Origin of the sequence: Phenylobacterium zucineum HLK1 (assembly GCF_000017265.1) — a bacterium.
Lineage (GTDB): Bacteria > Pseudomonadota > Alphaproteobacteria > Caulobacterales > Caulobacteraceae > Phenylobacterium > Phenylobacterium zucineum.
The window spans coordinates 1,094,719-1,149,722 of the sequence record NC_011144.1; the positions used below are offsets into that span (position 1 = coordinate 1,094,719).

Sequence of the window (55,004 nt, forward strand, 5' to 3'; positions counted from 1 at the left end):
ACTATTTCAAGGAGCGCGCGATCAGCCACGCCTGGGAGCTGCTGACCAAGGAGTGGGCGCTGCCGGTCGAGAAGCTGATGGTCACGGTGTACCACACCGACGACGAGGCCGCGGCCCTGTGGAAGAAGATCGCCGGCCTGCCCGACCACAAGATCGTCCGCATCCCGACCAGCGACAATTTCTGGTCGATGGGTGACACCGGCCCCTGCGGTCCCTGCTCGGAGATCTTCTACGACCACGGGGAGCACATCCCCGGCGGCCCGCCCGGCAGCCCGGACGAGGACGGCGACCGCTTCGTCGAGATCTGGAACCTCGTCTTCATGCAGTTCGAGCAGTTCGCCGACGGCACGCGCGCCGACCTGCCCAAGCCCTCGATCGACACCGGCATGGGCCTGGAGCGGATCGCCGCCGTGCTGCAGGGCGTGCACGACAACTATGACGTCGACCTGTTCAAGGACCTGATCGCCTCGACCAAGGCGCAGCTGCGCGCCGAGGGCTCGGACACCACGCCCTCTCACCGGGTGATCGCCGACCACCTGCGTTCGTCCAGCTTCCTGATCGCCGACGGGGTCCTGCCCTCGAACGAGGGCCGCGGCTACGTGCTGCGCCGGATCATGCGCCGGGCCATGCGCCACGCCCACCTGCTGGGCGCGGACGAGCCCCTGATGCACCGCGTCGCCCCGACGCTCGTGAACCTGATGGGCGAGGCCTATCCCGAGCTGCGCCGGGCCGAGCCCGCCATCGTCGAGACCCTGCGCCAGGAGGAGGAGCGGTTCCGCCGCACGCTCGGCCGCGGCATGACGCTGCTGGAGGAGGCGACGGCCGGCCTGAAGGACGGCGACGTGCTCTCGGGCGAGACCGCGTTCAAGCTCTACGACACCTACGGCTTCCCGCTGGACCTGACCCAGGACGCCGTCCGGGCCAAGGGCTTGACGGTGAACCTCGACGAGTTCGAGCAGGCGATGGCCCGCCAGCGCGAGATGGCGCGCGAGAACTGGGTGGGCTCGGGCCAGGTGGCCGCGGCGGCCGAATGGTTCTCGATCCGCGACCGCCTGGGGCCGAGCGACTTCACCGGCTACGACAACACCGAGGCCACCGGCGAGCTGCTGGTGCTGGTGTCGGAAGGCCAGGAGATCGAGCGCGCCGGCGCCGGCCAGCGGGTGCAGGCGCTGTTCGACCGCACGCCCTTCTACGCCGAGAGCGGCGGCCAGGCGGGCGACCAGGGCGAGGTCGAGTGGCAGGGCGGCCGCGCCCGCGTCACCGACGTCCAGAAACAGGCCGGCGATTTGCACGTCCACGACCTGGAGATCCTGGAGGGCGAGCTGGTCCCCGGCGCACGCGTGCGCCTGGCGGTGGACGCCGAGCGCCGCGCCAGCACCCGCTCGAACCACTCGGCCACCCACCTGCTGCACGCGGCCCTGCGCAACGTGCTGGGCAAGCACGTGACCCAGAAGGGCCAGATGGTCGACGGCGAGCGGATCCGCTTCGACTTCAGCCACGGCCAGCCGCTGACCGCCGAGGAGATAGAGCGCATCGAGGCCGAGGTGAACGCCGTCGTGCGCCAGAACCTGCCGGCGCAGACCAAGAACATGCGCCCGCAGGAGGCCATCGATGCCGGAGCCATGGCGCTGTTCGGCGAGAAGTACGGCGACTCGGTTCGCGTCCTCACGCTGGGCCGGGCCCTGGACGGCGAGGGCGACTACTCGGTCGAGCTGTGCGGCGGCACCCATGTCGCGCGCACCGGCGACATCGCGCTGTTCAAGATCGTCTCCGAGCAGGGCGTGGCCGCGGGGGTCCGGCGGATCGAGGCGCTGACCGGGGAGGCGGCGCGCCGCTACCTGCTGGAGCAGGCGTCGGTGGCCAAGTCGCTGGCCGAGCAGTTCAAGGTCCCGGTCTCGGAAGTCTCCGCCCGGATCGAGGCCCTGCAGGCCCAGGCCCGCAAGCTCGAGAAGGAGCTGGCCGACGCCAAGCGGCAGCTCGCCATGGGCGGCGGCGGCGGAGCCGCGGCGGGTCCGGAGGAGATCGGCGGGGTCAAGGTCATGGCCCGGGTCATGGAGGGCGTCGGCGGCAAGGACCTGCGGCCCATCGCCGAGGAGTTCAAGAAGCAGCTCCCCGACGGCGTCATCGCGCTGGTGGGCGTGGCCGACGGCAAGGCTGCGGTGACGGTGGCGGTCACCGGCTCTGCCACGGCGAAGTTCAACGCCGCGGAGCTCGCCAAGGCGGCCGTTCTGGCCATGGGCGGCCAAGGCGCCGGCGGCCGACCCGACTTCGCCCAGGGCGGAGCCCCGGACGCCAGCAAGGCCGCCGAGGGCCTCGCCGCCGTGAAGGCGTTGCTCGGCGCCTAGTCCATCAGGAAGGCGCAGAGCTTGTTGCCAACCGGATCGCGGAAGTAGGCGGCATAGAAGCCGCTGGTGGCGTCGCTCGGCCGATAGCCCGGCGGGCCTTCGCACGTGCCGCCGTTGGCGAGCGCGGCGGCGTGGGCCGCCTGGATCTGCTCCTTCGAGCTCGCCAGGAACGACAGCATGTTCCCGTTGCCCGCCCGCGGCTCCTTGCCGTCGTAGGGCTTGCAGATCCCGAGGATCGCATCCTTTCCCTTCGGCCCGTACATTACCCAGCCGGGGAAGGGCCGGGAGGCCTCGTAGCCGAGCGCGCCGAGCGTCGGATCGAAGAATTTAGTCGCCTCTTCAGGGTCGTGGGCGCCGAGGGTCACATAGCCGAGGGTCATGGTCGTTCTCCCGTTCTCGTCGGCGCGATGTTACCGAACAAATAGGGAACAACAATAGCCGAACAGCAAGACGCCCGCCGCGGCGGGGCCGGGCGGGCGTCTCGACGTGCCATGGTGGCTGTGGTTTAGGCCGCCAGCGCCTTCTCGAGGTTCGCCGCCACCTTGTCGATGAAGCCCTCGGTGGTCAGCCAGCCCTGGGTGTCGCCGACCAGCAGCGCCAGGTCCTTGGTCATCGAACCGCTCTCGACGGTGGAGACGCAGACCTGCTCCAGGGTCTTGGCGAAGCGCGCCAGGTCCTCGTTGCCGTCCAGCTTGGCCCGGTGCTCCAGGCCGCGGGTCCAGGCGAAGATCGAGGCGATCGAGTTGGTCGAGGTGCTCTCGCCGCGCTGGTGCTGGCGGTAGTGGCGGGTGACCGTGCCGTGGGCGGCCTCGGCCTCCAGCGTCCGGCCGTCCGGCGTCACCAGCACCGAGGTCATCAGGCCCAGCGAGCCGAAGCCCTGGGCGACCTGGTCCGACTGCACGTCGCCGTCGTAGTTCTTGCAGGCCCAGATGAAGGCGCCCGACCACTTCAGGGCCGAGGCGACCATGTCGTCGATCAGGCGGTGCTCGTAGACGAGACCGGCTTCCTTGTACTTCGCGGCGTACTCGGCCTCGAAGATCTCGGCGAAGATGTCCTTGAAGCGCCCGTCGTAGGCCTTGAGGATGGTGTTCTTCGTCGACAGGTAGACCGGATACTTGCGGTTCAGGCCGTAGGCGAAGCAGGCGTGGGCGAACTCGCGGATCGAGGAATCCAGGTTGTACATGCCCATGGCGACGCCGCCGCCGGGGAAATCGAACACGTCGTGCTCGATCCTCTGGCCGTCCTCGCCTTCCCAGCTGATCTTCAGCTTGCCCTTGCCGGGCACGACGAAGTCGGTGGCCTTGTACTGGTCGCCGAAGGCGTGGCGGCCGACGATGATCGGCTGGGTCCAGCCGGGGATCAGGCGCGGCACGTTGCGGCAGATGATCGGCTCGCGGAAGACGACCCCGCCCAGGATGTTGCGGATCGTGCCGTTCGGCGACTTCCACATCTTCTTGAGCTTGAATTCCTCCACCCGGGCCTCGTCCGGGGTGATGGTCGCGCACTTGATGCCGACGCCGTGCTTCTTGATGGCCTCGGCCGCCTCGACCGTCACCTTGTCGTCCGTCGCATCGCGATGCTCGATGCCGAGGTCGTAGTACTCGATCGGCAGGTCGACGAACGGGAAGATCAGCTTGTCCTTGATGAGCTTCCAGATGATGCGGGTCATCTCGTCCCCGTCGAGGTCGACGACAGGGTTGGCGACTTTGATCTTGGCCATGAGGGGGAAGCGCTCCGGGCGGTGTACGTCGTTGAGGGGGCCGTATAGCCGCCGAGCGACGCCGACGCAAAGGCCGTGGGGCGCGACTATCCGACCCCGCGCACGGCGATCCGCGCCGCGTCGGCGAAGATGGCCTCCCGGGCGGCGCGGTCCAGCGTCGATCCGGCGAGGAAGACGGCCAGGGCGTACGACCGCTTGTCGGGCAGGGTGAAGATGCCGACGTCGTTGATGGCGACGTTGAGGCCGAGGTCGGTCCGCGCCGTGCCGGTCTTGTGCGCCAGGATCGCCCCGTCGGGCAGGCCCGCCTTCAGCCGCCGCGCGCCGGTCGGCGTGTCGGTCATCAGCTGGAGCAGCAGCAGCGTCGACATGGGGCTGAGCAGCTCGTTGGCGTTCAGCCGGCTCAGGAACTCGAGCATTCCCCGCGGTGTGGCCGTGTCGCGGGGATCGGCGAGGTAGGCGCGCATCGCGCTCATCCGGGCCGTCTGCGGGCGCGCCGCCAGCGCCGTGGAGAACGCCGCCTCGGTCCGCCAGCTCGGCCGGAATGAGGGCAGGCCGTGGGCTTCGGTCTGCAACTGGCGCTCATAGCGGTCGACGCGGATCTCCTCGATCCGGCGCGCCTGCAGCCAGGCGTCTACCGCGCCGGGGCCGCCGATCCGCTTCATCAGCACGTCGGCGGCGGTGTTGTCGCTGACAGACACCGCCGCGGTCAGCAGCTCGCGGGCCGTGTAGTCCCGCCGAGCGGGCCAGGCCTCGGCGATCGGCGAGTAGGGCGGGGAGAGCTGTTCCTCGGTGAGGCTGTGCCGCTCGTCCAGGGGCAGCCGGCCGGCGTCGGCCTCGGAGAGCACCGCCGCGCCGAGCAGCATCTTGAAGACGCTCTGCATCGGGAACCGCCGGTCGCCGGCCAGCGTGAAGGCCTCGCCGCTTTCCAGGTTCATCAGCCCGACGCCCAGCGCCCCGGGGCGGGCCCGCCGGGCCAGCTCGGCCATCTCCTCGTTCAGCCGGTCCATCCGCAGCCTGGGCGTCACCGAGGCGGTGAGCGGCTCGCCGGATCCGCAGGCGGCCAGCAGCGTGGCCCCGCCTGCGGCCAGCAGGCCCCGGCGGCAAAGGGTTGCGTTCGTGCGGCGGGGCTTCTCTAAACGCGGCATGTCCGAAGTTTCGTATCCTGCGCCTGTCATTATCCTGAACACGCCCCAGTTGGCGGAAAACATCGGGGCCGTGGCGCGGGTCATGGCCAACTTCGGCCTGTCGGACCTGCGCCTGGTGAATCCGCGGGACGGCTGGCCCCTTGAACGCGCCTGGGCCTCGGCTTCCGGCGCGGACTGGCCGCTGAACGCCGCCCGGGTCTACGACAGCGTGGCGGCCGCGATCGCAGACCTGCAGCTCATCTATGCGACCACGGCCCGGCCGCGGGAGCTGCAGCTTCCCGTGCTGACGCCCCGCCGGGCGGCGGGCGATCTGCACGCCGCCGCGGCCGCCGGCCAGCGGGTCGGTCTTCTGTTCGGGGGGGAGCGGGCCGGGCTTGAGACCCAGGACATCGCGCTGTGCCAGGCGGTGGTGACCATTCCCATCGATCCGCGCTTCCGCTCCCTCAACCTCGCCCAGGCCGTCGCCATCAACGCCTACGAGTGGCGGGCGACCGCGGCCGACCGCCCTCCGCCGAACTTCCGCGAGGGGCCGCCGCCGGCCACGGGCGAGGCGCTGCTGGGCTTCTACGAGCACCTGGAACGCGAACTGGAGACGGCCGGCTTCTTCCACCCGCCGGAGAAGACCCCGAACATGATTCAGAACCTCCGGAGCGCGCTGGGCCGGGCGCGGTTCACGGACCAGGAGGTCCGCACTCTGCGGGGCGTGGTCACCGCCCTGTCCCGCGGACGCGGCAAGGTGCTGGAGAAGATCGCCCGCAAGGGCGCGCCCGAGGGCGACGGATGAACCTGCGCACGCTGCTGGCCGACCTGCCGATCCCGATCCTCCAGGCCCCCATGGTCGGAGCGACGACGGCGGGCATCGCGCTGGCGGTGAGCCGCGCCGGGGGCATGGGCTGGCTGGCGGCGGGGGCCATGGCGGCGGCGGACATCGAGGCCGAGGTCGCCGCGCTGAAGGCCGCGCTCGACGCGCCGTTCGGCGTGAACCTGCTGATGGCGCCCAAGGCTGCGCCCGAGCGGTGGGAGGTGGACGCCGCGCTCGCCCGCCTGGCCCCGTGGTACGAGGAGTTGGGCGCGGCGAGGCCGGCGCTGCCCAACCAGTACGCGCCGGACTTCGACTCCCAGCTGGAGGCGGTGATCCGCTCGGCTCCGCCGGTCGCCTCCTTCACCTTCGACATTCTGACGCGGGATCAGGTGGACGCCCTGCACGGCGCCGGCACCCTGGTGATCGGCACGGCGGCGACCGTCGCCGAGGCGCGCGCGTGGGCGCAGGCCGGCGCCGACGGCGTCTGCGCCCAGGGCTTCGAGGCCGGCGGCCACCGGGGCAATTTCCTGGCGGGGATCGAGGGCAGCCTGGTCGGGACGATGGCGCTGGTGACGACGATCCGCGAGGCGGTGGACCTGCCGGTGATCGCCGCGGGCGGGATCATGGACGGGCGCGGGGTCGCCGCCGCCCTGGCGCTCGGCGCGGACGCGGTCCAGATGGGCACCGCCTTCCTGCTGGCCGACGAGGCGGCGACCGGCGCCACCTGGCGCGGCGCGCTGGCGGCCGCCGCAGACGACCCGACCCGGCTCACGCGCGCCTTCACCGGCCGCTATGCCCGCGGCGTCGAGAACCGCTTCATGCGCGAGATGCACGACGTCCAGGAGGACGTGCCCGCCTATCCCGTGCAGAACCGCCTGACCCAGCCGCTCCGTGCGGCCGCGGACCGGGCGGGCGATCCCGAAATGATGTCCCTGTGGGCCGGGCAGGGGGTGAAGCTCGCGCGGCCGGGCCCGGCGGGCGAGCTGATCCGCCGGTGGTGGGACGAGGCCCGGACCGCCGGGGACGCGGTCGTCCGGCGTACAAGGGGAGAGGAGGGGCCATGACCGACCTGAGAACCGCGGCCCGCGAGGCCTGGATCTACACCCTGCCGCTGGTGGAGGTGGCCACCACGCGGCAGCGGGGCCAGGCCCTGGGTCACCACATGGGCGTCTTCACCCACGTGCGTCACCTGGCCAACCACAAGCACCGGGCGGTGACGACGCCGAACAACGACACGCTCTATTCGACGGCGCAGGTGGACCTCGCCGCCGGGCCGGTGACGATCACCCTGCCGCCGGCGGGCGAGCGGTATCTCTCGCTCGCGCTGATGGACGCCTACACCAACAACTTCGCCATCCTGGGGACGCGGACGACCGGCCCGGACGGCGGGACCTTCCGGCTGGTGGGCCCGGCCGAGGCGGCCGAAGGCTGGAACGTGATCCGCGCGCCGACAAACCACGTCTGGGCCCTGGCGCGAATCCTGGTGGACGGTCCGCACGACCTCGAGGCCGCGCGCGAGGTGCAGGCGGGGCTGTCGATGCAGGGGCCGCCCTGCGCGGCGCCGGGGCCGTACCCTCCGCGGCAGGCGCCTTGGCCGGAGTACTTCGCCGGCGCGGCGGCGCTGCTCGCCGCCAACCCGCCGCCGGTGACCGACCTCGCGATCCTTCGCCGGATCGCCCCCCTGGGGCTGCTGGACGGTTTCGACGCCGGCCGTTTCGGCGAGTCCGAGGCGGTGGAGATCGAGGCCGGCGTCGCCGAGGCCCGCAAGGCCGTGCGCAAGGGCGGCCTCGGCGGCATGGATTTCATCGAGGGCTGGTCCTACCCCAGCGCCCGGCTCGGCGACTTCGACCAGGACTACCTCTACAGGGCCGCCGTCGCGCTCTCGGGCCTCGCCGCCCTGCCGCCCGCCGAGGCGATGTACATGCGCGCCCAGGCGCCCGACGGCCGCTCGCTGTTCGACGGGACGAAGGCCTGGCGGCTGCACTTCCCGGCAAGCGGCCACCTTCCTGTGGACGCGTTCTGGTCGCTCAGCCTCTACGAGGCGACCGAGGACGGGCAGTTCTTCTTTGCCGACAACCCGCTGGACCGGTACGCCATCGGCGATCGAACGCCGGGCCTGAAAGCCAACGAGGACGGTTCGCTGGACATCTGGATCGGCCACGACACCCCCGGCGCAGAGCGGGAGTCCAACTGGCTGCCCGCTCCGGCCGCGCCGTTCGCCCTGTTCATGCGGGCCTACCTGCCCAGGACCGAGCTGCTCGACGGCGGCTACCGGCTGCCGCCCGTGGGCGCCGCCGAAGGTTGACTCCGAGAGGAGAGCCCAGCATATACGCGCCCTTCCAACCGCCGGGGCGACCCGAGCGGTCGGGAGCCTATGACGGGATGATGCGAAGCCGCCGTTGAAATCGCGCCGCCATGACGGCAGCGCCGGCTCGGGTCGATAGAGAGTGCAATATGTCGAAGCGCCATAGCGCCAAGTACAAACTCGACCGCCGGATGGGCGAGAACATCTGGGGTCGCCCGAAGTCCCCGGTCAACAGCCGCGCCTACGGCCCCGGCCAGCACGGCCAGCGCCGCAAGTCCAAGGTCTCGGACTTCGGCCTGCAGCTGCGCGCCAAGCAGAAGCTGAAGGGCTACTACGGCAACATCACCGAGAAGCAGTTCGTCCGCATCTACACGGAAGCTGCGCGCCGCAAGGGCAACACCTCGGAGAACCTGATCGCGCTGCTGGAGTCGCGCCTGGACGCGGTTGTCTATCGCGCCAAGTTCGTGCCGACCCCGTTCGCCGCCCGTCAGTTCGTCAACCACGGCCACGTCCTGGTGAACGGCAAGCGGGTGAACATCCCGTCCTACCGGGTGAAGCCGGGCGACGTGGTCTCGGTGCGCGAGCGTTCGCGCAACATGGCCCTGGTCCTGGAAGCGCTGCAGTCGTCGGAACGCGATACCCCTGACTACATCACCCTGGACGCCAAGGGCATGAGCGCCACCTTCGTCCGCGCGCCGGAACTGGCCGAAGTGCCGTACCCGGTGAAGATGGAGCCGAACCTCGTGGTCGAATTCTACGCGTCGTAAGACGCCGCCGAATTTCCGAAGTTTCGCGAAGGCCCCGGAGAAATCCGGGGCCTTTTGCGTATGATCCCTGCGTATGATCGGGGGAATGAACCGCAGAGTCTTCGTCCTGGCGGCCCTGGCCCTGGCGGGCTGCGCCACCACGCCGCCGCGCATCCTGGCCCCGCAGAGCGCTGCGCTGGCCGAGCTCGAGCCGCTTTACCGCGCGGACGCCGCGCGCGAGGGGCTCACCATCCGCGTCGCCTCGAACGGCTGCACGGCCAAGGCCGATTTCGCGTTCTACGTGGAGCGCAAGGGGGAGGCGGTGACGCTGGCCTTCGGTCGCCGCCGGCTCGACCCCTGCCGGTCGTTCGCGAGGGGACACGTGGATCTCAGCTTCACCTGGCGCGAGCTTGGCCTCGAACGCAGATCCCCTGTGTTCCTGCTCAACCCCCTGCTGGCCTGGACCGGCCCTTAAGTCCCGCCGCTCGACAGCCGGCCGGGCCGATGTATCTTCGGTCGGCGCAACTTCAGGGTGAGGGCGTGATGCTGCGGCGGATCGTGGCGGGGGCGGTGGCCGGCCTGGCGGTGCTGGCGTCGGCCGCGAACGCCGAGGCGGCCTGGTACAAGGCCGAGACCGACCGCTTCGTGGTCTACGGCGAAGGGCGCGAGGGCGAGGTGCGCGACTACGCCCTCAAGCTGCAGACCTTCGACGCCATGCTGCGGCTGTTCCATCCCAGCACCCTGGACACGGTCCCGGCGACGAAGGTGCAGGTCTATCTGGTGGACGGCCTGCGCGACCTGCGCCGCATGCGGCCCAGTCTCGGGGCCGGGGTCCACGGCTTCTATGCGGCGTCGAACGAGGGCGTGATCGCCGCGGTGGCGACCGAGCGCAGCCTCGAAGCCGACGACGTCCTGTTCCACGAATACGCCCACCACTTCATGCTGGAGAACTTCCCGGCCGCCTATCCGGCCTGGTTCGTGGAGGGCTTCGCCGAGTACTTCATGACCGCCGAGATCACGGACGAGGGGGTGAAGGTCGGCGGCTACAATCCCCAGCGGGCGGCGGCCGTCTTCCTCGCCCGCTGGCTGCCGTGGGAGGAGGTCTTCTCCAAGACGACGGCCGAGACCCACCGGCGCGATACGGCGGCCTATTACTCCCAGGCCTGGCTGCTGGCGCACTACATGTACAGCGACCGAGAGCGGGCGGCCCAGCTCGACAAGGCGATCACCGCCATCGCGGGCGGCGCGCCGCCGGTCGAAGCGTTCCAGGCGGCCACCGGCATGGACTCGCGCGAGCTGACGCGGGTCCTGCGCCGCTACGACAAGCTGCAGCTCTACCTCGTGCGCGACCCGCTGAAGACGCCGCCGGCCATGACGGTCACGCGCCTGCAGCCCAGCGCCGACGAATTCCTGCTGGACCATGTGCGCCTGCTGTTCTCGCGGACCGGCCGGCTCGACCAGGGCTTCCTCGACAGTGTGCGGCGGCGCGCCGCGCGCCTGCCGGACGACCCATTCGCTCAGCGCACCCTGGCCCGCGCCGAGTACGTCATGGGCGACGTCGCGGCGGGGGAGGCGATCATGAAGGCCCAGCTGGCGGCCCGTCCGGACGATCTGGAGACCGTGCTGCTCGCCGGCATGGGCCAGGTGCTGGCGGGCTTGCGCGAGCCGCAGAACCGTCAGCAGCGCTTCCGCGCCGGCCGGCCGTTCCTGGCCAAGGCGTACGCCCTCGACAAGCGCGACTTCCGCCCGCTGTACGCCTACGGCCTGGCGCGGAGCGTGGAGCCGGAGTTCCCCACCGACAATGACATGACCGTCCTGCTGGAGGCGCGGGCCCTGGCGCCGTCCGTGCAGGAGAACTCTGTGAGGGCCGGGCTCGCCCTCCTGAAGGTCGGACGCAAGGACGATGCGCGGAAGGTCCTGGCCGCGGTGATCAACAATCCCCACGGCGGCGGCTACGCCGCCCGGGCGCGGGCGCTGCTCGAAGGGGCGTCGGAGTCCGACGCCGAGGCGGCGGGCCAGGCCGAGGAGGCCCCTCCCGACGAAACCGAATGACCGCTACTGCATCCGCTGGGGCGTGTCCTCGGGCTGCAGGCCGTCGAAGTCGGCGCTGACGGGGCGCACGTCGATCCGGTCGCGCGGCAGGGCGTGGGGATAGGTTTCCTGCAGGAAGGCGATCAGCTTCTCGCGCACCTCGCAGCGCAGGTCGAACGCCGCGCCCGAGTTGTGGGCGCCCACGAGGCAGCGCACCTCCATCGTCCGCTCCCGGGCGTCGGTGACCTGCAGCACCATGACCTCCCGGTCCCACAGCGGCGAGGCCTCGACGATCTCCTTGAGCTTGGCCCGCAGGGGCTCCAGCGGGGTGGAATAGTCCAGGTACAGCAGGACGACGCCGATGAGGTCGGCGGTGGTGCGGGTCCAGTTCTGGAACGGCTTTTCGAGGAAGTACTTCAGCGGCACGATCAGCCGCCGCTTGTCCCAGATGCGGACGACCACATAGGCCGAGGTGATCTCCTCGACCACGCCCCACTCGCCCTCGACGATCAGGGCGTCGTCGATGCGGATCGGCTGGGTCAGGGCGATCTGGATGCCGGCCATGATGTTCGAGAGCACCGGCTGCAGCGCCAGGCCCACGATGATGCCGGCCGCGCCGCCGGCCGCGAGCAGGCTGACCCCAAGCTGCCGGACCCCCGGAATGGTCATCAGGGCGAAGGCGGCGGTCAGCAGGATCACCAGCACGGCCAGCGCCCGCCGCAGGATCCGAACCTGTGTCAGGTGCTTGCGGGCCAGGAGGTTGTCGGCCACGTCCACCCGGTAGCGACGCATGTAGATCGCCGAGGCGATGTCGAGCGCCGTCATCACCACCCAGCCGCAGAGGATGATGAAGGCGACCAGCAGCCCGTGCTGCATGAGCGCGGCTTCGCGTCCCGAGATGGGGGTGACCCGCACGACCCAGCTCGCCGCGAGGAACATCAGCGCGAGCCGGCCCGGCCCCCGCGTGCGGATGACGAGCGAGCGGGTGAACTCGCTGCGGCGGCGCAGGCCCCGGCGCACCGCCCTGACCAGCAGCTCGTGAGCGCCCAGGGCGGCGGCGAGGGCGAGCGCGATGGCGACCAGCCCCAGAATCCAGGGCGGCATCCAGTCCAGGCGCGCGATGAGATCGGAGACGAAGGTGTTGATCGACACAGGCCGTCAGATGGTTGGAAGCCCCTAAGGGACCCGAACCCGCGACCGCCGCTATGGTTCACGCCCTCAGGCGAACATCTCCACCATCCACGGCGGGACGCGCCGCGGCCGGCCTGTGGCCTGCTCGATCAGCACCCAGGTCGTGCGGACCTGGGCGCACATCTGGCCGTCGGGGCCGTCGATGCGGATGAAACGGTCGAACCGTGGCCCCTCGGCCGCGCCCGAGACCCAGGTGCGGCCCTGGGCGGTCTCGCCGGGGAGCAGGGCCCGCCGGTAGTCGATCTCGTGGCGCAGGGCGACCCACGCCCACGTGGCCTGCGCGTCGGGCGGCGCCAGGCTCTTCCAGTGCGCAACGCCCATGTCCTGGGCCCAGCGCAAGTAGACCACGTTGTTCACGTGGCCGTTCTCGTCGATATCGTCTGGCGTGGGCTCGAACGTCAGGCGGAAGACCTGCCGGCCCTCCGGCGGCTCGAGCAGCGCGGTCACGCTTCGAGGACGCCCTGTTCGGACAGGAAGGTCTTCAGCTCGCCCGACTGGAACATCTCGCGGACGATGTCGGAGCCGCCGACGAACTCACCCTTCACGTAGAGCTGCGGGATGGTCGGCCAGTCCGAGTAGGTCTTGATGCCGTCGCGCAGCTGCTCGTTCTGCAGCACGTCGACGCCCGTGAAGTCCACGCCCAGGTGGTCGAGGATCTGCACGACGACCGCGGAGAACCCGCAACGGGGCTGCTCGGGCACGCCCTTCATGAACAGGATCACGGGGTGGTCGGCCACCGCCTGGGCGATCCACTCGTGCACGGGATTGGCGGTCGCAGCGTCGGTCATCAGCTCGCCCTTTCGGCGCAAATTGGCTGGCCAAGAGCTAGGGACGGGGACCCTCAGGGTCAAGCGTGTCAGGACGGCGCGCTAGCCGGGGGCGGAGGTCTCGAGCGCCAGCGCGTGCAGTTCGCCGCCCATCCTGCCCTTCAGCGCGGCGTAGACCAGCTGGTGTTGGCGCACGCGCGGCAGACCGGCGAAGGCCTTGGACACGATGCGGGCGCGGTAGTGGTCGCCGTCGCCGGCCAGGTCCTGGATCTGGATGTCGGCGTCGGGGAAGCCTTCGCGCAGTGCGGCTTCCAAGTCTTCGAGGGCCATGGGCATGGCGGGGGCTATACCCCCGCCCGGCCGCCTAGTCGATGATCGAGCTGTACACGATGCTCTTCAGCTGGCCGCGGAAGTTGAAGGTCCCCGACGGCATCAGCTGGGTCATGAAGACGACGCAGAGATCCTCCTTCGGGTCGACCCAGAAGATCGTCGAGGCCGCGCCGCCCCAGTAGTAGTCGCCGGCGCCGAGCGTTCCGGTTTGCACCTGGCCCTGGGTGGAGGCGAAGCCGAGGCCGAAGCCCACGCCCTCGTTGGCGGTCTCGGAGAACGTGCCGAGCGCCACCTGGGTCAGGTCCTGGCCGCCGGGCAGGTGGTTCATGTGCATCAGCTCGAGGGTGCGCGGGCCAATCACCCGCTGGCCGTCCAGCTCGCCGCCCCGGCGCAGCATCTCGCAGAAGCGCAGGTAGTCGGCGCTGGTCCCCACGAGCCCGCCGCCCCCCGACTTGAACCCCGGATCGGCGAGGTAGTGGCTGGTCTCGGGATCGTCGATCAGCTTCAGCGTCTTGTCGGGCATCCGCTGGTAGTTGGCGGCGAAGCGGTCCTGCTTCTCCGGGGGCACGAAGAAGGCGGTGTCCTTCATCCCCAGCGGCTCGAAGATCGTCTCCTGCAGGTACTCGGCGAACGGCTTGCCCGAGATGAGCTCGACCAGCGCCCCGCACACGTCGGTCGCCAGAGAGTACATCCAGGCCGTGCCCGGCTGGTAGCGCAGCGGCACCTGGCCGAGCTTGTCCAGGAAGACCTGCATGCTGTCCTGGCTGCCGAACGAGCGGACCTTCAGCCCGCGGTAGATGTGGTCGATCGGGTGCTGGACGCCCACGCCCGGCAGCCCGCCGCCGTAGGTGAAGCCAGCCATGTGGGTCAGCACGTCGCGGAAGCTGACCGGCCGGTGCGCGGGCTCGGTGGACATCGTATCGCCCTCGCCCGCGGTCCAGACGCGGTGGTCCTTCCACGAGGGGACGAAGCGGCTGACCGGATCGTTGAGCTGGAAATGGCCCTGCTCGTAGAGCGTCATCAGCGCGACCGAGGTGATCGGCTTGGTCATCGAATAGATGCGGTAGATCGTGTCGTCGCGCGTGGGCCTGTTCCGCTCGCGGTCCATCAGCCCGAACGAGCGGAAGTAGGCGAGGTGGCCGTGCCGGGCGACGCTCACCTGGCAGCCGGCGATCTTGCCCGGCTCGATGTAGTTGCGCTCGATGTGGTCGGTGATCCGCTCCAGGCGGCCCGCGTCCAGGCCCGTCCACTGGGATTGGGCGTCCATCGAAATCCTCCCGCAGTATGCTCTTGTGTCTTCAATCGGGCCATCATGGCCGCCGAAGGCGCGGTACGTCGAGAGGCAGGGGGAGGGAACGCGGATGGAAGAGCTGGAACGGCTGGCGGCCGAGGTGGGCGATCGGCTCAAGGCCCGCGGCGAGCGGGTGGCCGTCAACGAGAGCTCCTCGGGCGGGCTGGTCTCGGCGGCGCTGCTGAGCGTGGCCGGCGCCAGCGCCTACTACCTCGGCGGGGCGGTGGTCTACACGCCCAAGGCCCGGGTGCTGCTGACCGAGATCCCGAAGGAGGCCCTGGCCGGCATGCGCTCGGCCAGCGAGCCCTACGCCCTGCTGCTGGCCCGCAACGCCCGCGAGCGGTTCGGCGCGACCTGGGGCGTCTCCGAGACCGGCGCGTCCGGGCCGACGGGCAACCCCTACGGCGATGCGCCGGGCCACACCTGCGTGGCGATCTCGGGACCGGTCGAGGCCGTCGTCACCGTCGAGACGGGCGAGGCCGACCGCAGCGCCAACATGCGCGCCTTCGCCGCCGCCGCGCTGGAGCTGTTGAAGCGGGCGCTGGACTAGCCGCCCGTCTCCCCCGCAGAGGGACGGGCGGCGTGTCCGGCAGGGTCGATCAGAACTGGACGTTCGCGCCGACGAAGACGGTGCGTCCGCTGGAGGTCTCGTTCCACAGGCGCTTGGCCTGGGCGCCGTTGAACTGGATCTCCCGCTCGTCGGTGAGGTTGATGGCGTCCACCGTCAGCCGGATCTTGTCGGTGAGCTGATAGAAGGCCGCGGCGTCCACGTAGGTGGTGGACCGGAAGCCGCCCTGGTCGATCGGATAGTCCGACCGGTAGTTGGACGACACCCGCGCGCCCCATTTCGCCGTCTCGTAGTAGAGCGTGACGTTGTGGGTGACGTCGCTCATCCCCCAGATCGGCCCCGTCTGGCCGTTCGGATAGGTGGTCTTCGAGTCGATGAAGGTGACGTTGGCCACCACCCCCATGTCCTGCAGGAAGCCCGGCAGGAAGAAGAAGTCGGTCTGCAGGCTGAGCTCGAAGCCGGTGAGCTCGGCGTCGTTGAGGTTGATGGGCCGGGTGAACTCGTCGACGTTGGCCGAGCCGGCGACGCCGGGCAGCAGGTTGTCGGGAAGGCCGGTCGAGGAATACGGCACGTCGGTGACGCGCTCGCTGACCACGAAACCGTCGATCCTCTTGTGGAACACCCCGGCCGCCAGCAGGCCGACCCCGCCGAAGTACCATTCGGCCGCGGCGTCGAATTCGTCGGAGGTGTAGGGGTCGAGTTCGGGGTTGCCGATGCTGACCGTGACGAAGCCCGAGTTTGCGTCACGGCTCACCGAGCCGTTCATGGCGTAGGCGGTGAGCGAGGGGCGGTTGATGTTCTGGGCCGCCGAGACCCGCACCTGGACCTGCGGCGTCAGCTCCATCACCGCGTTGAACGCCGGCAGCACGCCCGAATAGTTGTTGCTGACCGTCACCGGGCCCACGTTGGCGACGCCCGACGAGGTGAGCTCGGTCTCGTAGGCGCGCGCGCCGACGTTGCCGCGGACGGTGCGACCGAAGAGCTCGGCGCGCCAGTCGAGCTGGGCGTAGCCGGCGGTGGTGTCCTCCTCGACCGCGTAGATCGAGCGGGGCGCGCCCACCGTGCGCGTGACGCCGTACCTCGCCAGCGCCTTGTCCCAGTCGACGATCACCCAGGACTGGTCGTCGTGCCGGTCGAAGACCTGGAAGTAGTCGTTCACCCGGTCGTCCAGCGCGCCGGTCTCCCAGGCGGTCTTCAAGAGGTCGTCCGCCGACTGGGCGTAGCCCGAGTTGCGGAAGCCGCGGAACGAGCCGCCGACCTTGAGCGTGGCGGCGTCGCTGAACTCGTAGGCCAGGTTCAGCTCGGCGTTGTCGAGGCGGGTCTTCTGGTAGGTGGCCGAGAAGTCGATCTCGTGCGCACGGAAATTGTTCGGGTCGGTGGTGTCCCACCTGTAGGTGTTGCGCGCGTCGCGTCCGTCGGCGCTGTAGTCGGTGACGAGGCCGCCGAACGCCTCGGTGTAGAACTTGTCCGACATCGGGATGTCGTAGTCCGACTGCTCGTGGCCCAGGTGGCCGCTGGCCCGGAAGCGTTCGGTGAGCGCCCATTCGCCGGCCAGCACCACCTGCTGGAAGGTGTTCTTGGTCTCCTGCCGCCGGGTCTCGGTGGCGAAGACCGTGTTGTCCACGTCTGCGTAGAGCACCGAGTCGTGCTGGTCCCAGCGGACCGCGTTGAGCCGCGGCGGCGGGCTGGTGATCCCCGAGTGGCGCACCGCGCCGCCCAGGACCGTTGACCCCTGCGAGGCGCGGGTGGCGAGGTGCAGCTCGCTGCGGTCGTTGGTGAACTCGCCGTAGAGGCCGTCCAGGGTCAGGGTCAGGGTGTCGATCGGCCGCCACTGGACGGCGGCGGTCAGGCCCAGGCGCTCCTGGTCCGAGCCCCAGACCGACAGGCGGTTGCCGCGCTGGAAGACCAGGGTCCCCGACTGCACCTTGGCCCGGTCCGAGGCGCTGAGCGGCGACAGGTCGGTGGCGCCCGGGGTCACGGCGCTGGCGCTGTAGGTGTTGTAGCCCTGCTCCTCGGTCTCGCGCTTCGACCAGGCGGCCGAGACCAGCACGCCGAAGCGATCGTCCCAGTTGCGGCTGAACATGCCGGCGAGGCGGTGCTGGAGGTCCTCGGTGGCCGAGTTGGTCCCGCCCTGGACCGACAGCGCCGCGCGGGTTCCGTCGTAGTTGAACGGCTTGGCGGTGTAGAGGCCGACCGTTCCGGCCATGCCGCCCTCGTCCTGCTCGGCCGAGAACGACTTGCGCACCTCGACCCGGGTGAAGAGCTCGGAGGCGAACACGTTGAAGTCGAAGGCCCGGTCCCGCGAGGTCTGACCCCGGCTGTCCATGGGCGAGTCGACATTGCCCAGCACCTCCATGCCGTTGAGCTGGACGCGGGTGAAGTCGGGGCCGAGCCCGCGCAGGCTGACCCGGCGGCCCTCGCCGCCCTCGCGGTTGATGGCCACGCCCGGCAGGCGCTGGAGGGACTCGGCCAGATTCAGGTCGGGGAACTTGGCCATGTCCTCGGCGACGATCACGTCCGAGGCGATCTCGGCGTCGCGCTTCAGCTCGCGCGCGGCCACCAGCGAGCCGCGAAAGCCGGTGACGACCACCTCGTCCACCGCATCTCCCGCCGGCCCGTCCGCCGCGTTCTCGGCCCGTGCGGCGCCGCCCAGCAACACGAATGCGATGACCCCCGACGCAACGCCTGCGGCGAGCGCCTTCCTGTTCCGATGCATGATGGTCCTACTCTCCAGCTGCGCCGGACGGCCCCCAAGGCGAGGTCCGGCGGTGGAGCGGCGTTAGGCGGCGTCGATGACGCCGGCTTGATCGTTAGGGCAAAGCTTCGTGACGGCCTGGAGAGGCCTCAGCTCTCGTCGATCTCGGTGCGCACCTGCGACAGCAGCAGGCTGATGTGGTCGTCCACCTCGGCCAGGAAGGCGTCGAACACCTCGCCGCGGCGGCCGGAGGGCTCGTAGGGGCCGGCGAGGCGCTCGATGAAGCCGGGGACCTCCATCTCCAGCTCGCGGATCATCCGGCGCAGCAGCACCTCGTGGGCGGCGGCGCGGACCAGCGCCTGCCGGTCGAGGGCCTGCCGGTCGGGGGCGGGACGTTCGGGATCGCTCACTGGGACGCTCCGCGCGCTTCGATGGGGACCACCGCCTCCAGCACCTCGCCGCGCACGAGATGGAGGACGTCGTAGCGGTCCAGGGTGGGGTCGATGTGGCCGGGCGCCAGCTCCACCCGCTCGCCGCGCGCCACCGGCGCCTCGGGCCGCATCAGCATGCCGTGCTCGTCGCCGAAGAAGCGGTAGTCGCAGCCGGCGAACTTCGCCGTCAGCGGCTGGGGCAGGGGGCCGTCGGTGGCGAAGGCCTTCAGGCCCGCGTCCACCGTCACCCACTTCGGATGGTTGGCGCTGATGACGGTGGCGGCGACCGACAGGCTCTGGGCGAAGGCGCCGTCGGGGTCCTCGCCCAGGGCCTCGCGGTACTCGCGGTCCATGAAGGCGTACGAACCGGGCTGGACCTCGGTCAGCACGCCCAGGGCCGCGTCGGTGGCGAAGGTGCCGGTGCCGCCGCCGGTGACCACGTCGATCGGGAACCCGGCCTCCTCCAGGGCGCGGCGCACGGCCTGCAGGCGCTCCATGCCCTCGGCCACGGCCATGGCCCGCGCGCCGGCGCCCTTCACGTGCTGCCAGTGGCCGCCGTAGCCCTGCAGCCCGATCAGGCGCAGGCCGGGCGCGGCGGCGACGGCGCGGGCGACCTCCAGGGCCTGGGCGGGCGCGGGGACGCCGGTGCGGCCGAGGCCCACGTCGACGTCGATCAGCACCTGGAGCGGCGTTCCGGCCCCGGGCTTCCCGGCGCCGCCCTCGTCGGCGTCGGCGTCGGCGTCGGCGGAGTCGGCGTCGGCGCCGGCGTCGGCGCACGCCGCGGCCAGCTCGGCGACGCCGTCCGGATGGTCCACGACGATGCGGAAGTCGGCCAGCCGGCGCGCGAGGGCGGCGGCGCGGCGGGCGGGCGCCTCGCCGGCGATGGGCGAGGTGACGAGGATGGAGGCGATCCCGGCGTCCGCCATCGCCTCGGCCTCGGCCAGCTTGGCGCAGCAGATTCCGGCCGCCCCGGCCGCCACCTGCCGGGCCGCGACCCAGCCGCACTTGTGGGACTTGGCGTGCGGCCGCAGCGCCAGGCCCGCCGCGCGGGCCCGCCCGGCCATGAGCGCGACATTGGCCTCGAAGGCGTCGAGGTCCAGCACCGCGGCCGGCGTCGGAATGCGCCAGCGCGAGCCGGGCCGGCCGACCAGGTCCAGGACCTGTTCGCGGTGGGGGGCGAGGCGGGCGCGGGACGACTCCATCCCCCGCAGCTTAGCGCGAGAACCGCCGGCGGGGAGGAGGGGGGCGAGGGCGTCCGGTCTCGGCCGGGCCGGGCTGGACCCATCCACTGCAGTGGGTGGTCGGGGAGTCGGCAGCTGGCGCCTAGGAGACGCCGGGCGGCCAGGTGAACACCTGCTTGGACAGAAGGACGTCCACCTTCTGCACATGCGCCGGGCGGATGAGGAGGTGGTTCATTCGCGCGACTTCGCGGAAGATGTCGCCACCCCCGCCGGCCACATGCGCATCGCGCCCGGCGATGTCGGGGAACGTCTCGAAAATGGCGAAGGTCGTGGGTGAATGGCGCACCGCGTACCACGGCCCCGTGGCGGGCTCGTGCTCGACGCAGGCTCGGATATCCCGAAGCATCTGCAGAACCTCGTCTTCGCGGCCCGGCCGAGCCTCGATCAGGATGTAGAAGGCCTTCCGACCCTCGTCGCCGTTCTCGCCGGTCATGACGACGCCGCGATGCCGTGGTGTCGTGTGCGTGGCCATGGGCGGTCCCTCTGCGCGGCGGGCGTTTCCGCCGTCGTATCCCCTCTTCGGGCGAGGGCGGGTTGCCCGATGCGTCGAGAACCTTGCCTAAAACTCCGACCGAGCCCTACCGTCGCGATCAGCCGGTAAGGATGTCCGCATGACCCACGCCTTGCGCGAGGCCGTTCGCCGCTACGCCGAGCGGCATGCTGACGCGGCGGGCGTCGCCCGCACGTCCGTCAGGGGGCTGAACCTCGTGCGCACGACCTCGACGGGCGAACTGCGGCACGCGATCGAGCGGCCGCTGATCTGTCTTGTCGTGCAAGGCGCCAAGCAGGTCACGATGGGGAGCCGAACCCTGACCTTCAGCGCCGGGGATTCCATGCTGCTCACCGCGGACGCGCCGACCGTCAGCCAGATCACCCAGGCAAGCGGCGGCGCGCCTTACCTTGCGTTGGCGCTCGACCTGGACGCGGCCGTGATCGCCGGCCTCTGCGACGAGATGAAGGCCGCCGCCGTCGACGCCGGCCCGGCGCTCCGCTTCCAGCCCACCGACGCCGAGGCGGCCGACGCCGCGCTGCGCCTGGTCACCCTGCTGGAGCGGCCGGCTTCCATTCCCGTGCTTCAGGCTCAGCTGGTGCGCGAGATGCACTATTGGCTCCTCGCAGGGCGCCACGGCCCCGCCATTCGCCAGCTGGGCTCTCCCGCGAGCCAGGCGCGGCGGATCGCGCGGGCGGTGGAGATCCTCCGCAAGGACTTCGCCGCGCCGATCCCGGTGGCGCGACTGGCGGCGGCGGCCCGCATGAGCCCGTCGACCTTCCACAAGCATTTTCGGACCGTGACCTCGCTGTCGCCACTGCAGTTCCAGAAGCAGCTGCGGCTCATCGAGGCGCGGCGCCTGATGCTGGCCAAGGGCCTGAGGCCGAGCGTCGCAGCCTACGAGGTGGGGTACGAGAGCGTGCCGCAGTTCACGCGGGAGTATCGTCGCCAGTTCGGGCAACCGCCGGGCCGCGAGACCCAGCAGGCCAGGCGGGTGAACCAAGCGGTCTGAGCGTGGCGCGGGGGCGTTGACAGCGGCGCCGGTGGCGGCGCCGAGGATCCTGGCGCCCGAAGAGCGCGCGGCCTGGGTGGCGGCCGCCCTCAGATCGTGATCCAGCCGTCGGGCAGGGCGGCGAGGGCAACGTTCTCCAGCATGACCGTGTCGCCGTCCCCGAAGTCCACCAGGACGTGCGCGCCCGCCTGGACGGCGGCGTAGGGCCCGGCGGCCTGGATCCGGTCGCCTTCCGCGGCGTCGAAGTCGGCCACCACGTCCGCGCCGCCGCCGGCCATGAAGCGGAACACGTCCGGCCCCGCGCCGCCCGCGAGGGTGTCGGCCCCCCGGTCGCCGGCGAGCACGTCGGCGCCCTGCCCGCCGCGCAGCACGTCGTCCCCCTGCCCCCCGGCCAGCGCATCCGAGCCCTCGCCGCCGTCGGTCACGTCGTCGCCGGCGCCGCCGTGCACGAAGTCGTCGCCCCTGTCGCCGAACAGGACATCGGCGCCGTCGCCGCCGTACAGCACGTCCTCGCCCTGGCCGCCGTGCATGCTGTCGTCGCCCCAGCCGCCGTGGAGGGTGTCGTTCCCGGTGTTGCCGTGGACGAAGTCGGTCCCGCCGTCGGCCATGACGAGGTCCGCGCCCGCGCCCCCCGCATAGGTGTTCCCGGCGTCGTCCAGCACGGCGAAATCGTTCCCGGGGCCGCCGACGGTCGGGATCTGGCGTGGTCCGGGCGGCGGCGGGACGGCCGAGACGGTCAGCACCACGTCGTTGCCGTCGCCGCCCTGGTAGTCGACGGTGTAGCGCAGGCTCCCGACCGTCGCCGCCACGCCGTCCGCGAAGCCCACGAACTCGCCCGTCACCGCATCGGCGCCGTCGTTGTCGATCAGCAGGAAGCTCTGCCCCACCGTCGGCGTGAAGCCGCCGAACAGCACGATGTCGAGGAAGGCGTCGCCCAGGCTCACCGTCCCGGTGACGTTCAGCCGGTCGAACTGGCCCGCGCCCGCGCCGCCGAGCTCGACCTCCAGGGTGGCGCCGGTCAGCAGGGTGAGAGCGCCGGTGTCGAGCACGCCCGGGCTGGCTCCGGGCGCCAACGCGCCGCCGCCGTGCACTGCGACGGCGCCGACCGCGCCGGTCCCGGCCAGCGTCGCGCCGCTCGTCACCGTGGCGTCCGTCGTCCCGAGATTCGCGGTCACGCGGAGAACCCCATCGCTGACGAGCAGCGTGTGCACGTCCGCCGCGCCGGTCAGAACGAGGGCGCCCGCGCCGGTCTTGGTGAGCTGCATCGGCCCTTCGCCCTCGAACCCGCCGCCGAGGGTGACCGTCCGCCCCGCCGTCACCCTGTAGACGACCAGGCCGCTGCCCATCAGGAACAGGTTCGCGCCCTCGGCCGAACCGGTCTCGAACCCTGCGCCGCCCGCGACCGAATTGCCTGAGGCGAAGGTCACATCCTCGAGGGTGATCGTCCCGCCGTCGCGCACGAACACGGCTCCGCCGAGGCCCGCCCCGCCGCCGCCCTGGAAGCCGGTCGCGGCGTAGCCGCCAGCGCCGCCGCCATAGCCGCCGGCGACCGCGGTGGCGGCTGAGCTGCTCGAGCCGCCGCCGCCGCCGCCGAAGCCGCCCGCGCCTCCCGAGCTGGAGTGACCGCCGCCGCCGCCGCCGCCGCCGAAGCCGCCGCCGCCGCCGCTGGACAAATCGCTGCCGCCGCCGCCGCTGTGGTCCCCGCCCGCGCCGCCCGGCCCGATATCCGGTTCGCCGCCGTTGTCCCCGCCGCCCCGACCGGGCCCCATGAACATCGGCAGGTCGGCGTCTCCGCCGTCGGCCTCCATGCCGCCGCCGCCGCCGCCAAAGAACCCTCCGGAAGAGCCTCGTTGGCCGCCGTCGCCGCCCACCGCGCCGTTGCCGGTGAACGTGACGCGGCGGAGCGTCAGGTCTGCGCCGTCCGCGAAGATCCCCCCGCCCAGGCCCGCGCCGCCGCCGCCGGCGCCACGCTGGTCGTCGCCGCCGCCGCCGCGCCCGCCCTGGGCCAGGCCGTCGGCGATGGTCAGGTCGCTGATCTCGACGCTGACGTCGCCGGCCCAGAACACCCGGTAGAGCCCGGCGCCGCTGATCGTCAGGCCCGGAGCGCCGCTCCCGTCGATGACCAGGTCCTGCAGGATCTGCGGCAGGTCGTCGGCCAGGGTGATGGTCGCCCCATCCGCCAGGTCGAACACGATGGTGTCCGCCCCCGGATTCGCCTCGGCGAGCAGGATCGCCTCGCGCAAGGACCCCGCCGGCGGCGAACTCACGGAATCGGCGGTGCTGGTGACGATGTACGTGGCCATGACCGCCTCCCGTGGAATCCCCTCCGGGTACCAGCCGGCCGCGCCCCCTCGCCACGGACCCGCGTTATTGGATCGCGTCGTTTCTTATGAGATGCTGCCGGCAGGGTTGTGGGGCGTGGTTTTCCGATGAAGTCGCCGGACTGGCGCATCGTGGATCAGACGGGCGAGGTCCGCCTGGATCCCAACGGCGTCACGGTCATGTCCGGGCCCAACTGGACCGGCCGCTACGAGCGGGTCACGTTCGGCGCGGGCTTCCACATGAACCTGGGCTGCATCGAGACCCGGGGCCCCACCGAGCACCGCGTGGCCGGCGAAAGCGACGCGCCGCCGTCCGTCTCGGTCTGGATGCCGATCTCGGGCCAGGCGACGCTGTCCACGGCCGACCATCCGGACTTCCGGTTCAGGCCGTGGCGCGCCGCCCTGCTGGTCACCAAGGATCGCGCCGGGGTCTTCCGCTTTCCCGGGCCGCAGGCGTTCCGCTTCTTCAGCGTCGCGGTCTCGCCCGAACTGCTGACCTCCCTGCTCGACGGCGAGGTCCCCGAGGGCCTGCGCCCGCTCGTGGAGAGCCGTGCGCGCGAGACGGTGATCCGGGAGCGGCCGATCAAGGCGGCCACCCGCGCCCTGGTCGGCGAGCTCGGCGCGCCCGGGGCTGGCGGGTCGCTCCAGCGCCTGCATCGGGAAGCCGTGGCCCTGCGTCTGCTCACCGAGGTGCTGGGCGCGGAGATGACGGCCTTCGACGCCTCGACGCTCACCTCCGCCGAGACCGCGGCGGTTCACGGCGCGCGCGAGGCGCTGGTGCGGGACCTGCGCGACCCGCCGTCGGCCGCCGAGCTCGCCAAGGCCGCGCGGATGGGACTGCGCCGGTTCCTCAACGCCTTCGAGGCCCTCCACGGGGCCAGCCCCGACCGCGCGCTGCGCCTGGCGCGGCTCTCCGAGGCCCGCCGCCTCGTGGAGACCGGAGACCTGCCGATGAAGGAGATCGCGTGGCGGGTGGGCTACGCCCACGCCAGCAACTTCGTGTCCGCCTTCGCGGCCGAGTACGGCGCGCCGCCGCGCCGCTTTCGCCGGACCGTCGCGCAGCCCGGCGCCGGGCGGCCCTAGCCGCCCGGGTGCAGCCCCGGGGCTTCCTGGCCCGTGCGGGCGACATATTCGGTGTAGCCGCCGCCGTACTGATGGACGCCCTCGGGCGTCAGCTCCAGCACGCGGTTGGACAGGGCCGCCAGGAAGTGGCGGTCGTGGCTGACGAAGAGCATGGTCCCCTCGAAGTCCGCCAGGGCCTGGACCAGCATCTCCTTGGTCGCCATGTCGAGGTGGTTGGTCGGCTCGTCGAGCACCAGCAGGTTCGGTGGGTCGAACAGCATCCGGGCCATGATCAGGCGGGCCTTCTCGCCGCCGGAGAGGACGCGGCAGGGCTTTTCGACATCGTCCCCCGAGAAGCCGAAGCATCCGGCGAGGGTGCGCAGCGCGCCCTGGCCGGCATGGGGGAAGGCGCCGTCGAGGGATTCGAAGATCGTCTCCTCGCCGTCCAGCAGGTCCATGGAATGCTGGGCGAAGTAGCCCATCTTCACGCTGGCGCCGATGCTGACGGTCCCCTTGTCGGGCGCGACGGCGCCGGCGGCCAGCTTCAGCAGGGTGGACTTGCCGGCGCCGTTGGCCCCCAGGACGCACCAGCGTTCCTTACGACGGACCAGGAAATCCAGGCCCTCGTAGATCGGCCGGTCGCCGTAGCCCTTGTGGACGCCCTTGAGGCTGATCACGTCGTCGCCCGAGCGCGGCGGGCTCCGGAACTCGAACTGGACCTGCTGGCGCCGGCGCGGCGGCTCGACGCGCTCGATCTTGTCGAGCTTCTTCACCCGGCTCTGGACCTGGGCGGCGTGGCTGGCGCGCGCCTTGAACCGCTCGATGAACTTGATCTCCTTGGCCAGCATGGCCTGCTGGCGCTCGTACTGCGCCTGGCGCTGCTGTTCGCCGAGCGCGCGCTGCTGGTCGTAGAAGTCGAGGTCGCCCGAGTAGGTGATGAGCTGGCCGGCGTCGATCTCCACCACCTTGCCGACGATGCGGTTCATGAAGGCGCGGTCGTGCGAGGTCATCAGCAGCGCGCCGTCGTAGCCCTTGAGGAAGGACTCGAGCCAGATCAGGCTTTCCAGGTCGAGGTGGTTGCTGGGCTCGTCCAGCAGCATGCCGTCGGGCCGCATCAGGAGGATGCGGGCCAGGGCCACCCGCATCTTCCAGCCGCCGGACAGGAGGCCGACGTCGCCGTCCATGCGCTCCTGGCTGAAGCTGAGGCCGGCCAGCACCTCGCGGGCGCGGGCCTCCAGCGCATAGCCGTCCAGCTCCTCGAAGCGGCCCTGCACCTCGCCGTAGCGCTGGATGACGGCGTCCAGCTCGTCCGCCCGGCCCGGCTCCATCATGGCCGGATCGACCATCGCCGCCTCGAGCCTGGCCATCTCGGCGGCCAGGGCGCTGACGGGCCCCACGCCGTCCATCACCGCGGCGACGGCGCTCTGGCCCGACATCTCGCCGACGTCCTGGCTGAAGTAGCCGATGGTCAGGCCGGGATCGATGGCGACCACGCCGTCGTCGGGCTGCTCCTGGCCGGTGATCATGCGGAACAGGGTGGTCTTGCCGGCGCCGTTGGGGCCGACCAGCCCGACCTTCTCGCCCTTCTGGATGCTCATCGAGGCTTCGATGAACAGGATCTGGTGGCCGTTCTGCTTGGAGATGTTGTCGAGGCGGATCATCGGGCGGTCTGCTAGCCCGGCGGCGAGGCGAACGCCAGCCGGGGCGGGGAGGCGTCTCGTCACAGGGCCTTCTTGATAGGCGCCGATCGTCGGGCTGCCGCCCTCCCGACCCGACGGCGCCCTTTTTGCCGGGCGCCGATCGTCGGGCTGCGCCCTCCCCCGATGGGGGAGGAGGGCGGCTAGTCGCCCATATAGGCCGGCATCCAGCCTTCGTGGGCCTGGCGCAGCTCGGCGAGGGGCAGGGTGAAGAGGCCCTCGACCGCCACGGCCTCGCCGCCGGCCCTACCCACGACGGCGGCCGGCACGCCGGCCTTCTTCGCCGCCGAGAGGATCGCCTCGGGATCGGCCGTCCCGATCAGGTAGCGGGCCTGGTCCTCGCCGAAGAGGGCCGCGTGGGGCGCGCCGTCGATGGTGAGAGTGACGCCGACGTTCGAGGCCAGGGCCATCTCGGCGGCCGCGGCGATCAGGCCGCCGTCGGAGAGGTCGTGGACGGTCCGGGCCCGGTCCGTGCGGATCAGTTCGCGCACGAAGGCGCCGTGGCGGCGCTCGACGGCCAGGTCCACCGGTGGCGGGGCGCCGTCCTCGCGGCCCAGCATCTCGCGCAGGTACATGGAGGCGCCGAGTTCGCCCTGGGTCTCGCCGACCAGCACCAGGGCCTCGCCGGCCGCCAGGTTCGAGAAGTCGGCGCGGTGGGCGTAGTCCTCGATCAGGCCGACGCCGCCCACGGTGGGGGTGGGGGGAATGGCGACGCCGTTGGTCTCGTTGTAGAGGCTGACGTTGCCGCTCACGACCGGGAAGTCCAGCTCGCGGCAGGCCTCGGCCATGCCTTCGATGGCGCGCACGATCTGGCCCATGATCTCGGGCCGCTCGGGGTTGCCGAAGTTCAGGTTGTCGGTGATGGCGATCGGCAGGGCGCCCACGGCGGTGACGTTGCGCCAGGCCTCGGCGACGGCCTGCTTGCCGCCCTCGTAGGGGTCGTTCTGGACGTAGCGGGGCGTGCAGTCGGAGGTGACGGCCAACGCCTTGCGGGTCCCGTGGACGCGCACGATGCCGGCGTCGGCGCCGGTGGCCGAATCCTCCAGCGTGTCGGCCATGACGTGGCGGTCGTACTGTTCCCAGATCCAGCGCTTGGAGGCCATGTCGGGGGCGCTCATCAGCTTGAGCACCGCGGCCTTCCAGTCGCCGGGGGCCGGGACGTCGGCCGGGTCGAGCCGGGGCGCGGCCTCGGGGGCGACCCAGGGGCGGTCGTAGAGCGGGGCGTCGTCCGACAGCGGGGCGAGCGGCACGTCGCAGACTACCTGGCCCTGGTGCTTCAGCACGATGTGGCCGGTGTCGGTGGTCCTGCCGATCACCGCGGCGTCCAGGCCCCACTTCTGGAAGATGCGGTGGCCATCGGCCTCGCGGCCGGGCTTCAGGATCGCCAGCATGCGCTCCTGGCTCTCGGACAGCATCATCTCGTAGGCGGTCATGCCCTCCTCGCGCTGGGGCACGGCGTCGAGGTCGAGCTCGATGCCGACGCCGCCCTTGCCGGCCATCTCGACCGACGAGGAGGTGAGGCCGGCCGCGCCCATGTCCTGGATCGCGGCCACGGCGCCCGAGGCCATCAACTCCAGCGTGGCCTCGATCAGCAGCTTCTCGGCGAAGGGGTCGCCCACCTGGACGGTGGGGCGCTTCTCTTCCGAGGCGTCGTCGAACTCGGCCGAGGCCATGGTCGCGCCGTGGATGCCGTCGCGGCCGGTCTTGGAGCCGAAGTAGACCACCGGCAGGCCGGGCGCGGGGGCGGCCGAGTAGAAGATCTTGTCGGCGTCGGCCAGGCCCACGCACATGGCGTTGACCAGGATGTTGCCGTCGTAGCCGCGGTGGAAGTTGGTCTCGCCCGCGACGGTGGGCACGCCCACGCAGTTGCCGTAGCCGCCGATGCCGGAGACCACGCCCGAGACCAGGCGCTTCGTCTTCGGATGCGCGGGATCGCCGAACCGCAGGGCGTTCAGCAGCGCCACCGGCCGCGCGCCCATGGTGAAGACGTCGCGCATGATGCCGCCGACGCCCGTCGCCGCGCCCTGGTAGGGCTCGATGTAGGACGGGTGGTTGTGGCTCTCCATCTTGAAGATGCAGGCTTGTCCGTCGCCGATGTCGATGACCCCGGCGTTCTCGCCCGGCCCCTGGATCACGCGCGGCCCCTTGGTCGGGAACTTCACCAGGTGCTTGCGCGAGCTCTTGTACGAGCAGTGCTCGGACCACATCACCGAGAACACGCCCAGCTCCACGTCGTTGGGCTCGCGGTTCAGGCGCTTGACGATGAGGTCGTATTCCTCGGGCTTCAGGCCGTACTCGGCGGCCTTCTCGGCCATGGTCTTTGCGGGCTGGGCGCTCATGGGGCGCCTTCTAGCGGGACTCTGCCGGGAGCGCGATAGGGGGGAACATCCGGCCGGTCCGCCCGGTTGGTCCGGGGCGAGGGCGCCCGCCCGGCGCCCGCAGTGCAGGGAGCATCCCCATGGCCAATCAGGGCATGAACCAGAACCAGCAGCAGCAACAACGGCAGCAACAGCAGCAGCAGCGTCAGCAGCAGGCCGGCGGGCGCGACAACGATGCGATGAACAAGGGCCAGAAGGGCCAGAGTCAGGGCCAGAGTGAGGGCCAGGGCGGCCAGTCGGGCCGCGACCAGAACGGGCCAGAACCGCCAGACCCGCGACGGCCGCCACTAGCGGCCCCGCGCACAAGACGCACATGAGAACAGGGCGCTGCGCTCGCGCGCAGCGCCCTTCCTTTCGCCACCGGCGGCGGGACAGGTGAGCGCAGCGAATAGGGCTCCCTTTCCCGCCCGCCGTTCGATGATCCACGTTACGGTCAAGCCTGCGTCGGAACGCCGCGCGAAGGCGCGCCGGGCGGCCACTTTCACGCCCGATTCCGACACGACCAGAGGCCCCATCACATCGCGTCCTTCAGGCCAAACGCGTCCTTAAGGAACGTCACCCCCCAATGACAGCGCAGCCGCGCATCCCGCGAGCCCCTCGGTTTGCGGGCGCGAGGCCTCGCGCGACGGAGCCAGACCGTGCCGCAATCCTTCAACGTCCAGGGAATCTCGCTCTCGACCTACAGCGCCGGCGGCTACGCCGACTCCCGCGTGGTCGAGCTCATCGACCGGGCCGCACAGAACGGCGCGACCCACGTGGTGTTCAGCAACGTGGCGCTCGCCGACCTGCGGACCGGCGCCATCGGCGAGGTGATCGAGAACGGCCAGAACCAGACCGCCAGCCTGGCCGACGTCGGCCGCGCCGTCGCCGCCGCCAAGGCCGAGGGGCTGCAGGTGGTGCTGAAGCCGCAGCTGGTCGTCCACGACCCAGCCTTCGACCAGTACAACAGCGCGTCCTGGATCAACATGGTCAATCCGGACCTGACGATCTCGAACCCGGACGCCTTCTTCGCCGCCTACAAGGCCCACATCCTGGACTGGGCGCGGCTGGCCCAGGCCCAGGGCGCGGACGTGCTGAGCATCGGCAACGAGATGGTGGCCGCCACCAAGCCGCAGTACACGGCCTACTGGAACGACATCATCGATGCGGTGCGCGGCGTCTACGGCGGCCAGCTGACCTACGCCGCCCTCGCGCCTGTGGCGGTCGGCGCGCCGGTGAACGAGATCACCCAGATCGGCTTCTGGGACCGGCTGGACGTCGCCGGCTTCGACGTCTTCCCCAGCCTCACCAGCAACACCGATCCCACCGTCGCCGAGCTGAAGGCGGGCTGGCGCGACGCCCAGGTGTTCGGCCAGCAGCAGGACTATGTCGAGTTCCTCGGGCGGATGGCCGCCCACGTCGGCAAGCCGGTGATCTTCACCGAGACCGGACTGCCCAGCTTCGACGGCGCGTCGGACAGGATCGCCACCTCGGACGGCTTCATCGGGACGGGCGCGCGGGCCGCCGACCAGGGCGAGCAGGCCGACTGGTGGCAGGCCTTCTTCGAGACCTGGGCCGTGAGCAAGCCCGCCTGGCTGCAGGGCGTGTGGCTGATCAACAACGACCCCGGCCGCCTCGGGACCTACTACGATCAGAACTACAACATCGACGGCAAGCTGGCCGAGGCGGTGGTCACCGCCTGGTTCGGCGGCGAAACGACCATAGGCGGCGGCTCGGGCGATGCGGCCCTGACCGGCAGCGCCGCCGGCGACCGGCTCTTCCTGTACGGCCCCGACGCGCCGCAGGCGGCCCGGCTCGCCGACAGCCTCGAGACGACCGTCACGGTGGACGTCACCGGCGCGCTGTCCGGCGGCCAGGCGCCGACGATCCGCATCTGGATCAACGGCGTCGACCGCGGGACGGCGGCCCTCAAGCCGCTCGACAGCGGCTACGTCAACGGCGAGGGCGTGCGCTTCACCCAGACCCAGACCTTCACCTTCGAGCTGCCGGGCCTGACGCGGATCGACCAGCTGCGGATCGCGCCGGAAGGAAGCGGCAACGTCTTCTTCCACGGCGTTCAGGTGAACGGCGTGCCGCTGACCGGGACGTCCGGGGCGGGCGGGGCCACGACCTTCGACCCCGGCGCCTGGAACGCGGCGCTCGCCACGCGGGCCGTGGGCACGGCCGGCAATCCCATCGTGGTCGACGGCCAGGGCGGGTTCGACACGGTCCATGTCCTCGGGCGCGCGGACCAGTACGCCGTGCAGGCGCTCCCCGACGGCAGCGTGCGCCTGACCGAAACCAGCGGCCTCAATCAGAACGCGATCCTGAAGGGCGTCTCGGTCGTGGTCTTCGCCGATGGGTCGCGGATCGCGCTTTCCGACCTCGCCGCCGGCCCGGGCGCCGGTCCGGCCGGCCCGCGCGAGCTGGCCGGCGACCTCGGCGACACGCGGCTCATCGGCACGGACGCCGACGAGATCATCCGCGATCCCGGCGGACGGAACTTCCTGCGCGGCGGGGGCGGCGACGACCGAATCTACGGCGGGTCGGGCTTCGACGACGCCCACGGCAACCTCGGGAACGACACCGTCTCGGGCGGGGAGGGCGACGACTGGGTGGTCGGCGGCCAGGGCAACGACCTGCTGAACGGCGAGGGCGGCCACGACGTCGTCTACGGGAACCTGGGCGACGACACCCTGCACGGCGGCCTGGGAAGCGACTGGGTCCGCGGCGGCCAGGGCGACGACCTGATCTACGCGGGCGGCGGCGACGACTGGATCTCGGGCGACATGGGCAGCGACACCATCACCGGCGGGGCGGGGGCCGACCTCTTCCACACCCACGGGAACGCCGGCCTCGACCGGGTGCTCGACTTCAGTTTCGCCCAGGGCGACCGGGTGAACGTGCTGGCGGGGACGGGCTACGAAGCCCTGCAGGTCGGCGCCGATACGGTGATCCGCATGACCGGCGGGGGCGAGATGTCGCTGGCGGGCGTCCGCCTGGCCGACCTGCCCCCCGGCTGGATCGTCTGACGGCGGGGCGCCGTTCCCCGGCGGCTAGTTCGCCGGGACGACCGGCAGCTCGATGGACGAGGCGGCCCCGCGGGTGTGGAACACGCGCTGGGTCGCCTTCCGGTAGGCCGCCGGCGGGGCGAAGAAGATGTTCTCCACGTAGGTCTGCGGGTTGCGGTCGTAGAGCGGGAACCAGCTGGACTGCACCTGCACCATGATCCGGTGGCCCGGCTGGAAGACGTGGTTCGCCGTCGGAAGCTCGAAACGGTAGGTCTGGACCTTGCCCGCCGGGACTGGCGAGGGCGTCTCGAAGCTGTTCCGATAGCGGCCGCGGAAGATCTCCATGGCGATGGGCATCTGGTAGCCGCTGAGCGCCAGGTCGGAAGGCACGACGTCCGGATGCACGTCGATCAGCTTCACGACCCAGTCCGAATCCGTCCCGCTGGTCGAGGCGAACAGGTTGACGATCGGCTCGCCCGAGATCTGCAGCGGCGTCGTCAGGGGCTCGGAGACGTAGGTCAGCACGTCGGGGCGGCTGGCCGCGTGGCGCTGGTCCGACACCAGCCAGTAGCGCCACTGGTCGGGATCGTCCGCCCGCACCGGCTGGGGCACGAACGGCACGGGCTTGGCGGGGTCGGAGACGTACTCGTCATAGGCCGCGCCCTTCGGCGGCTCGAACCCGAGCTTCAGGCCGGGCTGCAGGTAGAGGGGCCGCATCTGCGTCGCGCAGCCGCGTTCGCACGCCAGCGGCCAGCGATCGTAGCGGCGCCACTCCATCGAGCCCGTCTCGAAGATCGTCACGGGGGCGATGTCGGCCTTGGGGCCGTTCGTCTTCAGGTGCTGGTCGAGGAACGGCTTGAGCACCTTGCGGCGGAACTCGGTGGCGGTGTCGCCGGGCAGCTTGATCGCCGCCCCCAGCTGGCGCTGCTCGTAGTTCACCCCCGAGTGCCGCCAGGCGCCGAGCGCCAGGAAGTTCATGTCGTTGCCGGCGTCCTTCGCCTCGGTGGCGCGGTAGGCGTGAACGGCGCCGTAGATGTCCTCCTGGTCGAACAGCGAGCCGACCCACAGCGTCGGGACCTTCAACGGATGCCTGGCCAGGATCTTGTCCAGCGCCTGGTTCTGCCAGAAGGCGTCGTAAGCTGGATGCTCCACGATCTTGCGGAAGGCCGGGATCTGGTCGAGGCCCGCGCGTCGGCCGAAGTCCCAGGCGTTGCCGGCCCGCAGGTAGTTCTCGTAGTCGTCCAGCGCGTCGCGAGGCAGGTCGGGACCGGCGCCCTTCTCGGTCATCTGGCGCATGAACCAGGCGAGCATGGTCTGGCGGAAGGCGCCGTTCTGGAACCAGTCGTCGCCCATCCAGCCGTCGATCATCGGGCTCTGCGGCACGGCCGCCTTCAGCGCCGGGTGCGGGTCGATGAGCGCCATGGCGCTGGTGAAGCCCGGATAGGAGGAGCCGATCACGCCGACCCGGCCATTGGTCTCCGGCGTGTTCTTCACCAGCCACTCGATGGTGTCGTAGGCGTCGGTGGCGTGGTCGACGGGCGTGTCGTTGAGCGGGCCGCGCAGCGGGCGGGTCAGGACGTAATCGCCCTCGGAGCCGTACTTGCCGCGCACGTCCTGGTAGGCGCGGATGTAGCCGTCGGCCAGGAACGGCTCGTCCATCTGGGCCCCGGCCGCGGCGGCGTAGGGCGAGTTGAACCGCCCGCTGGGCGTCTTGGCGTTGTAGGGCGTCCGCGTCAGCAGGATGGGCGCGTCCTTCACGCCCTTGGGGACCAGAAGGATCGTGTGCAGCTTCACCCCGTCGCGCATCGGGATCATCACCGTGCGCTTCTCGTAGTCGTAGTGCTGGGTGGGCGCGGCGAACGTCGCCGGAATGTCCGGCGTCATCGGGGGCGTCGGCGCCCCAGTTGGGGTCTGGGTCGGGGTCTGGGCCTGGGCGGGCAGGGCGATGGCGGCGCAGGCGGCGGCCGCGCGCAGCAGGGTCTTGAAGGTCATGCAGAGGTCCCCGGGCAACTCGACGCCGGGGACGCTAGCGCGGCCGTCAGGCGCTGGCGAGGGCGCTCTGGAAGAGGATGGCGCCGTCCGCCGACCCGAGCTCGGCCTCGAACGCTCGGTCGGGGTGGGGCATCATGCCCAGCACGTTGCCGCGCGCGTTGACGATGCCGGCGATGTCGCGCGCCGAGCCGTTGGGATTGTCGGCGTAGCGGAACACCACCTGGCCCTCGCCCTCCAGCCGGTCCAGCGTGGCCTCGTCGGCGAAGAAGTTGCCCTCGCCGTTGCCCACGGTCATCACGGCCTGGCGGCGGCCCTGGTAGCCGGCGGTGAAGCGGGTCTGGGAATTGACCACCTCCAGCTCCACCGGCTTGCAGACGTACTTGAGCTTCTCGTTGCGCAGCAGGGCGCCGGGCAGCAGGCCCGCCTCGCACAGGACCTGGAAGCCGTTGCAGATGCCCACGGTGGCGACGCCACGTTCGGCCGCGGCCTTCACCTCGGGCATGATCGGCGAGAGCGCCGCCATGGCGCCGCAGCGCAGGTAGTCGCCGTACGAGAACCCGCCCGGCAGGACGATCAGGTCCACGCCCGAGGGAAGCTCGGTCTCCCCGTGCCAGACCATGTCGACCCGGGCGCCCGTGGCGCGCTCGATGGCGACCTTGCAGTCCCGGTCGCAGTTGGAGCCGGGGAAGACGATGACGGCGGCTTTGGTCATGGGCGTCTCAGGTGGTCGAGCCGGGCCTCTACGTCAAGCGCGCTCATTTGCGCCGCCAGGTCTTGAGGCCGTCGAGATAGGCGTGGAGCTCGTCGTAGCCGGCCTTGTCGCCGTAGGGACAGCCGGTGGTGATCACATCGCCCCCCTTGGCCTCCTGCATCATGATCGCCGGGTGGCCGGGCGCGCCCGGCTCGGTGACGAGGTACGACGTGCGGCCGTCGGGGCTGGAGTAGAACCGGTAGGGTTCGGCGGGGTCCTTGGGTGCGGCGGTGAGCGGCTGGGCGGTGACCCGGGCCTTCAGGGTCTCGAACGGCTGGCCGCAGTCGAGGGCGATGTAGGCCGGCGGGGCCTCGTCTTCGCCCGGGGCGCAGCCGACGAGCGCGAGCACGAGCAGCGCCGCGCCGGCGCGGATCATCGGACGGCCTCCTGCGCCGGCAGGTAGTCCAGGTGTTCCAGGAAGCGTTCGACCTTGTCGCGGAACGAGGCCACGGGGATCTCCCGGTCGTCGAGGCAGAGCGTGCGCCCGCCCCAGCATTCCATCGCGGCGGACGGGTCCTTGGCGCCCGGATCGGCGGCGTCGATCAGCGGCCAGGCTTCGGAAAGGCGGCCGAGCCGGGCCATCGTCGCGGCATAGGCCAGGCAGGAGCCCGGCTCCCGGCGCTCGGCGCAGAGGGCGCCGGCGCTGGGCGCATCGGCCTCGAAGGCGGGGCGATAACGCGGCGCCGCCGAGACGTCGACGAGCTTGCCGCCGACCAGCTCCCAGACCTGGGGCGGGACGGCGCTGAAGGCGTAGGCGGCGAAGGCGTAGAGAAACCGCTGGTCGCCGCCGAGCAGCTCGAGCCGGCCGTCGCCGTCGACGTCTTTCGGCGTCGGCATGCCCGCGCCGTCGAACTGCCCGAGATCGTGGACGATCCACTGCGCGCCTCGCGAGGTCTCCTGGCGCTCGACCAGCTGGTAGGCGAAGCAGCAGTGGGCCCCGTAGGTGTAGGTTCGCACCAGGAGCTGCTGTCCCTCGGACTGGCGATCCAGCGCCGCCGCCGTGAACTCGGCCTGCGCCGTGGTCATCGAGCCGCCCGAGCCCGGCAGGTTCAGGGGCGCGCCCTTGCCGTCGGAAATGGCGAGGTGGGGCCGAAGGCCGGCCTCGGATGCCTGCTTGGTGAGCGTCACCGTGAACGGTCCGGCCTGGTAGGAGCGTGGGCCGCCGTCCTTGTCGGCCCGCCATTCGATCCAGGCGGGCGGCCGCGCGGGCGTGGCCGGGGCCTGCGACGCGGTGGCGGTGTTCGGCGCGGCCGGGTCGGGGCCCAGCGGCTTGGCGCGCTCGCAGGCGGAGAGCGCGAAGGCGAGCGCGATGGGGGCGGCCGCGATCAGGGCGGCCGCGCGGGGCTTCACGCCACCTCCACCCGGTAGCTCTCGATCACCGTGTTGGCGAGGAGCTTCTCGCACATGGCCTTGACCTCGGCCTCGGCGGCGGCGCGGTCGGCGCCGGGCAGGTCGAACTCGATGGTCTTGCCGACTCGGACGTGCTCGACGCCGCCCCAGCCCAGGCCATGCAGCGCCTGCTCGACCGCCTTGCCCTGCACGTCGAGGACGCCGGGCTTCAGGAAAACGTGGACCTTCGCCTTCACTAGTGGAGTCCCCCCTGAATCACGGTGGGCATCTCCTTCATGATGCCGAGCCGCCTGGCAACCTCGGTGTAGCTCTCGATGACATTGCCCAGGTCGCGGCGGAAACGGTCCTTGTCGAGCTTCTCGTTGGTCTGGGAGTCCCACAGCCGGCAGCTGTCGGGGCTGATCTCGTCGGCCAGGATGATCCGCGAGAAGTCGTTCTCCCAGATGCGGCCGAACTCGATCTTGAAGTCCACCAGGGTGATCCCGACGCCCGAGAACAGGCCAGTGAGGAAGTCGTTCACCCGCAGGGTGAGCGCCATCATGTCGTCGATCTCCTGGGTCGAGGCCCAGTTGAAGGCGGTGATGTGCTCCTCGGCGACCATCGGGTCGTGGAGCTTGTCGTCCTTCAGGTAGAACTCGATGATCGAGCGGGGAAGGGCCTGGCCCTCGGGCAGGCCGAAGCGCTTGGACAGTGAGCCGGCGGCCACGTTGCGGCACACCACCTCCAGCGGGATGATCTCGACTTCCCGGATCAGCTGCTCGCGCAGGTTCAGGCGCTTGATGAAGTGGTTCTGAACCCCGATCGAGTTCAGCTTCGTCATGATGTATTCGCTGATGCGATTGTTGATAACGCCCTTGCCCTCGAGCACGGCCTTCTTCGTCGCGTCGAATGCGGTGGTGTCGTCCTTGAAGTACTGAATGAGCGTGCCGGGCTCCGGACCTTCGTAGAGGATCTTGGCCTTGCCCTCGTAGATCTTCTTACGGCGGGTCATCTAACAGCCTTCTCCATGGCGAGGGTTGGCGCCGGTCGGTGAAACGAAAAACGCGCGCGGCTGATTCCTCGCGCGCGGGGTCCGACTCGGGGTTCTCGCCCTATTCAGGCCCGCCAAAATTAGCGGATGCCGCATCGGGGCGCAAACAGGCTGGTGAGGGCGCCTGTTTCGATTGCGGCGCCGGCCCGCAAGCGATATGGGAACGCCCGCTTCGTGATGCTGACCCCAAGGACGTGATGACCACCTTCGACGAACGCGAGCAGGGCTTCGAGAAGAAGTTCGCCCTCGACCAGGAGCAGGAGTTCAAAGCCCACGCGCGTCGCAACAAGGCGCTGGGGCAATGGGCGGCCGGGCTCATGGGCCTGTCGAACGTCGAGGAATACGCCAAGGCGGTGGTGAAGTCGGACTTCGAGCTGCCCGGCGACGAGGACGTGCTGCGCAAGGTCTTCGAGGACCTGAAGGGCGCGGGCGTCTCGATCACCGAGGGCGAGGTCCGCATGAAGATGGCCGAGCTGCTGGCCCAGGCGCGCGAGAGCGTGAAGTCCGGCAACTAGCAGCGCCGCACATCGCGGAATCAGAAAGGGCGCGCCGGAAGGCGCGCCCTTTTGCTTTTCCGGAAGGGTCAGGCCTTCATCTGGCCGTCGAGGTACTTGCGGATCGCCGGGCCGTAAGGCGGGCGCATGGCCTGCAGCGGGCCGATGTCCTTCTTGATCTGGGTGAAGATCGCCTTGCGGTGGCTGAACTCGCGGAAGCCGTCGAGGCCGTGGTAGCTGCCCATGCCCGAGGGGCCGATGCCGCCGAAGGGCAGCTCCTCCTGGGCGACGTGGAAGATCACGTCGTTGACGGTCACCCCGCCCGGCGTCGTCGAGGCCAGCACCTTCTCCCGTTCGGCGGCGTCGTCGCCGAAGTAGTAGAGGCCGAGGGGCCGGTCCTTGCCGTTCACGTAGCCGATCGCCTCGTCCAGGCTGCGGTAGCTCTTCACCGGCAGCACGGGGCCGAAGATCTCCTCCTGCATCACCTTCATGTCGTCGGTGGGCTCGAGGATCAGCGTGGGGGCGATCTTGCGGTGCTCCTGCTGGGTCAGGTCCTCGTTCTCGGGCTTCAGCTCGACCACGCGGGCGCCCTTGGCGCGGGCGTCCTCGACGTAGCCCATGATCCGCTCGTAGTGCCGCTGGGCGACGATGGAGGTGTAGTCGGGGTTGTCCTTGATGGTCGGGAACATCTTCGACACCGACTTGCGGGCGGCGTCGACGAAGCCCTCCATCTTGTCCGCCGGAGCCAGGACGTAGTCGGGCGCCAGGCAGATCTGGCCGGCGTTCAGGGTCTTGCCGTTCATGATCCGTGCGGCGGCGACCCCGAGGTCCGCCGACTGGCCCAGGATCACCGGGCTCTTGCCGCCCAGCTCCAGCGTCAGCGGCACCAGGTTCTCGGCCGCGGCCCGCATCACGTGACGGGCGATGTTCGTGGCGCCCGTGAAGATCAGGTGGTCGAAGGCCAGGCGCGAGAAGGCCTCGCCCACCTCGGGCCCGCCGGTGATCACGGCGATCTCCTCCTCCGAGAACGCCGAGCCGAACATGGTCTTCAGGAGCTCGGAGGTGGCGGGGGTGTACTCCGACGGCTTGATCATCGCCCGGTTGCCGGCGGCCAGGATGCCGGCGAGGGGGGCGAAGGTCAGGTTCACCGGGAAGTTCCAGGGGCTGATCACGCCGACCACGCCCTTGGGCTGGTAGCGGACCTCGGCCTTGGCGCCGAACAGGCCCAGGATCGCCGGGGTGGTCTTGCGCTTCTCGGGCCGCATCCACTTCCGCAGGTGGGCCTTGGCGTGCTTCAGCGGGCCGATCGAGCCCGAGACGTCGGTGAAGGCCGTGGCCTCGCGCGAGCGGGAGCCGAAGTCCTGATTGAGCGCGTCCTCGATCGCCGTCCGGTTCTCGATCAGGAGGCGGATGCAGCGGTCGATGCGGTTGATCCGCTCCTCCGCCGTCGGCGCGCCGTCCCGCAGGTGAGCGGCCTTCTGGCGCGCCAGGATGCCTTGCATGTCCATCGTCGTCCTCCCTCGATCCGAGGGAAGTGACGCTGGGTTACGCGGCGGCGGTCAAGCTCCCTTGTTCGCCGAACACCCGGGCGAAGACGGTGTCCACGTGCTTGAAGTGGTAGCCGAGGTCGAACAGCGGCTCGAGCTCGGCGTCCGACAGCGTGACCTCGGGGTCGGCCTTCAGGAAGCCCAGGAAGTCGCCCTCGCCGCGCCAGACCTTCATGGCGTTGCGCTGGACGGCCGCGTAGCTGGCCTCGCGGCTGAGCCCCTTCTGGGTCAGGGCCAGCAGCACCCGCTGGGAGTGCACCAGGCCGCCGAGGCGGTCGAGGTTCTTCGCCATGTTTTCGGGGTAGACCACCAGCCGCTCGACCACGCCGGCCAGCCGGCGCAGGGCGAAGTCGAGGTGGACCGTGGCGTCCGGGCAGATGCCGCGCTCGACCGACGAGTGCGAGATGTCCCGCTCGTGCCACAGCGCCACGTTCTCCATGGCCGGCGTCACGGCCGAGCGGACGAGGCGGGCCAGGCCGGTCAGGTTCTCGGTCAGGATCGGGTTGCGCTTGTGCGGCATGGCGCTCGAGCCCTTCTGGCCCGGGTCGAACGGCTCCTCGGCCTCCAGCACCTCGGTGCGCTGCAGGTGGCGGATCTCGACGGCCAGGCGCTCGATCGAGCTGGCCACCACGGCCAGGGCCGCGAAATAGGCCGCGTGCCGGTCGCGCGGGATCACCTGGGTCGAGACGGGCTCCACCGCCAGGCCCAGCTTGTCGGCGACATAGGCCTCGACCTCCGGGGCCACGTTGGCGAAGGTGCCGACCGCGCCCGAGATGGCGCAGGTGGCGATCTCGAACTTCGCCATGGCCAGCCGCTCCTTCGCGCGCTGGAACTCGGCGTAGTGGCCGGCGAGCTTCAGGCCGAAGGTGGTCGGCTCGGCGTGGATGCCGTGGCTGCGCCCGACGCAGGGGGTCATCCGGTGCTCCAGGGCCCGGCGCTTCAGCGCCGCCAGCACCAGGTCCACGTCCTCGAGCAGCAGGTCGGTCGCCCGCACCAGCTGCACCGCCAGGGTGGTGTCGTTGACGTCCGAGCTGGTCATGCCCTGGTGCAGGAAGCGGGCTTCCGGCCCCACCACCTCGGTCACGTGGGTGAGGAAGGCGATGACGTCGTGCTTCACCTCGCGCTCGATCTCGTCGATCCGGTCGGGGTTCCAGACCGCGTTGCGGCCCTTCTCCCAGATCACCCGCGCCGCCTCACGGGGGATGACGCCCAGCTCGGCCATCTTGTCGGCGGCGTGGGCCTCGATTTCGAACATGATCTTGAAGCGGGTCTGGGGCGCCCAGACGTCGGCGGCTTCCTTGCGGGTGTAGCGGGGGATCATGCCCCGGGAATGAGGGCGCGCCGGCCGGATGTCAAATCTGACCTTGCCGGGCGCGCGCTATGTCCCGCGGCAGGGTGATGGCGGCCAGCAGGTAGTGCAGCCCGGCCCAGGCGTAGATCAGCGTCGTGCCGACGACGCCGCCCTGGGTCCCCGCCGCCATCGCCGCCTTGCAGGCCGCATCGACGCCGGCCGCCGCGCCCGCGGGCCCGACGCCGCCCGGGCAGGCCGCCGTGAAGGCCCCTGCGCCGCCGCCGTCCGCCCACGCCCCCTGGGCCAGCACGTCGATCAGCCAGCCGGTGAACGGCGGGCCGAACCCCAGCGCGATCAGGTTGACCACGAACAGCAGCATCGCCACCGCCGTCGCCCGCATCCGCACGTCCATGGCGTTCTGCACCACCCCGAACGTGGGCCCCAGGTAGGTGTAGTGCAGCAGGCCCGCGGCCATCCACACCGCCACCGTCACCCGCCAGTCCGCGGCGGTGAACGCCACCAGGTACAGCGGCGTGGCGACCAGGAGCCCGATCGCCGGCACCAGGGCGTACCAGCGCGCGCTGCGCCGGCTGGCGAAGTCGGTCAGGAAGCCGCCCATCAGCGTGCCGGCCCCGTTCGCCACCCCCGACACCAGGCCCACGATCAGGCCCACGGTCGCCAGGTCCATGCCGAACTGGCGGATGAAGTAGGGCGGCACGAACGCGCCGGCCCCGTAGCCGGCGAAGCTGGCCAGGGTCATCCCCGCGCCCATGTGGAAGAGGCCCCACGAGCCGAACAGCCGCTTCGTCACCGCCAGGATCGAGGGCGGCTTCACCGCCTCCGCCTCCCCCGACGACAGCGGCGGGTTCGGCGCCCCGGCCTCCGAGGCCTCGCGTCCCAGCGCGCCGGGGCTCTCGGCGCTCTCGGCGCTCTCCGCCGCCGCCTGCTCGGCCAGCCGCCGGTCGGCCCAGCCCCTCGGCGGCTCCTTCACCACCAGCTTGATGGCGATGGCGATCAGCACGCCGGGCAGGCCCACCAGCATGAAGGCCGCCTGCCAGCTGACGTTCTGGGCGATCCAGCCGCCGGCGATGGCGCCGAACATGGTGCCGAACGGGATGCCCAGCGAGTAGATCGACAGGGCCGAGGCCCGCGCGCGCGGCTCGAAATAGTCGCTGATCAGGCTGTGCGCCGGCGGCGACAGCCCCGCCTCGCCCACGCCCACGCCCACGCGGAACAGCAGGAGCTGCAGGTAGCTGGTCGCCAGGCCGCACAGGGCCGTGAAGCCCGACCAGATCACGATGGCGATCGAGATGATGTTCACCCGGTTCCAGCGCTCGGCCAGGCGCGCGATCGGGATGCCGAGGGTGGTGTAGAGCAGGGCGAACGACAGCCCGCCCAGCCAGCCCAGCTGCTGGTCGGTGAGCTTCAGGTCCTCTTTGATCGCCTGGCCGATCGTCGAGATGATCGTCCGGTCGATGAAGTTGAAGGTGTAGGCCACCACCAGCAGCCACAGCACCGTGGACCTGTAGAACGGCGTGAAGTGGGGGGCGGCGACGGGAGCCCCGGGAGCCCCAGAAGCCCCGGGGGGCGCGGTCGTGGACGTGGCCATGGGCGTGCTGCTCCCCCGGTATGCGCCGCCCTCTGGGGCGGTCTGTGTCGGGCGGCAGGTTAGGCAGGTTCCGCAGCGGTGGGGAAGGGGGCTCGGCCGGCGCCGAAGCCCCCCGCCCGTGCTCAGACGATCCAGCCCTCGGGCAGGCTCGAGAGCTGCACGCCGACCAGCCGCACCTGGGCGCCGCCCTCGAGGTCGACCAGCGTGTCCGACCCGGCCTGACGCACGGTGTAGGCGGTTCCGGGGTCCAGGCGCAGGCGGTCGCCCTGGGCGGCGTCGAAATCGGCGATGACGTCGATCCCCGCCGCGCCGAAGCTGTGGAAGGTGTCGGCGCCGGCCCCGCCGAACAGGGTGTCGGCGCCCCGGTCGCCCGAGATGAAGTCGTCGCCGTCCCCGCCGAGGATCAGATCGTCGCCCTGGCCGCCGCGGACGACGTCGTCGCCGAGGTCGCCGAGGAGGGTGTCGGCCCCGAGGCCGCCCTGGACCACATCGGCGCCCTGGCCGCCGTGGAGGGTGTCGTCGCCGAGGTCGCCGAAGAGGACGTCGTCGCCGACGTTGCCGTGCAGGAAGTCCTCGCCCATGCCGCCGCGGACGGTGTCCAGGCCGGCGCCGGCCAGGACGGTGTCGGAGCCGGTCCCCCCGTGCAGGTAGTCGGTCCCGAAGCCGCCCACCACGGTGTCGGCGCCGCCGCCCGCGAGCACGATGGCGCCGCCCGACGTGGTGACGAGCGAGGCCACGTCGATCAGGTTGCCGGCGTCGCTGCCGTGGATCTCGCCGAAGCCGCCGGGAACGGACGGCTGGATCACGGTGACCGGCGGCGGGGCGGGGGGCGCGGGGTCGGGTTCCGGTTCGGGGGCGGGCGCGGTCGCGACCGTGTAGTTGGCCGAGGTGGCGGCGCCGACGCCGGGATTGCCGGCGCCGCCCTCCACCCCCGTGAGGTCCACGGTGATGACGTTGGTGGCGTCGGAGACGCCGGCGGCGGGCGTGAAGGTGGCCGTCCAGGTGATGTTGTCGGCGGTGGTCAGGTTCGAGAGCGCGCCGTTCGGGGCGGTGACGTCGGCGAGGGTGAAGCCGGTGACCGCCCGCGAGAAGGTGAAGGTGATCGTGGCCGTCTCGCCCGGACCGAGCGCGGCGTCGCTGAGGCCGACCGTCGCCGTCGGCGGCGACAGGGTGGCCACGGCGTAGGCGCCGGAGGAGACCGAGCCGGAGCCGGCGTTGCCGGCCGCATCGGCGACGCCGGTGTAGTCCAGGGTCAGGACGTTGGTCGCGTCGGAGACGCCCGCGGCGGGCGTCAGGGTGGCGGTCCAGGTGATCCCGCCGTCGCCGCTGGCGAGGTCGCTGAGCGCGCCGTTGGGGACGACGACGTCGTCGACCGTGAAGCCGCTCACCGCCTCGGTGAAGGTGAAGGTGACGGTCGCGGTGTCGCCGATCTCCAGCGCGGTGTCCGAGATGGCGATGCCGCTGGCCAGGGACGGGCGGATCGTGTCCACGGCGTAGGGGCCGGAGGAGACCGTGCCGGAGCCGGCGTTGCCGGCCCCGTCGACGAGGCCGGTGTAGTCCAGGGTCAGGACGTTGGCGGCGTCGGTCACGCCGGTCCCGGGCGTCAGGGTGGCGGTCCAGGTGATCCCGTCGCCGCTGGCGAGGTCGCTGAGCGCGCCGTTGGGGACGACGACGTCGTCGACCGTGAAGCCGCTCACCGCCTCGGTGAAGGTGAAGGTGACGGTCGCGGTGTCGCCGATCTTCAGCGCGGTGTCCGAGATGGCGATGCCGCTGGCCAGGGCGGGCCGCTGGGTGTCGACCGTCAGCGTCGGCGTGGCGCCCCCGGCGCCGAGGTTGCCGGCGGCGTCGGCGTAGCTGCCCGCCGTGACGGTGACGCTGGCCGCGCCCGTGAAGGCGGCGCTCGGCGTGAAGGTGGCGCTGTAGACCGTTCCCGAGCCGTCGAAGCCGCTGAGGGTCCCGCCCGAGACGGCGACGTCGGCGGCGGTGAAGCTCGCGCCCGGCGCCTCGCTGAAGGTGAAGGTGAGGGTGGTGGTCTGGCCCGCGGCGAGGGCGCCGGCGCCGGCGGTGATCGCGACGGTCGGCGCGGTGGTGTCGAGGACGATGGCCGCGGCGGCGCCCAGCGAGCCCGGCCCGCCCGGCGCCGGCAGGGCGAGGTCGGCGTCGTCGGCGCCGCCCGCGTCCTTGATCGAAGCGCCGCCCGGGAGCGTCAGGGCGCCGGTCGAGGCGTAGTCGAGGTCGGCCGCCGTGTCGCCCGCCTGGACGGTGTAGCTGAAGGTCAGGGCCGCGCCGCCGCCGCCCTCCACGTAGCTCGCCGAGCCGCCGCTCGAGAGCGCCAGGACCGGGGTTCCGGTCACGTCGACCGGCCGGTCGAAGGTCACCTCGATCAGGATGGTGTCGCCCGCCTTGTACGCGCCGTTCGGCGTGGCGGCGGAGACGGTGGTGACGTTGGGGATGGTCATGGACGCTTACTCGAACGCTACTGGGACGCGGACTGGGACGCGGACTGGGACTGGGGAGAGCGGGGGGCTGGGAGTGGGGCGGGGCGGCGAAGGGGCCGGCGCGGGCGGCAGGGGCGAGCGCCGTCGGGCGGGCCCTTTTAGTTCAGTTTCCGAACCGGTCGAGGTTGAAAGTGCGCGTCACTCGCAGGGTGGGGGCGGGGCGAGGGGCGCGGCGCCCGGCGGCCTCTTCCTGCGCCAAGGCGCCGGAACAAGAGAGACCGCAGTCTGCTGTGCGCCAGGAGCATGCGTAATCGGGCAGCCCTGCGAGGGGTGAGCTCCCAGTAGTGTCTCGGCGGAGCCGGGGCAGAAGGGAGACGAAGATGTTCTACGCTGCACTGGATGTGTCGCTGCGTTCGGTGGCGATCTGCATCATCGACGAGGCCGGCAAGGTCAGGCTGGAGCGCTCGGTCTCGTCCGAGCTGTCGGACCTGATCCGGTGCCTGCAGGAGTTTGGTTCGCCGATCCACCAGGTGGGCCTCGAAGCAGGAAATCTATCGCATCACCTGGCCGCAGGTCTGGCCGAGGCGGGGTACGACGTCATCTGCATGGAGGCTCGCCAGGTGAGCGCAGCGCTCTCGGCGATGCGCAATAAGACCGACCGGCACGACGCCCGCGGCATCGCCCAGATCCTCCGGTCCGGCTGGTACAGCCGGGTCCACGTGAAGAGCCAGGAGAGCCTGTACACGCGGGCCCTGCTCACGAGCCGCAAGGTGATGCAGCGCAAGTGCATCGACTTGGAGAACGAAATCCGGGGCGTCCTGAAGGTCTTCGGCGTCAAGCTGCCTATGCGGCTCTCGCGGGGAGCCTTCGATCGCGCGGTGCGGGACATCATCATCAATGACGCAGGACTAAGCCACGCGCTGCTGCCGATGCTCGAGGCGCGGCAGACACTCTTCGATACGTTCCTGCAGCTTGACCGGCGCGTTCGTCAGGCCGCCCACGAAGATGCGGTGTGCCGCCGCTTCATGGGTGTGCCGGGCGTCGGCGAGATCACTGCCGTCAGCTTCAAGGCGGCTGTTGACGACCCTTCCCGCTTTAAGAGCTCGCGCACTGTCGGCGCCCACTTCGGGCTGACGCCGAGGCGTTTCCAAAGCGGCGAGAAGGACAACCCGGGCCGCATCTCCCACGCTGGAGACGCCGACGTGCGGGCCGCCCTCTACGCGGCCGCGAACGCTATGCTCATGCGCTCCATCGCCTGGTCCAAGCTCAAGGCCTGGGGCATGCGCCTGATGAAGGCCAAAGGCCGCCGACGCGCCATCGTCGCCGTGGCCCGAAAACTCGCCGTCCTGCTCCACCGTATGTGGCTCGACGGCTCCGACTTCCGGCACGGATCGGAGGCTGCGGCATGACCTGACCAGACCTCAGATCCGACACTGGCCGGATCGTCCCACGCGGACGACGGGATGGATGAAGCCGAAAATGTCTGCTGCGCCTCAGAGCGCGCCCAAGAGCGAGGCTCTCCAGACCCTGATCCCATGCATGCGTGCAGCGGCTCCGCTCAACAGGAGCCACCAGACTGCGAAGAGAAGCGTGACCCGCGTGAACGACCGCCGGCCATCAAGCCATCAGGAGCTTGACCCCCATGCCCGATTAGAGAAGCGGACGTTCTCCTGCCGCTCAAATCCGGACATTCGCGCGGGCAACTACTCGACTGCCGAGGCGGAGTTGTCGCCAGCGATGCGCAGACGGCGGATTCTCTAGCTAGGGCAGTTCGGCTGTCCCTTTCCAATGGGACCCGGGATCGGTTCTTCACCGAAATTGCGCAAGCGTCGCTCGACGAACGGCAGCTGGGAGTCATTCGTCCCGATCACGAAGTCCACGGCGCAGCGGGCGATCTGATCGTTGACGTACCGCACCAGCGCATTCGGGGAATTTCGCTGCAGGAGCCTTGCAGTCTGCTCTCTGCCATTGGTGGCGACGAACAGCTTGGTCGGCGACAGCGGAAATAGTAGCGCCGCGCGCGGGTCCTTCCAGCCGTGCGTTGAGATGAGGGGCCGATCGCTCGTCAGGAGCGAATGGGGCGCACCCTCGACGAAGCGGCTCATTCCCGCGCCTCCGACACCGTGATGTCAGGAGTCTGAGCTGCTTCGCCGGTTCATGCAGTCTCCGCCGTTGCGTACAAGAGTATATTCCCACACGCTTAAGCTCTGCCGCGACGGGGACGCGATGTTCGCCTTTGACCTCTTCCGCCTCGCCGTCTTCTCGGTGCTGGCCTACTGCGGGGCGATGTTCTGGGCGTGGTGGAGGGCAGAGCGGCTACGCTCTACGCCCGGCGCCAAGACCGCGCTTCCTTCCACAACCGGGTTCTTCACCGGCGCCGCCTTCCTTTGGATCTGGGGAGGGCATCATCGGCAACTCAACGACAAGGCATTGTCGCTCGCTGTTCTGCTTGCCAGAGCCTTCTTTGTGATCGCCATGGCGCTGTGGGCGGCGTCGATCTTTCAAGGCCTCTGAGTTCTTACACAGCCTCAGTCACGAGCGGACAAGCGTCAGACCGTTGGCCGGCCGCGTCCTCTGCGACAACGAGCGGGTGCTTCATAGGCTTCTCCGTGGTCGCTCCTCACCCTCTCCCTCTCTGGCGCGGGGCGGCCGGGGGAGAGGAGGGGGCGGGGCAGGGTGAGGGGCCTTGCCGGTGGGCTCGGCGGATGGGGCCGGCCCCCTCCACCGCTTCGCGGTCCCCCTCCCCCGATGGGGGAGGAGCGGGGGGTGTTCTGTTTTTGTTCTTGACATTTGCGCGCGTTTCTGGCAGGGTTTGTGGCAGTCGTCGCAGGTGCGCGCGGGGCCGGCCTGAGGGGTTGGCCTGAGCGGGTGGGCTGAGCGGCCGGCCGGATAGGCGCGGCGGCGGGTTTTCGGACAGGTTTGGAGCTGGCGCCGGGTCGGCGGGCGGAGGGGCGTGGGAAGGGATTCCCCGCGCTCCGCGCGCGCCCTGGCGTGGGAGAGCGGCGCGCTCCCCGGGTACGTCCTGGGGGGGCGCCTTTTTTCGTTTTCGCCGAGGCGAAGCGGGGCGGGGAGGCTGGGATGGGCGCAGAAGTTCCGGGGAGGGCGGCGGGGCGAGCGGCGGGGGCGCGGGTGCGCTGGTCGCCGGGGATGGCGCGGCAGGTGCTGGCCCGGACGCGGAAGGGGGAGACCCTGCGCGGCATGTGCCGCGAGCCCGGGATGCCGAACGTGCGCACGGTGACGAAGTGGATGGCGCAGCGGGGGCTGTTCCGGCGCGCCATCGAGGCGGCGCGGATCGAGGCGGGGCGGGGCTCGGCGATCGGGCGGCCCTGCGGCTACTGCCGCGAGACGGCCGAGGCGATCTTCGTGCGGCTGTGCGGCGGGGAGGCGCTGTCGGCCATCTGCCGCGACCCGCAGATGCCGGCGGCCTCGACGGTGTACGCCTGGCTGGCGCGCGAGCCGCAGTTCGCCGAGGCCTACCGGCTGGCGCGCGAGGTGCAGGCCGACGCCCTGGCGGCCGAGGGCTGGGAGCTGGCCAAGGCGGCGACGCCCGACACCGCGTTCCTGGCCAAGGTGCGGCTGGAGCACCTGCGCTGGTACGCCGCCAAGCTGGGGCCCAGGACCTGGGGCGGGCTGAAGGCGACGAGCCCGGCCGAGCCGCCCGAGATGACGGTGATGTGCATGCGCCGGTTCTCGCTGGAGGTGGACGCGCGCGGCTGGAAGCGGGTGGTGAGCTGGTACCCCGACCCCGAGACCCGCACGCCGGTGATGGAGGAGCCGGGGCCGTGGATCCCGCCGTCGGACGGCGAGGCGACGGCGCGCCGGCTGAAGGCGCTGGAGGAGGATCCCGAGGCGGCCGAGCGGCGCCGGGCGGGGTGGAACGCGGCGCCGTCGGACCCGGAGGGGTGGACGTGAGGGGGGCTTACGAGACGGAGTCGACGGGGAGGGTGCGGCGGGCGAGCCAGAAGCCGAGGAAGGCCAGGACGCCGGTGCAGGCGGCGGCGATGAGGGCCCAGCGGATGCCCTCGGCCGAGCCGAGGCCCTGGCCGACGTTCAGCCAGTCGGAGAGGGCGCCCACCGCGAGGGGGCCCAGGCCCAGGCCCACGAGGTTGACGATGAACAGCAGGATGGCCGCGCCGGTGGCCCGCATGTGCGGCGGCACGATCGACTGGGCTGTGCCGTAGACCGGGCCGTACCACATGGTCCCCAGGAAGTAGCTGAGGGTGAGCAGGGCCAGCGCCACGAGCGCGGAATCCACCAGCACCGCGGCGCAGTAGACGGGCACGCCCGCGAGGCTGGCGATGGCCGGGGTGACCATGTGGTTGCCGACGTTGGTCTTGCCCACCGCATCGGCGATCCAGCCGCCGAGCCAGGCCCCGAGCGCGCCGCCGACGCCGGCGATGATCCCGAGCGCCAGGCCCAGGAAGCCGACGGGGCCGAGGCCGAAGCCGGCGGCCAGGGCGGCGATCTCGCCCTCGTGCACGCGCAGGAAGAAGCTGGCGGTGAAGGGGGCGTGGCCGTAGCCGATGAACGCCTTGATGGCGGCGCCGAGGGCGATCAGCCAGAAGGTGGGCTTGGCGGTGAGGTAGCGCACCGTCTCGCCGAAGGTGGCCTGGGCGGCCTTCACCTGCTCGGCGTGGCGGGCGAGGATGCGGCGCGGCTCCTTCAGGGTGGTGAAGGCCAGGATCGCGAAGACGATGCCGGGCAGGCCCGCCACCAGGAAGGCCATCCGCCAGCCGTAGGCGTCGGCGATCAGCCCGCCCAGGACCAGGCCCAGCAGGCTGCCGAGCGGGGTGCCCATCGAGTAGAACGCCAGGGCCGAGGAGCGCTTCTCCTTGGGCACGTAGTCGACGATCAGCGAGTGGGCGGGCGGGGTGCAGCCGGCCTCGCCGACGCCGACGCCGATCCGGTAGAGCACGAGCTGCCAGAAGTTGCCGGCGGTGGCGCAGAGCGCGGTGAAGCCCGACCAGACGGCCACCGAGCCGCCGATGATGTAGGCCCGGTTCTTGCGCTCGGCCAGGCGCGCCAGCGGGATGCCGAGCACGGTGTAGAAGAGGGCGAAGGCCAGGCCGCTCATCAGGCCCAGGGCCGTGTCGGACAGGCCGAGGTCGCGCTTGATCGGCTCGGCCAGGATGTTGATCACCTGCCGGTCCAGGAAGTTGACGATGTAGATGCCGAGCAGCAGCCCCATCGCATAGCGGGTGTAGGCGCGGGAGAACGGCGGGGCGTGGTCGGGCGCAGTGGCGCTCTCGACGCCGGGGGTGACGGCGGCGGTCATCGGGGGGCGCTTCCTGGTCTTGTCGTTCTTATGGAATTGGAGGTTGACGGGCTGACGCCGCGGGCGGCAAGCGCGGAGTTGTTTCAGTCTCGCAAGGAAGGACGCGGCCCATGCAGCTCGTGATCGGGACGAAGAAGTGGTCCACCTGGTCGATGCGGCCGTGGCTGGTGCTGAAGCGGGCGGGGATCGCCTTCGAGGAGGTGCTGATCGAGCTGCGGCAGGAGAACGACCGCACGTTCGAGCAGATCCGGCCGCACTCGCCCTCCGGGCTGGTGCCGGCGCTGAAGCTGGATGACGGAACCGTGATCGTGGATTCGCTGGCGATCAGCGAGTGGGCGGCCGAGCAGGTCCCGGCGCTGTGGCCGAAGGACCCCGTGGCGCGGGCGCTGGCCAGGGCCGCGGCGGCCGAGATGCATTCGGGATTCGCCTCGCTGCGCGGGGAGTGCCCGATGGACCTGGCCGCCCAGCCCCGGGACGTGGAGCTGTCGGAGGCCACGCACCGGAACATCCGCCGGATCGTCGAGCTGTGGACGGGGATGCTGGACCGCTTCGGCGGGCCGTTCCTGGCGGGCGAGTGGTCGGTGGCCGACGCCTTCTACACGCCGGTGGCGACGCGCTTCCGCACCTACGGCGTGCGGCTCTCCGACTTCGGCGACGACGGGCGGGCGGGGGCCTACGCCGCGCGCCTGCTGGAGCAGCCGGAGTTCCTGGACTGGGAGCGGGCGGCGCAGGGATGAGGCCATTGGCGGTGCTGCTGCGGGCGGTGAACGTCGGCGGCCGGACGCTGAAGATGGACGAGTGGCGCGCGCTGCTGGCGGCCGAGGGGTTCGAGGAGCCCGAGACCCTGCTGGCCAGCGGCAATGCGGTGGTGATCAGCGCCGAGCCGGCGGCGGCGGTGGAGGACAAGGTGGCCGCGGCGCTCCAGCGCGAGCTGGGCCTGGCCGCCGAGGCGTTCGTGCGCGACCTCGGCCAGCTGGAGGCGACGATCGCGGCCAATCCCTTCGCCGACTTCGCGCAGGAGAGCCCCTCGAAGCTGATGGCGGTGTTCCTGAAGGGCGAGGCGCCGCAGGACCTCTCGCCGCTGGAGCGGTACGCCACGATGGGCGAGCGGTTCGCGCCGGGGCCGGGCTGCCTCTACATCGCCTATCCGGAAGGGGCGGGGCGCTCGAAGCTGGCGAACGCGAAGCCGCCCGGCGGGCCGGGGACGGCGCGCAACTGGAACACGGTGCGCAGGCTGGCGGAGCGTCTGGCGCAGCTGGCGCGTTGAGGCGGGGACCAATGGAGGAAGGGACCCCCCGCATGAAGACCGCCCCGCTCGCGATCGCCGCCGCCGCCGCGATGACCCTGGGCCTAGCCGCCTGCGAACGGCCGACCGGCACCGCGCCGGAAGGTTCCGAGGTGGGGGCGGCGATGCCCGACACCTCGCAGCCGCGGAACGCCGACCCGCTGATGACCGCCCCCGACGCGGGCCAGACCGGCGTGGTGCCGCCGGAAGGGCCGCCGGCGGTCGCCGAGACGCCGCCGACCGGCACGGCGGGCGGGGTCGCCCAGCCGACGCCGCAGTAGGGCCTAGCGGCCGGCCAGCCGGCGCACGGCGGGGCCGGCCTCGTACCAGCCCCGCGTGCGGTTCACGATCGCCACGACGCTGAGCATCACCGGCACCTCGATCAGCACGCCCACGACGGTGGCCAGCGCCGCGCCCGAGCGGAAGCCGAACAGGCCGATGGCCGCGGCGACCGCCAGCTCGAAGAAGTTGCTGGCGCCGATCAGGGCCGAGGGCCCGGCGACGCAGTGCGCCTCGCCGGTCCAGCGGTTCAGCAGGTAGGCGAGGCCGGCGTTGAAGTAGACCTGGATCAGGATCGGCACCGCCAGCAGCGCGATCACCGCCGGCTGGGCCAGGATCTGCTCGCCCTGGAAGCCGAACAGCAGGACGAGGGTCGCCAGCAGGGCGGCCAGGGAGGCCGGGCCGATCGCCGCCAGCGCCCGCTGCAGCCCCGCCTCGCCCCCGGACTCTCCGCCGCGGCGCAGGAGGGCCGCGCGCAGGCCCTGCGCGAGGATCACCGGGACGACGATGTAGAGCCCCACCGACAGCAGCAGCGTCTGCCACGGCACGACGATGGCCGACAGGCCCAGCAGCAGGCCGACGATCGGGGCGAAGGCGACCACCATGATGGCGTCGTTCACCGCCACCTGGCTGAGGGTGAAGTTCGGCTCGCCTCGGCACAGGTTCGACCAGACGAACACCATGGCCGTGCAGGGGGCGGCGGCCAGCAGGATCAGGCCGGCGATGTAGGAGGGGATCTCGCCGGCCGGCAGCCAGGGGCGGAACAGCCAGCCGATGAACACCGCGCCCAGCAGGGCCATGGAGAAGGGCTTCACCGCCCAGTTGACGAACAGGGTCACGCCGATGCCGCGCCAGTGGCGGCCGACCTGGCGCAGGGCGCCGAAATCGACCTTCATCAGCATGGGCACGATCATCAGCCAGATGAGGCCGGCGACCGGCAGGTTGACCTGGGCCACCTCCATCGCGCCGATGGCCCGGAAGGCGGCGGGGAACAGCTGGCCGAGCGCGATCCCGGCGACGATGCAGAGGGCGACCCACAGGGTCAGCCAGCGCTCGAACAGGGACATCGGCTTGGGCGCCGGAAGGGCGGCGGCGGTCATGGGGCGTCGCAGGCGCGGCCGGCCGCCTCGGCGAGCGGCGCGCAGATCTCGGGCTTGCCGGCGCAGCAGTCCTCCATGAGGAAGGCCAGCAGGCCGCGCATCTGGTCGTAGCCGGCGGTGTAGATGATCGAGCGGCCCTCGCGGCGGGACGCGGCGAGCCCGGCGGCGGCGAGGATGCCGAGGTTGGTGGACAGGGTGTTCGGCAGGGCGCCGGTGGCCCGGGCGATTTCGCCCGCGGCCATGCCCTCGGCGCCCGCCCGGACCAGCAGCCGGAAGATCTCCAGCCGGCTGGGATGGGCGAGCGCGCTCAGGGCCTGGATGGCGGTGTCGGATTCCATGTTTCGGGAATGCCAGAACCGTCGAAACGAGCCAAGCGAAGGTTTCGTGTCAGCCGCAGCAGCTGGACGTCGCCGCGACGGGCGCGGCTACGGCGGCGGGGGCGAGCTTCGCCTGCGCCTCCTCCGGAGACTCCCCGTATGTCGTGGCCTCGCCGAAGGTGAAGAACGTCTCCCAGCGCAGGCCCGCCGGATCGGACACCCAGCTCTTGTCGGAGCGGGCGTAGCAGCAGGTCGTGGCCTCCTGGTCGAAGGTCTCGGCGCCGGCGGCCTTGAGCCGGCCGGCCAGCTCGGCGAGCTCGGCGGCGCTGTCCACCTGGACGCCCACGTGGTCGAGGCCGGCGGCCCCGGTGGAGGCGGCGCGGGTGGAGATGGCGAAGTTCACGCGCGGATCGTCCAGCATCCACTTGGCGTAATCGTCCTTCACGACCGACGGCTGGGCGCCGAACAGGGTGGCGTAGAAGGCGATCGACTTGTCGAGGTCGGGCACGTTGACGTGCAGGTGCAGGCGCTTCATGTGCGGCTCCAAGGTTCAATAATTCGAGAAATATAGAATAATGGGCGGCTGTCAACGGCCGTCGGACGGGCCGTTGTCGGGACGGGCGTGCGATCTTCGTCCTAGGGTGAGAGCAGCAGACGAAGGAGGCTCGCATGCCCTACGTGGACGGTTTCGTGCTGGCGGTGCCGAAGGCCAATCTCGAGGCCTACAAGGAGATGGCGAGGCTGGGCGCGCAGGTGTGGATGGAGCACGGCGCGCTGTCGTACGTGGAGTGCCTGGCCGACGACGTGCCCTACGGCGAACTGACCTCGTTCCCGCGCGCCGTGCAGGCCAAGGACGACGAGGTGGTGGTGTTCTCGTGGGCCACCTATCCGGACCGGGCGGCGCGCGACGCCACCATGGCCAAGGTGATGGCCGACCCGCGCCTGAAGAGCGACCCGGCGACCATGCCCTTCGACGGCAAGCGGATGATCTGGGGCGGGTTCGAGAGCTTCGTGGCGGTGTAAGGGGGGGCTTGCCGGCGGCTCGGAGCGTGGGGCCGGCCCCCTCCACCGCTATCGCGGTCCCCCTCCCCCGATGGGGGAGGAGGGTGCGGCTTCGGCGCCCGCCTGAGGGTCGCCTTGGGAGCGTAGATGGACGGGCAGGCTGTCCCCCTCCTCCCCCCTCGGGGGAGGGGGACCATGCGCAGCATGGTGGTGGGGGCTTGCCGGGTGCTCGGAGCGTGGGGCCGGCCCCCTCCACCGCTATCGCGGTCCCCCTCCCCCGATGGGGGAGGAAGGTGCGGCTTCGGCGCCCGGCTGAGGGTCGCCTTGGGAGCGTAGATGGGCGGGCAGGCTGTCGCCCTCCTCCCCCCTCGGGGGAGGGGGACCATGCGCAGCATGGTGGTGGGGGCTTGCCGGGTGCTCGGAGCGTGGGGCCGGCCCCCTCCACCGCTATCGCGGTCCCCCTCCCCCGATGGGGGAGGAGGGCGCGGCTTCGGCGCCCGGCTGAGGGTCGCCTTGGGAGCGTAGATGGACGGGCAGGCTGTCCCCCTCCTCCCCCCTCGGGGGAGGAGGGGGCGGGCGTCAGCGGGCGAGGGGGGCGCGGAGGCGGCAGACGACGCCTTCGGGGCGGTAGTCGAGTTCGGCGGGGGCGCCGAGTTCGGCGGCGAGGCCCTGGATCAGCAGGCGCGAGCCGAAGCCGGAGCCCCGGCCTTCCGGCGGGGTGACGGGCGGGCCGCCGGTCTCGCGCCATTCCAGCTCGACGGCGTCTCCGGCCGGGGCGAAGCGCCAGGCCACGGCGACGCGGCCGCCGGGGACGGAGAGGGCGCCGTACTTCACCGCGTTGGTGGCGAGCTCGTGCAGCGCCATGGAGACGGCGAGCGCCACGTTCGGCGCGACCCGGGCGGTGGGGCCCTCCAGAAGGACGCGCGGCGCCTGCGGGTCGTTGTAGGGCCGCACCGCCTCGCGGGCGATCTCGGACAGCTCGGCGCTCTCCCAGTTCTCGCGGGTCAGGACGTTGTGGGCGGCCGAGAGCGCCAGGAGCCGGTCGGTGAACCGGTCGCGGGCCTCGCGGGTGACCATCCCCTCGCGCAGGGTCTGGTGGGCCAGCGACTGGACGGTGGCCAGGGTGTTCTTCACCCGGTGGTTCAGCTCGTTGATGAGCAGCTGCTGGCGCTCCTGGGCGCGGCGGGCGTCGGTGACGTCCATGGCGATGCCGACATAGCCCTGGAAGGCGCCCGAGGAGTCGAACCGGGGCTGGGAGGACGCCCGCATCCAGCGGTACTGGCCATCGGCGCCGCGGAAGCGGGCGGTCCAGTTGAAGGGCGTCAGCTCGGCGAGCGCGGCCTCGCGCACCGGGCCGACCCGCTGGAGGTCCTCGGGATGCATCAGGGCGAGCCAGGCGTTCCCCATCAGCTCTTCCGGGGACTTGCCCGCCAGCTCGCTGAAGGCGCGGTTGACGAACTCGATGCCGCCGGCGGCGCTGGTCACCCAGACGGGGGCCGGGGCGCTGTCGGCCATGGCGCGGAAGCGGGCCTCGCTCTCGCGCAGGGCGATCTCGGAGCGGGCGCGGCCCAGGGCCGACCAGGTGCGGGCGGCGACGTCCTCGGCCAGGGCCACGTCCTCGGGCGTCCAGGCGTGGGGCTCGGGGCAGCTGGAGAAGACGAAGGCCTCGAGCCGGCCCTCGCGCAC

Annotated in this window: 51 protein-coding genes (2 of these 51 only partly in view); 20 read left to right on the plus strand and 31 right to left on the minus strand. The window is 71.2% G+C overall.

All coding sequences use genetic code 11. The annotated features are described in order from the left end of the window. Positions 1-2,345 carry the 3' portion of an alanine--tRNA ligase gene (gene alaS, locus PHZ_RS05400; RefSeq protein WP_012521547.1) on the plus strand. Its footprint begins 298 nt before the window's first position, so 2,345 of the gene's 2,643 nt are visible here — the last part of the coding sequence; the start codon falls outside the window, past its left edge; the stop codon is at positions 2,343-2,345. Here alaS and PHZ_RS05405 read toward each other — a convergent pair. From PHZ_RS05405 to bla, 3 genes are all read right to left on the minus strand, one after another. Then, the gene (locus tag PHZ_RS05405; RefSeq protein ID WP_012521548.1) at positions 2,342-2,725 is read right to left on the minus strand and encodes a VOC family protein; all 384 of its coding nucleotides are present in this window, start codon (positions 2,723-2,725) and stop codon (positions 2,342-2,344) included. The two genes, alaS and PHZ_RS05405, sit on opposite strands and share 4 nt — an antisense overlap. Positions 2,726-2,850: 125 nt before the next feature. Continuing rightward, complete coding sequence (locus PHZ_RS05410; protein ID WP_012521549.1) at positions 2,851-4,065, minus strand: NADP-dependent isocitrate dehydrogenase; 1,215 nt, start codon at positions 4,063-4,065, stop codon at positions 2,851-2,853. A gap of 86 nt (positions 4,066-4,151) precedes the next feature. Next, the gene (gene bla / locus PHZ_RS05415) at positions 4,152-5,210 is read right to left on the minus strand and encodes a class A beta-lactamase (RefSeq protein WP_012521550.1); all 1,059 of its coding nucleotides are present in this window, start codon (positions 5,208-5,210) and stop codon (positions 4,152-4,154) included. Between bla and PHZ_RS05420 the strand changes: the two genes are divergently transcribed. The 6 genes from PHZ_RS05420 (at position 5,209) to PHZ_RS23010 (ending at position 11,115) form a co-directional block, all read left to right on the plus strand. Beyond that, on the plus strand, positions 5,209-5,994 hold the full coding sequence (locus PHZ_RS05420) for an RNA methyltransferase (protein ID WP_012521551.1): 786 nt from the start codon (positions 5,209-5,211) through the stop codon (positions 5,992-5,994). The genes bla and PHZ_RS05420 overlap by 2 nt on opposite strands. Then, positions 5,991-7,076: an NAD(P)H-dependent flavin oxidoreductase gene (locus tag PHZ_RS05425; RefSeq protein WP_012521552.1), complete on the plus strand. Its 1,086-nt coding sequence runs from the start codon at positions 5,991-5,993 to the stop codon at positions 7,074-7,076. Before PHZ_RS05420 ends, PHZ_RS05425 begins: the two co-directional genes overlap by 4 nt. Then, complete coding sequence (locus tag PHZ_RS05430) at positions 7,073-8,317, plus strand: DUF1254 domain-containing protein (protein WP_041373240.1); 1,245 nt, start codon at positions 7,073-7,075, stop codon at positions 8,315-8,317. The genes PHZ_RS05425 and PHZ_RS05430 overlap by 4 nt, the downstream gene beginning before the upstream one ends. Positions 8,318-8,466: 149 nt before the next feature. Then, positions 8,467-9,084, plus strand: coding sequence for a 30S ribosomal protein S4 (rpsD, locus tag PHZ_RS05435; protein ID WP_012521554.1), 618 nt, complete (start codon positions 8,467-8,469; stop codon positions 9,082-9,084). An 85-nt stretch (positions 9,085-9,169) separates the two neighbouring features. Beyond that, positions 9,170-9,538: a hypothetical protein gene (locus PHZ_RS05440; protein WP_012521555.1), complete on the plus strand. Its 369-nt coding sequence runs from the start codon at positions 9,170-9,172 to the stop codon at positions 9,536-9,538. A gap of 68 nt (positions 9,539-9,606) precedes the next feature. Continuing rightward, on the plus strand, positions 9,607-11,115 hold the full coding sequence (locus PHZ_RS23010; protein ID WP_041373242.1) for a tetratricopeptide repeat protein: 1,509 nt from the start codon (positions 9,607-9,609) through the stop codon (positions 11,113-11,115). 3 nt (positions 11,116-11,118) lie between these two features. On the opposite strand, the gene PHZ_RS05450 is transcribed toward PHZ_RS23010, so the two are convergent. The 5 genes from PHZ_RS05450 to PHZ_RS05470 form a co-directional block, all read right to left on the minus strand. After that, positions 11,119-12,246, minus strand: a complete 1,128-nt coding sequence (locus PHZ_RS05450) for a mechanosensitive ion channel family protein (RefSeq protein ID WP_012521557.1) — start codon at positions 12,244-12,246, stop codon at positions 11,119-11,121. Between the two features lie 66 nt (positions 12,247-12,312). Beyond that, complete coding sequence (locus PHZ_RS05455) at positions 12,313-12,732, minus strand: acyl-CoA thioesterase (RefSeq protein ID WP_012521558.1); 420 nt, start codon at positions 12,730-12,732, stop codon at positions 12,313-12,315. Continuing rightward, on the minus strand, positions 12,729-13,073 hold the full coding sequence (gene grxD, locus PHZ_RS05460; protein ID WP_012521559.1) for a Grx4 family monothiol glutaredoxin: 345 nt from the start codon (positions 13,071-13,073) through the stop codon (positions 12,729-12,731). The genes PHZ_RS05455 and grxD overlap by 4 nt, the downstream gene beginning before the upstream one ends. A gap of 81 nt (positions 13,074-13,154) precedes the next feature. Then, positions 13,155-13,388: a BolA family protein gene (locus PHZ_RS05465; RefSeq protein ID WP_012521560.1), complete on the minus strand. Its 234-nt coding sequence runs from the start codon at positions 13,386-13,388 to the stop codon at positions 13,155-13,157. A gap of 28 nt (positions 13,389-13,416) precedes the next feature. Next, positions 13,417-14,649 carry a serine hydrolase domain-containing protein gene (locus PHZ_RS05470; RefSeq protein ID WP_041373243.1) on the minus strand — a complete coding sequence of 411 codons (1,233 nt, stop codon included), beginning with the start codon at positions 14,647-14,649 and terminating at the stop codon, positions 13,417-13,419. Between the two features lie 94 nt (positions 14,650-14,743). Between PHZ_RS05470 and PHZ_RS05475 the strand changes: the two genes are divergently transcribed. Next, positions 14,744-15,223, plus strand: coding sequence for a CinA family protein (locus tag PHZ_RS05475; protein WP_012521562.1), 480 nt, complete (start codon positions 14,744-14,746; stop codon positions 15,221-15,223). Between the two features lie 49 nt (positions 15,224-15,272). Here PHZ_RS05475 and PHZ_RS05480 read toward each other — a convergent pair whose 3' ends face one another. The 4 genes from PHZ_RS05480 to PHZ_RS05495 all read right to left on the minus strand — a co-directional run bounded on the left by PHZ_RS05480 (position 15,273) and on the right by PHZ_RS05495 (position 20,080). Continuing rightward, positions 15,273-17,957 carry a TonB-dependent receptor gene (locus tag PHZ_RS05480; RefSeq protein ID WP_012521563.1) on the minus strand — a complete coding sequence of 895 codons (2,685 nt, stop codon included), beginning with the start codon at positions 17,955-17,957 and terminating at the stop codon, positions 15,273-15,275. Positions 17,958-18,085: 128 nt separating this feature from the next. Continuing rightward, a complete protein-coding gene (locus PHZ_RS05485; protein WP_041373245.1) occupies positions 18,086-18,346 on the minus strand; it encodes a hypothetical protein in 261 nt (86 codons plus the stop codon). Further along, the gene (locus PHZ_RS05490) at positions 18,343-19,569 is read right to left on the minus strand and encodes a DSD1 family PLP-dependent enzyme (protein WP_012521564.1); all 1,227 of its coding nucleotides are present in this window, start codon (positions 19,567-19,569) and stop codon (positions 18,343-18,345) included. Before PHZ_RS05490 ends, PHZ_RS05485 begins: the two co-directional genes overlap by 4 nt. 121 nt (positions 19,570-19,690) lie before the next feature. Next, the gene (locus PHZ_RS05495) at positions 19,691-20,080 is read right to left on the minus strand and encodes a putative quinol monooxygenase (RefSeq protein WP_012521565.1); all 390 of its coding nucleotides are present in this window, start codon (positions 20,078-20,080) and stop codon (positions 19,691-19,693) included. 139 nt (positions 20,081-20,219) lie between these two features. Between PHZ_RS05495 and PHZ_RS05500 the strand changes: the two genes are divergently transcribed. Continuing rightward, positions 20,220-21,110, plus strand: a complete 891-nt coding sequence (locus tag PHZ_RS05500; RefSeq protein WP_012521566.1) for an AraC family transcriptional regulator — start codon at positions 20,220-20,222, stop codon at positions 21,108-21,110. 89 nt (positions 21,111-21,199) lie between these two features. Here the strand turns inward: PHZ_RS05500 and PHZ_RS22420 are convergent, their stop codons facing one another. Continuing rightward, on the minus strand, positions 21,200-23,413 hold the full coding sequence (locus PHZ_RS22420; protein WP_041373249.1) for a calcium-binding protein: 2,214 nt from the start codon (positions 23,411-23,413) through the stop codon (positions 21,200-21,202). Positions 23,414-23,539: 126 nt separating this feature from the next. Between PHZ_RS22420 and PHZ_RS05510 the strand changes: the two genes are divergently transcribed. Further along, the gene (locus PHZ_RS05510) at positions 23,540-24,514 is read left to right on the plus strand and encodes an AraC family transcriptional regulator (protein ID WP_012521568.1); all 975 of its coding nucleotides are present in this window, start codon (positions 23,540-23,542) and stop codon (positions 24,512-24,514) included. Here the strand turns inward: PHZ_RS05510 and PHZ_RS05515 are convergent. Both PHZ_RS05515 and purL read right to left on the minus strand, forming a co-directional pair. Then, on the minus strand, positions 24,511-26,154 hold the full coding sequence (locus tag PHZ_RS05515; protein WP_012521569.1) for an ABC-F family ATP-binding cassette domain-containing protein: 1,644 nt from the start codon (positions 26,152-26,154) through the stop codon (positions 24,511-24,513). The two genes, PHZ_RS05510 and PHZ_RS05515, sit on opposite strands and share 4 nt — an antisense overlap. Positions 26,155-26,333: 179 nt before the next feature. Next, positions 26,334-28,529: a phosphoribosylformylglycinamidine synthase subunit PurL gene (purL, locus tag PHZ_RS05520; protein ID WP_012521570.1), complete on the minus strand. Its 2,196-nt coding sequence runs from the start codon at positions 28,527-28,529 to the stop codon at positions 26,334-26,336. Between the two features lie 119 nt (positions 28,530-28,648). On the opposite strand from purL, the gene PHZ_RS22580 reads away from it, so the two are divergent. Both PHZ_RS22580 and PHZ_RS23365 read left to right on the plus strand, forming a co-directional pair. Beyond that, positions 28,649-28,885, plus strand: a complete 237-nt coding sequence (locus PHZ_RS22580; protein WP_148216796.1) for a hypothetical protein — start codon at positions 28,649-28,651, stop codon at positions 28,883-28,885. Between the two features lie 321 nt (positions 28,886-29,206). Next, complete coding sequence (locus PHZ_RS23365) at positions 29,207-31,579, plus strand: glycoside hydrolase family 113 (RefSeq protein ID WP_049758146.1); 2,373 nt, start codon at positions 29,207-29,209, stop codon at positions 31,577-31,579. Positions 31,580-31,603: 24 nt separating this feature from the next. Here the strand turns inward: PHZ_RS23365 and PHZ_RS05530 are convergent, their stop codons facing one another. The 6 genes from PHZ_RS05530 to purC are packed head-to-tail and all read right to left on the minus strand — an operon-like array spanning position 31,604 to position 36,642. Further along, the gene (locus PHZ_RS05530; protein WP_012521572.1) at positions 31,604-33,550 is read right to left on the minus strand and encodes a CocE/NonD family hydrolase; all 1,947 of its coding nucleotides are present in this window, start codon (positions 33,548-33,550) and stop codon (positions 31,604-31,606) included. A gap of 46 nt (positions 33,551-33,596) precedes the next feature. Continuing rightward, positions 33,597-34,262, minus strand: a complete 666-nt coding sequence (gene purQ, locus PHZ_RS05535; protein WP_012521573.1) for a phosphoribosylformylglycinamidine synthase subunit PurQ — start codon at positions 34,260-34,262, stop codon at positions 33,597-33,599. A 43-nt stretch (positions 34,263-34,305) separates the two neighbouring features. Further along, entirely contained in the window at positions 34,306-34,677 is a 372-nt protein-coding gene (locus tag PHZ_RS05540) for a hypothetical protein (RefSeq protein ID WP_041373251.1), read from the minus strand. Then, complete coding sequence (locus PHZ_RS21505) at positions 34,674-35,651, minus strand: hypothetical protein (RefSeq protein WP_012521574.1); 978 nt, start codon at positions 35,649-35,651, stop codon at positions 34,674-34,676. The genes PHZ_RS05540 and PHZ_RS21505 overlap by 4 nt, the downstream gene beginning before the upstream one ends. Further along, positions 35,648-35,887 (minus strand): phosphoribosylformylglycinamidine synthase subunit PurS, encoded by a 240-nt coding sequence (purS, locus tag PHZ_RS05550; RefSeq protein WP_012521575.1) that lies wholly within the window; start codon positions 35,885-35,887, stop codon positions 35,648-35,650. Before purS ends, PHZ_RS21505 begins: the two co-directional genes overlap by 4 nt. Beyond that, the gene (gene purC / locus PHZ_RS05555) at positions 35,887-36,642 is read right to left on the minus strand and encodes a phosphoribosylaminoimidazolesuccinocarboxamide synthase (protein ID WP_012521576.1); all 756 of its coding nucleotides are present in this window, start codon (positions 36,640-36,642) and stop codon (positions 35,887-35,889) included. Before purC ends, purS begins: the two co-directional genes overlap by 1 nt. Before the next feature lie 236 nt (positions 36,643-36,878). On the opposite strand from purC, the gene PHZ_RS05560 reads away from it, so the two are divergent. Continuing rightward, a complete protein-coding gene (locus PHZ_RS05560) occupies positions 36,879-37,196 on the plus strand; it encodes a DUF1476 domain-containing protein (protein ID WP_012521577.1) in 318 nt (105 codons plus the stop codon). 68 nt (positions 37,197-37,264) lie between these two features. Here the strand turns inward: PHZ_RS05560 and PHZ_RS05565 are convergent, their stop codons facing one another. The 4 genes from PHZ_RS05565 to PHZ_RS05580 all read right to left on the minus strand — a co-directional run bounded on the left by PHZ_RS05565 (position 37,265) and on the right by PHZ_RS05580 (position 44,081). Then, a complete protein-coding gene (locus tag PHZ_RS05565; RefSeq protein ID WP_012521578.1) occupies positions 37,265-38,683 on the minus strand; it encodes a coniferyl aldehyde dehydrogenase in 1,419 nt (472 codons plus the stop codon). Positions 38,684-38,720: 37 nt separating this feature from the next. After that, the gene (gene purB, locus PHZ_RS05570; RefSeq protein WP_012521579.1) at positions 38,721-40,043 is read right to left on the minus strand and encodes an adenylosuccinate lyase; all 1,323 of its coding nucleotides are present in this window, start codon (positions 40,041-40,043) and stop codon (positions 38,721-38,723) included. 31 nt (positions 40,044-40,074) lie between these two features. Further along, complete coding sequence (locus PHZ_RS05575; RefSeq protein WP_012521580.1) at positions 40,075-41,622, minus strand: spinster family MFS transporter; 1,548 nt, start codon at positions 41,620-41,622, stop codon at positions 40,075-40,077. 122 nt (positions 41,623-41,744) lie between these two features. After that, positions 41,745-44,081 carry an Ig-like domain-containing protein gene (locus PHZ_RS05580; protein WP_049758147.1) on the minus strand — a complete coding sequence of 779 codons (2,337 nt, stop codon included), beginning with the start codon at positions 44,079-44,081 and terminating at the stop codon, positions 41,745-41,747. Positions 44,082-44,440: 359 nt separating this feature from the next. On the opposite strand from PHZ_RS05580, the gene PHZ_RS05585 reads away from it, so the two are divergent. Further along, positions 44,441-45,469, plus strand: a complete 1,029-nt coding sequence (locus PHZ_RS05585; RefSeq protein WP_012521582.1) for an IS110 family RNA-guided transposase — start codon at positions 44,441-44,443, stop codon at positions 45,467-45,469. A 348-nt stretch (positions 45,470-45,817) separates the two neighbouring features. Here PHZ_RS05585 and PHZ_RS22590 read toward each other — a convergent pair whose 3' ends face one another. Then, the gene (locus PHZ_RS22590) at positions 45,818-46,165 is read right to left on the minus strand and encodes a DUF4238 domain-containing protein (protein ID WP_148216797.1); all 348 of its coding nucleotides are present in this window, start codon (positions 46,163-46,165) and stop codon (positions 45,818-45,820) included. A 121-nt stretch (positions 46,166-46,286) separates the two neighbouring features. On the opposite strand from PHZ_RS22590, the gene PHZ_RS05590 reads away from it, so the two are divergent. Further along, the gene (locus PHZ_RS05590; RefSeq protein WP_148216798.1) at positions 46,287-46,574 is read left to right on the plus strand and encodes a hypothetical protein; all 288 of its coding nucleotides are present in this window, start codon (positions 46,287-46,289) and stop codon (positions 46,572-46,574) included. 564 nt (positions 46,575-47,138) lie between these two features. Then, on the plus strand, positions 47,139-47,972 hold the full coding sequence (locus tag PHZ_RS21510) for a terminase small subunit-like protein (protein WP_148216799.1): 834 nt from the start codon (positions 47,139-47,141) through the stop codon (positions 47,970-47,972). Positions 47,973-47,979: 7 nt separating this feature from the next. Here PHZ_RS21510 and PHZ_RS05600 read toward each other — a convergent pair whose 3' ends face one another. Beyond that, on the minus strand, positions 47,980-49,335 hold the full coding sequence (locus PHZ_RS05600; protein WP_012521584.1) for a spinster family MFS transporter: 1,356 nt from the start codon (positions 49,333-49,335) through the stop codon (positions 47,980-47,982). Between the two features lie 110 nt (positions 49,336-49,445). Between PHZ_RS05600 and PHZ_RS05605 the strand changes: the two genes are divergently transcribed. From PHZ_RS05605 to PHZ_RS05615, 3 genes are read left to right on the plus strand one after another with little or no spacing between them, the layout of a single operon-like run. Next, positions 49,446-50,072, plus strand: a complete 627-nt coding sequence (locus PHZ_RS05605) for a glutathione S-transferase (RefSeq protein WP_012521585.1) — start codon at positions 49,446-49,448, stop codon at positions 50,070-50,072. After that, the gene (locus PHZ_RS05610) at positions 50,069-50,602 is read left to right on the plus strand and encodes a DUF1697 domain-containing protein (RefSeq protein ID WP_012521586.1); all 534 of its coding nucleotides are present in this window, start codon (positions 50,069-50,071) and stop codon (positions 50,600-50,602) included. Before PHZ_RS05605 ends, PHZ_RS05610 begins: the two co-directional genes overlap by 4 nt. A 32-nt stretch (positions 50,603-50,634) precedes the next feature. After that, positions 50,635-50,901, plus strand: coding sequence for a hypothetical protein (locus PHZ_RS05615; RefSeq protein ID WP_041373255.1), 267 nt, complete (start codon positions 50,635-50,637; stop codon positions 50,899-50,901). Positions 50,902-50,904: 3 nt separating this feature from the next. On the opposite strand, the gene arsB is transcribed toward PHZ_RS05615, so the two are convergent. Genes arsB through PHZ_RS05630 form a run of 3 tightly spaced genes read right to left on the minus strand, consistent with a single transcriptional unit; the run spans position 50,905 to position 52,851 of the window. Beyond that, on the minus strand, positions 50,905-51,966 hold the full coding sequence (gene arsB, locus PHZ_RS05620) for an ACR3 family arsenite efflux transporter (RefSeq protein WP_012521587.1): 1,062 nt from the start codon (positions 51,964-51,966) through the stop codon (positions 50,905-50,907). A gap of 29 nt (positions 51,967-51,995) precedes the next feature. Then, positions 51,996-52,337: an ArsR/SmtB family transcription factor gene (locus PHZ_RS05625; protein WP_012521588.1), complete on the minus strand. Its 342-nt coding sequence runs from the start codon at positions 52,335-52,337 to the stop codon at positions 51,996-51,998. Positions 52,338-52,386: 49 nt separating this feature from the next. Continuing rightward, positions 52,387-52,851 carry an ArsI/CadI family heavy metal resistance metalloenzyme gene (locus PHZ_RS05630; protein ID WP_012521589.1) on the minus strand — a complete coding sequence of 155 codons (465 nt, stop codon included), beginning with the start codon at positions 52,849-52,851 and terminating at the stop codon, positions 52,387-52,389. 134 nt (positions 52,852-52,985) lie between these two features. On the opposite strand from PHZ_RS05630, the gene PHZ_RS05635 reads away from it, so the two are divergent. Continuing rightward, complete coding sequence (locus PHZ_RS05635) at positions 52,986-53,339, plus strand: DUF1428 domain-containing protein (RefSeq protein WP_012521590.1); 354 nt, start codon at positions 52,986-52,988, stop codon at positions 53,337-53,339. 558 nt (positions 53,340-53,897) lie between these two features. On the opposite strand, the gene PHZ_RS21515 is transcribed toward PHZ_RS05635, so the two are convergent. Beyond that, a protein-coding gene (locus tag PHZ_RS21515) for a sensor histidine kinase (protein WP_049758150.1) crosses the window boundary here: on the minus strand, positions 53,898-55,004 show its 3' portion. 861 nt of this gene lie beyond the right edge of the window; only the last 1,107 of its 1,968 coding nucleotides appear in the window; its start codon lies off the right edge, out of view — the gene reads right to left on this strand; it ends in the stop codon at positions 53,898-53,900.

What these genes read in the sequence shown, in the direction of transcription:
- rpsD (WP_012521554.1), top strand. Translation starts at nt 8,467, where the DNA reads ATGTCGAAGCGCCATAGCGCCAAGTACAAACTCGACCGCCGGATGGGC.
- PHZ_RS05575 (WP_012521580.1), bottom strand. Translation starts at nt 41,622, where the DNA reads ATGGCCACGTCCACGACCGCGCCCCCCGGGGCTTCTGGGGCTCCCGGG.
- PHZ_RS05530 (WP_012521572.1), bottom strand. Translation starts at nt 33,550, where the DNA reads ATGACCTTCAAGACCCTGCTGCGCGCGGCCGCCGCCTGCGCCGCCATC.
- PHZ_RS05565 (WP_012521578.1), bottom strand. Translation starts at nt 38,683, where the DNA reads ATGGACATGCAAGGCATCCTGGCGCGCCAGAAGGCCGCTCACCTGCGG.
- PHZ_RS05590 (WP_148216798.1), top strand. Translation starts at nt 46,287, where the DNA reads ATGTTCGCCTTTGACCTCTTCCGCCTCGCCGTCTTCTCGGTGCTGGCC.
- PHZ_RS05465 (WP_012521560.1), bottom strand. Translation starts at nt 13,388, where the DNA reads ATGCCCATGGCCCTCGAAGACTTGGAAGCCGCACTGCGCGAAGGCTTC.
- PHZ_RS05600 (WP_012521584.1), bottom strand. Translation starts at nt 49,335, where the DNA reads ATGACCGCCGCCGTCACCCCCGGCGTCGAGAGCGCCACTGCGCCCGAC.
- arsB (WP_012521587.1), bottom strand. Translation starts at nt 51,966, where the DNA reads ATGTCCCTGTTCGAGCGCTGGCTGACCCTGTGGGTCGCCCTCTGCATC.
- PHZ_RS05635 (WP_012521590.1), top strand. Translation starts at nt 52,986, where the DNA reads ATGCCCTACGTGGACGGTTTCGTGCTGGCGGTGCCGAAGGCCAATCTC.
- PHZ_RS05470 (WP_041373243.1), bottom strand. Translation starts at nt 14,649, where the DNA reads ATGGACGCCCAATCCCAGTGGACGGGCCTGGACGCGGGCCGCCTGGAG.
- PHZ_RS05490 (WP_012521564.1), bottom strand. Translation starts at nt 19,569, where the DNA reads ATGGAGTCGTCCCGCGCCCGCCTCGCCCCCCACCGCGAACAGGTCCTG.
- PHZ_RS05605 (WP_012521585.1), top strand. Translation starts at nt 49,446, where the DNA reads ATGCAGCTCGTGATCGGGACGAAGAAGTGGTCCACCTGGTCGATGCGG.
- PHZ_RS05510 (WP_012521568.1), top strand. Translation starts at nt 23,540, where the DNA reads ATGAAGTCGCCGGACTGGCGCATCGTGGATCAGACGGGCGAGGTCCGC.
- purC (WP_012521576.1), bottom strand. Translation starts at nt 36,642, where the DNA reads ATGACCCGCCGTAAGAAGATCTACGAGGGCAAGGCCAAGATCCTCTAC.
- PHZ_RS05615 (WP_041373255.1), top strand. Translation starts at nt 50,635, where the DNA reads ATGAAGACCGCCCCGCTCGCGATCGCCGCCGCCGCCGCGATGACCCTG.
- PHZ_RS05630 (WP_012521589.1), bottom strand. Translation starts at nt 52,851, where the DNA reads ATGAAGCGCCTGCACCTGCACGTCAACGTGCCCGACCTCGACAAGTCG.
- PHZ_RS05580 (WP_049758147.1), bottom strand. Translation starts at nt 44,081, where the DNA reads ATGACCATCCCCAACGTCACCACCGTCTCCGCCGCCACGCCGAACGGC.
- PHZ_RS05480 (WP_012521563.1), bottom strand. Translation starts at nt 17,957, where the DNA reads ATGCATCGGAACAGGAAGGCGCTCGCCGCAGGCGTTGCGTCGGGGGTC.
- PHZ_RS21510 (WP_148216799.1), top strand. Translation starts at nt 47,139, where the DNA reads ATGGGCGCAGAAGTTCCGGGGAGGGCGGCGGGGCGAGCGGCGGGGGCG.
- PHZ_RS23010 (WP_041373242.1), top strand. Translation starts at nt 9,607, where the DNA reads ATGCTGCGGCGGATCGTGGCGGGGGCGGTGGCCGGCCTGGCGGTGCTG.
- PHZ_RS05625 (WP_012521588.1), bottom strand. Translation starts at nt 52,337, where the DNA reads ATGGAATCCGACACCGCCATCCAGGCCCTGAGCGCGCTCGCCCATCCC.
- PHZ_RS05610 (WP_012521586.1), top strand. Translation starts at nt 50,069, where the DNA reads ATGAGGCCATTGGCGGTGCTGCTGCGGGCGGTGAACGTCGGCGGCCGG.
- PHZ_RS05430 (WP_041373240.1), top strand. Translation starts at nt 7,073, where the DNA reads ATGACCGACCTGAGAACCGCGGCCCGCGAGGCCTGGATCTACACCCTG.
- PHZ_RS22590 (WP_148216797.1), bottom strand. Translation starts at nt 46,165, where the DNA reads ATGAGCCGCTTCGTCGAGGGTGCGCCCCATTCGCTCCTGACGAGCGAT.
- PHZ_RS05420 (WP_012521551.1), top strand. Translation starts at nt 5,209, where the DNA reads ATGTCCGAAGTTTCGTATCCTGCGCCTGTCATTATCCTGAACACGCCC.
- PHZ_RS05515 (WP_012521569.1), bottom strand. Translation starts at nt 26,154, where the DNA reads ATGATCCGCCTCGACAACATCTCCAAGCAGAACGGCCACCAGATCCTG.
- PHZ_RS22580 (WP_148216796.1), top strand. Translation starts at nt 28,649, where the DNA reads ATGGCCAATCAGGGCATGAACCAGAACCAGCAGCAGCAACAACGGCAG.
- PHZ_RS05475 (WP_012521562.1), top strand. Translation starts at nt 14,744, where the DNA reads ATGGAAGAGCTGGAACGGCTGGCGGCCGAGGTGGGCGATCGGCTCAAG.
- PHZ_RS05500 (WP_012521566.1), top strand. Translation starts at nt 20,220, where the DNA reads ATGACCCACGCCTTGCGCGAGGCCGTTCGCCGCTACGCCGAGCGGCAT.
- PHZ_RS05405 (WP_012521548.1), bottom strand. Translation starts at nt 2,725, where the DNA reads ATGACCCTCGGCTATGTGACCCTCGGCGCCCACGACCCTGAAGAGGCG.
- PHZ_RS05560 (WP_012521577.1), top strand. Translation starts at nt 36,879, where the DNA reads ATGACCACCTTCGACGAACGCGAGCAGGGCTTCGAGAAGAAGTTCGCC.
- purQ (WP_012521573.1), bottom strand. Translation starts at nt 34,262, where the DNA reads ATGACCAAAGCCGCCGTCATCGTCTTCCCCGGCTCCAACTGCGACCGG.
- PHZ_RS05440 (WP_012521555.1), top strand. Translation starts at nt 9,170, where the DNA reads ATGAACCGCAGAGTCTTCGTCCTGGCGGCCCTGGCCCTGGCGGGCTGC.
- PHZ_RS05425 (WP_012521552.1), top strand. Translation starts at nt 5,991, where the DNA reads ATGAACCTGCGCACGCTGCTGGCCGACCTGCCGATCCCGATCCTCCAG.
- PHZ_RS05410 (WP_012521549.1), bottom strand. Translation starts at nt 4,065, where the DNA reads ATGGCCAAGATCAAAGTCGCCAACCCTGTCGTCGACCTCGACGGGGAC.
- PHZ_RS05495 (WP_012521565.1), bottom strand. Translation starts at nt 20,080, where the DNA reads ATGGCCACGCACACGACACCACGGCATCGCGGCGTCGTCATGACCGGC.
- PHZ_RS22420 (WP_041373249.1), bottom strand. Translation starts at nt 23,413, where the DNA reads ATGGCCACGTACATCGTCACCAGCACCGCCGATTCCGTGAGTTCGCCG.
- PHZ_RS05585 (WP_012521582.1), top strand. Translation starts at nt 44,441, where the DNA reads ATGTTCTACGCTGCACTGGATGTGTCGCTGCGTTCGGTGGCGATCTGC.
- PHZ_RS05540 (WP_041373251.1), bottom strand. Translation starts at nt 34,677, where the DNA reads ATGATCCGCGCCGGCGCGGCGCTGCTCGTGCTCGCGCTCGTCGGCTGC.
- bla (WP_012521550.1), bottom strand. Translation starts at nt 5,210, where the DNA reads ATGCCGCGTTTAGAGAAGCCCCGCCGCACGAACGCAACCCTTTGCCGC.
- purL (WP_012521570.1), bottom strand. Translation starts at nt 28,529, where the DNA reads ATGAGCGCCCAGCCCGCAAAGACCATGGCCGAGAAGGCCGCCGAGTAC.
- grxD (WP_012521559.1), bottom strand. Translation starts at nt 13,073, where the DNA reads ATGACCGACGCTGCGACCGCCAATCCCGTGCACGAGTGGATCGCCCAG.
- purB (WP_012521579.1), bottom strand. Translation starts at nt 40,043, where the DNA reads ATGATCCCCCGCTACACCCGCAAGGAAGCCGCCGACGTCTGGGCGCCC.